Raw genomic sequence first — 55,451 nt, 5'->3', positions numbered from 1 at the left:
GCTGGGCCACCGACCTCGGCGGGCACGAGGAGTCCGTCAACTGCCTCGGCGCGCCCGTGCGCGGACCGGGTGGCCGGGCCGTCGCCGCCCTGTCCGTGTCGGCGCCCAGCGTGGTCGTCACCGCCGAGGGACTGCTCGAACTGCTCCCCCTGGTCCTGCGCACCGCCGACACCATCAGCCGGGAGTACTCAGGCTCCCCGCACGTCCCACAGAACGACGAGGACACCCCGTGACCGAGAAGACCGCCATCACCCCCGACACCCACACCACCCCGCCGGCCCGCTTCTCGCACGGCGTGCGCAAGGGGAACATCCTCCAGGTCGCCGGCCAGGTCGGCTTCCTCCCGCACGTGGAAGGCCAGGCGCCCACCCCCGCCGGCCCGACCCTGCGCGAGCAGACCCTCCAGACGCTGGAGAACGTCCGCTCCGTACTGGAGGCAGGCGGCGCGGGCTGGGACGACGTGATGATGATCCGCGTCTACCTGACCGACACGGACCACTTCGCCGAGATGAACGCCCTGTACAACGCCTACTTCGAGGAGCAGGGCCTCAAGGAGGCCCCGGCCGCCCGCACCACGGTCTACGTGGGCCTCCCCGCGGGCCTCCTCATCGAGATCGACGCCCTCGCCGTGCTCGGCTGACCGGGTCTCAGAAGGGCCAGTTGACGCCCACCCACACCCCGATCGCGGAGACGGCGGCGGACCCCAGCCAGCCGATCAGCCGGGCGGGCCGCCGCCCCAGGCTCATCTCGAAGCCGCCGACGCGCAGCTCGAAGTACGGGCGGCGCGGGCGGGCGGCGGAACCCGACCCGGACTCGGGCTCGGGCTTGGACTTGGACGCGGGCTTGGACCTGGACGCGGACGGGTTCGGGGAAACGGGCATGGCGGGCTCCTTCACATCACGGCCGAGGCCTGTCCCCGACCGTGGGACCCCAGGCCAACACGGCAGGGCCCGACCTCGCTGATTCCGGGACGGTCCGGCCGCGTCCCGGACGGCGTCGCGGTGTCCCGGACGGTCCGGCTGCGTCCCGGACGGCACCGCTGCGTCCCGGAAACGGCCCGCGCCGTCCGGACGTCCGGGAGAATCGGCCCATGCACGACTCGTGGAGCCAATTCCATGCGGATCTGCGGTCCTTGAACGAAGCCGCCGATGTGCACTACAAGCCGATCGAGGACGCGGCCAAGGCGAGGGGCACCTCCCTGTCCACGTCGACCATCTCCTCACTGCTGGGCAAGGGGGAAACGAGGACCGGGAGGGACACCGGGAAGCTCGAGATCCTGGTCGAGATCCTGCTCGCGAACACGGCGGACGACCATCCGGCCGCCGCCCCCTGGCTGGACCAGAGGGCCTGGAAGGCCCGGTGGGAGGCGCTCGACGACCGGGACCGCGGCCGCGCCGCGCAGCCCCGGGCCAACGGAACCGAGGGGGTGTTCGGCTGGGACGACCCGCTCGGGGGACTCCGAGAGGGTGCCGGGATCGCCTGGCTGAAAGACCGGCACACATCTCGAATGGCCGCCGCCATCGGCGAGCTCGCGGCCCTGGGCATGTACCGCCAGGCCCGCGATGTCGCGTGGGAACTCCAGCGCAGCGTCCTGGGGACGCACGGGCCGCTGGATCCGGAGGCGCTGGCCGCCCGGCACGTGGCCGCGTACTGGGTCGGCGAGGCGGGAAACCGCCGGGCGGCCAGGGCCGCGACCGCCACGCTCCTGGCCGAGTGTCACGCGGCCCTCGGCGGGGAGCACGCACTCACGCGGCTCGCCCGGCTCCGGCTGGCGGCCTGGACGACGGCCGCGGACGACACGGCACAGGGGCGCCGGCTCTACCGGCAACTGGCCCGCGACGGCTCCGACGACCGCATCACCCTGCTTTCCCGGCTCGGCGGGGCCCGCGCGGCCAAGACGGTCGGCGAGATCGACGAAGCCGAGGACCAGCTGGCCCGCCTGATGCCGGACCTCGTGGCGGAGTACGAGGCGCACCACCCCGTGCTGTTCGCCGCCCGGATCCATGCGGCGCAGGCGCGCTGGAAGGGCACGCGCTCCGCCGCGCACGGCCGGCAGTCGCTGGAGCGCCTCGTCGCCGACGCGACGGAGCACCTGGGCCGGGCACACCCGCTGACGCTGAAGGCGCGGGCTCGTCACGCCAGGCTCGTCCATGCCGACGGGGACCCGCAGCGTTCGCTGGAACTGGCCGAGCAGACGCACATCGATGCTCTGAGCGTCCTGGGCGCGGACCATCCCTCCACCCTCGCCGCCGGCAACGTCCTGTCCGTCATCCTGGCGTCCGTCGACCTGCCCGCCGCCTGGGCGCTGCTCGGGCAGCTGTGTGAACAGGCCAAGCGCGCGCTGGGCGACGAGTCCCGTGTCACCCTGGGCATCCGCCACAACCTGGCCGTCGTGACGCACCACGAGGACCCCCGGGCGGCCAGGGCGCTGTACGAAGAGGTGCGGGACGCCCGGACCCGGGTGCTGGGTGCCGAACACCCCCACACCCTGCTGACCAGGACGGCCCTCGCCTACGCGGTGCTGGCACTCGACGGCGCGGACGCCGCCCGGCCGCTCCTCGAAGAGATCCACTGTGCGCGCGTCCGGGTACTCGGCCCCGCACACCCGGACGTCGAGGTCACGGGCGAGCTCCTGCGGATCGCGGGGCAGGCGGCGCCCGCCCTCCCGGGCGGGCGCTCCGAAGGCTGACGGGGCGCCCCCCTGGCGGTGGGGCGCCCCCGATCCGGGTCCCGGATCACGTGCAGTACTGCGCCTGCTTCCCGATCGAGCGGTACATGCAGTCCGCGTTCTCCAGCAGCTGCAGCACGGCGTCGCGGTTGCGCGACGTCTCGCGCTCGATCACCTCGTCCGGCGGGTAGAAGCCGCCCCCGCTGCCGGACTCGGACGGGTACATCTCGAAGGTGTACGTGAAGATCTTCTGGTTGCCCCACAGCCAGTCGTCGATCGTCCCGTCCGTGATGTACAGGTCGCTCGACTGCTCCGGCGTGTAGCCGTTGCTGCGGGCCATGCTCGTGCCGATGGTCTTGTAGACGGCCAGGTCGTCCGCCGTCAGGCCCGGCGCGGTGTCGTTGTACGTCCACCCGAACGGCCACAGCACCAGCTGGCTGTACGTGTGGAAGTCGATCGAGGCGGTGATCTGCTGCTTGCCGCCGATCACCCGGCTGCGCACGAAGTCCGCGACCACCTTCACCTCGGGGGCCGACTCGCCGGCCGCCCCGCGGTAGGTCTCGGAGCTCTTGCTGCTGCTGGAGCCGCCGCAGCAGCCCCACTTGTAGTCCCAGTTGCGGTTCAGGTCGGTGCCGACGTACGAGGAGCCGGAATTCGGCTGCCGGTTCTTGCGCCAGGAGCGGTACGAGCCGGTCGCGATGTCGTACTCGCCGCCGTCCGGGTTGAGGTCGGGCACGACCCAGATCTCGCGGCCGTTGACCATGTTGGTGATCCGCGAGTCGGTGCCGTACTTGGAGCCGAACTCCTTGAGCAGGTAGAGCGCCATCTCGACGGTCAGGTGCTCGCGGGCGTGCTGGTGGTGCGTGAAGAGCACTTCCGGCTCGTTCTCGTCGGTCGCGACGTTGTCGCTGATCTTGATGGCGACGATGTCCCGGCCCTGGTACGACTTCCCGATCACCTTCTTGCTCATGATCGAGGGGTACTGCGCGATGCGCTGGTCGATCTCCGCGCTGGCCTCGGCATAGTTGTGGTACATCGAGTCCTTGGACGGGAAGTCCATCGGGTTCGCCGCGACCCCCCGCTCGGAGCGGTCGGGCGGCCCGGGCAGCGCGGTCAGCTTGTAGCCGAGCGCCCGCAGCTCCTTGGCCTGCATGGGGTCGGCGCTGACGACGACCGAGCGGGCGTCGACCTCGTCGATCGAGACGCCCGTACGGAGCAGGGCCGTTCGTTCGGCCGCCGTGGCCGGGCCCTTGATCTCGTACTGGGTGACGGCCTCGTCCTGGGTGGCGGTCGAGGGGGTCGGCGGCGGTGCCGCCGTCGCGCTCATGCCGTAGGCGGGTGCGCCGAGCGCGAGAGCGAGCAGGGCCGCCGTGACGGCGGCCCTGCGTCGGGTGTGGAGCCGCATGCGTTCTCCTGGGTGGGAGTGTGGGGGTAGCCGTGCGGACGCGCACAGCGTGCTCTTCTGGCATGTCCCGGTCAAGAACTCCATTCCGGCCAGATCCGCCGCGATGGCGGCCCGCCGGTCGGCCACCCACCGGGACGGCCCACCCCCACACGTACCGCCTAGGGCAGGGCGTGAACCTTCGGACCCACCGAGTTGGACCAAGCGCCACCCGCCTTGGCGTCCCAGTTGGTCGACCAGGTCATCGCGCCGCGCAGCCCCGGGTAGGTCCTGGACGGCTTGAACGACCCGCAGTTCGTGCCCCTGGCCAGGCAGTCCAGGGCGTTGTTCACGATGGTCGGGGAGACGTACCCGCTGCCCGCGCCGCTCGGTGAGGCCGGCACGCCGATGCCCACCTGCGAGGGGTCGAGCCCGCCCTCCAGCTGGATGCAGGCCAGCGCGGTGAGGAAGTCCACCGAGCCCTGCGAGTAGACCTTGCCGTCGCAGCCGTTCATCGAGCCGCTGTTGTAGTACTGCATGTTGACGACGGTCAGGATGTCCTTGATGTTCAGGGCCGTCTTGAAGTAGCCGCCCGACGTCGACTGCATGTCGATGGTCTGCGGGGCCATCGTGATGACGAGCGAGGAGCCGGCCTTGGCGGACAGCGAGCGCAGCGCCTGCGTCATGTAGGTCGGGTTGAGTCCGTTCTCCAGGTCGATGTCGATCCCGCTGAAGCCGTACTCCTGCATCAGCGCGTACGCCGAGTTCGCCAGGTTGTTCGCGGAGGTCGAGTCGTTCACCGAGATGGTGCCCTTCTCGCCGCCGACGGAGAGGATGACGGACTTGCCGGCGGCCTTCTTCGCGGCGATGTCGGCCTTGAACTGGGCGACCGTGTAGCCGCCGAGACCGGCCGAGTCGAGGTTGAAGGCGATGGCCCCGGGCGTGGTCGTGGCATCGGCGAAGGAGACCGCGATGATGTCGTACTGGGCCGGGACGTCGGAGATCTTCTGGACGGTCGCGCCGTTGTTGAAGTTCTGCCAGTAGCCGGTCAGCGCGTGCCTGGGCACCGACGGGTTCGGGTCCGGGTTGCCGCCGCCGGTCGTCGTGCCGGTCACCGCCGCCGACCTGGGGCCCTCGCCCGCCGCGTTGTAGGCGCTCACCTGGAAGGAGTACGAGGTGGCGGCGGTCAGCCCGGTGATCTGGGCGGGGGAGCCGGTCACGGTCTTGACGCGGACTCCGTCCTGATAGACGTGATAGCCGCTCGCCCCGCTGACCGCGTTCCACGAAAGGGTGAGCCCGTTCGCGCTCTGGCCGGAAACGGCGGCCCCGCCCGGGGCGCCGGGGACGGACGGGCCGGGGTCGGTGCCGCCGCCCCCGTCCGGGCCGAAGACGCTGAAGTCGTCGACGACGTAGGCGGGCTGCCCGTACCAGCCGTGCGTCCACACCGTGACCTGCGTGGTGCTCGCGCCCGTGGTGAAGGTGGTGGAGAGCTGCTGCCAGCCGCCGCCCGAGCCCGGGGTCCAGGTGGACACGTCCTGCGTGCCGGTCCCGGTCACGCCGAGGTACACGTACGAGCCCTGCACCTGCTCGCTGAGCGTGTACGTCGAGTTCGGCTTGACCTTGACGGTCTGACTGCACTGCGCGCTGTCCTGACCCGCCGGGGTGCCCTTGAGGGCGGCGGCCCCCGCGTGGACGGGCGAGGAGACGACGGCCCCGCTCCCGGAGCTGCAGGTCCAGTCGGCGAGACCGGACTCGAAGCCTCCGTTGCGTACGACGTTGATGTCGGCGGCCTGCGCGGTGCCGGCCGCGAGGGCCGTCAGGCCGCCTGCGGTCAGGGTGGCGGCGCCCAGGAGGGCGAGCGAGCGTATGCGGTTCACGTGGTCTCCGTGGGGGGAGAAGGGGATGTGAAGGGGGAGGTGGAACTGGTGAGCGAACGCGGCCGGAGTCGTGGGTGGGGGGAACCCCGGTGGCGCGTCGCCGCGTTGGGGCCAAGTTGGTCCAGACCAATCCCCCTGTCAAGACTCTTTGCAATGTGGCTTGAATTGATCGGCCCTCCGATCCCGGATGTCCGGGTTTCCCGCCACCTGTGACCGGGGCCGCCAGTACGGGAATCACCAAGGCCCTGCCCCGCCAGGGACGACGCGGATATGGTGCTGGGGCAAGGGGGAAGGGCGCCGATTGTTTGCGGTCGCGCAGGGGTGCGCGTACGCGACGGCTGCGCCGACGTATGGGGCGTACGGGGTGAACAGGGGGATTCGCGTGCCGACCGCCATTGCCGTCACCAGCGCCGATCTGGTGCTGCCGGCCCCCGACCGGCACACGCCGCCGGCCGCCGTCCTGCATCCGCCCGGACGGATCGACCTCGCCGGCGCCCTCGCCGAGACGAGCGCCCTGCTGGAGCGCCACGGCCACCTCGTGGCCGTCGTACCGCCCTGGCTGCCGACCGCGACCGTCCGGCGGCTGCACACCGTGCGGGCCATCCTGGAGACCGACCGGATCGCCCTCGTCGACATCGATCTGCCCCCGCTGGCCACGGCCCTGCTGGTACGTCAGCTGCGCCAGCTCAGCGTCTGCGACTTCAGCCCCGGAGTCATCGCCTCCGCCGCCCGGCTGCTGTCCCACTACATCCACGCCGGGGCCCTGCTCGGCTCCGTGGCCAAACTGGACCGGGTCCCGGTCGGCCTCAAGGCGCACGCCCGCTCCTGGTCGCCGAGCGCGCAGTTCGCCGTACTGGCCCACCCGACCCCGTACCTGGCCAAGCTGTCCGGCTCCGGCGGCGGGGGCGCGCACGCCGGGGGCTCCGCCCTGCCGCCCGGCCCCGCGTACGCCACCCACCTCACCTTCGCGCGCGGCCAGCTCGCCTCCGACTGGGTGGCGGCCGAACTGGCCCCCGCCTGGCGGGTCCAGGGCGTCATGGAGAACCCGCTCCCGGCCGACTCGCCCGCCTGGTGGGCCACGCCGAAGCTGGTCGAGTTCGCCGCCGCCATCCCCGACCCGTCTGTGCTCTACCAGCTGGTCGCCTCCGTCCGCCGGGAGGAGTGCCACTGGTGCGGCCTCGAACTCATCGGCGACCGCTGCGGATTCTGCGCCGCGCCCCTGGCCGCCCCGCCGCCGGCCGAGACCGGGGGCCGGACCGCACCGTCGGCCTTCGCCGGCGCCCCCAGACCAAGACACTGACCGGCTGAACGATCGAAGAACGGCGAGGTAGTACGGCCCATGAACTCACGCCAGCGCCGCGGCGTCATCCTGCTGCTCCTGTCGGTCCTGTGCGCCCTCGCGGCGTTCGGCGGGGTCCTCGTGGTGATCGGCGACGTCAATTCCAAGGTCGGGGCAGAGGTCACCGCCTATCGCGCCAAGGGGGACATCCCGCCGTACAGCCCGCTGTCGGCGGGCCAGTTCGAGGAAGTCTCCATCCCCCGGCGCTGGCTGTCCGACACCGCCGTCACCGACCTCGGCCTGCTCAAGGACAAGATCGCGCTCACCACCCTGCGCAGGGGCTCGCTGCTCCAGTCGGACATGTTCGTCGACAAGCCGCAGCTCCAGGCCGGGGAGCAGGAGATCGCCATCATGATCGACGCGGCGACCGGGGTGGCCGGCAAGATCTACTCCGGGGCCAAGGTCAACATCATCGCCACCTTCAAGGGCGCCAAGGACACCGAGCCCGCCCGCTCGGTGATCATCGTGGCCAACGCCCGCGTCCTGAACGTCGGCAAGCTCACCGCCCTCGACAAGGACAGCGACAAGAAGGGCCCCGCCGAGGCGGTCCCGATCACCTTCGCCCTGAACACCAAGGACACCCAGCGCGTCGCGTACGCCGAGTCCTTCGCGGAGCACGTACGCCTGGCCCTGGTGGCCCCCGGCACCGACTCCGCGCCCGGCCCGGGCGACCGTACGTACACCCTCGACGGGGACAAGTGAGGCCCGGATGACCACCCGAATCCTCCCCGCGGCCGGCGACCCGGACGCCGCCCGCGCCATCTCCACCCTCCTCAGCCAGCTGCCGGCCGCCGAGCCGGGCGCCCCGGTCCCCGACTCCACCACGCTGCTCGACACCCTGGGGCGGCTGGCCGCCGAGTCCATCGACGAACTGCCCGAGGTCGTCCTCGTCCACGAGCGGATCGGCCCGGTGCCCGCGCTCGACCTCATCCGCGAGGTCGCGCTCCGCTTCCCGGCCGTGGGCGTGGTGCTGGTGTCCTCGGACACCGGACCGGCCGTCTTCTCCGCCGCCATGGACTCGGGCGCACGGGGGCTGATCGGGCTGCCGCTCGCCTACGAGGAACTCGCCGCCCGCGTCCAGGCCGCCGCCCAGTGGTCCGTGGGCGTGCGCCGCCACCTGGGCCGGGGAGCCGACGTGTTCACCGGCCCCGGCGGCAAGGTGGTCACCGTCACCGGGGCCAAGGGCGGCGTCGGCGCCACCTTCACCGCCGTCCAGTTCGCGCTGGCCGCGGCCGCCTCGGGACGGCGTACGGCCCTCGTCGACATGGACCTCCAGGCCGGCGACGTCGGCTCCTACCTCGACGTGCAGTTCCGGCGCTCGATCGCCGACCTCGCCGGGATCCACGACATCTCCCCGCGCGTGCTCCAGGACGCGGTGTACGAGGACCGGACGGGGCTCGCGCTGCTGCTGGCCCCGGCGGAGGGGGAGCGCGGCGAGGAGGTCGACGAACGCGCCGCCCGGCACATCGTCGGCGCCCTGCGCAGCCGGTACGAGCTCGTCGTCATCGACTGCGGCACCCAGGTGACCGGCGCGAACGCCGCCGCGGTGGAGATGGCGGACGTCGCGGTCCTGGTCACCACGCCCGACGTGGTCTGCGTACGGGCGGCCAAGCGGCTGGTCCGGATGTGGGAGCGGCTCCAGGTCCGCAAGGCGGAGGACACCGCGATGGTGGTCAACCGCTGGAGCAAGCACACGGAGATCCAGCCCTCGCTGATCGAGAAGATCACCAAGACGCGGGCCACCCGGACCCCAGTCCCGGCGGCCTTCAAGGAGCTCCAGGCGGTGGTGGACGCGGGCCGGGTGCAGGACCTCGACAACCGCTCCAGCGTGAAGCAGGCGCTGTGGACGCTGGCCGGCGAACTCGGCCTGCTGACGGCCCCGTCCGCGGGGGAGCCCGAAGCCGCCGGCGCGGGGCACCCGGGCGCGGCCCTCGCCGTACGGGCCGCGGGCCCGGTGGCGCGGCTGCGCCGCGGCCGGGAGGGCTGACGGATGCCCGCGCGCAGACCCGTCGGGAGCGCCCGGGGCGATCGCGGCCAGGTGGCGCTCGAGTTCGTCGGCATGGTGCCGCTGATCCTGCTGCTCGTGGCGGCGGTGTGGGAGTGCGTGCTGATCGGGTACGCGTTCTCCCTGGCGGGCAACGCGGCGGACGAGGCGGCCCGGGTGGGCGCGGTGCACGGGGACGGGGCGTGCGAGGCCGCCGCGGGCCGGCACATCGGGGGCGCCTGGCACATGCGCGTGCGCTGCGGGGAGTCGGGCGACGTCTACAAGGCGACGGTGGAACTGGGCGTCCCGGTCTTCTTCCCGGGCCTGGACATCGGTACGCCGATCACGGGCCAGGGCGGCTCCCCGAAGGAAGAGGAGGACTGAGGTGAGACGAGACCGGGACCGGGGCCAAGTGGCCCTGGAGTACATCGGCTTCATCCCGATCCTGCTGTTCGTCGCGCTCTGCGGGATCCAGCTCGGCTGGGTCGCGTACGTGGAGCAGCAGGCGGACACCGCCGCCCGCACCGCCGCCCGGGTGGAGGCCCGCAGGGGCGAGGGCGGGGCGGCGGCCGGCAAGGCGGCGATCCGGCCCGGCCTCGCCTCGCTCGCGCAGATCGACGTCGACCCGGGGCCCGACGCGGTCACGGCGACGGCCCGCATCACCGTCAAGTCGATCGTGCCCGGCCTGGACTCGTACACGGCCGAACGCACGGCCGTCATGCCCAACGACGATCCGAAGGGGTGACCGCACCATGAGCCTGCGTTCCCGCGTCAACACCCCCGACGACCGGTACAGTCCGCGCGAGGACGGCCGGCTGGTCTCCGCGTACCGGGCGAAGCTGCTCGAGGAGATCGACCTCGCCGAGATGTCCGCGCTCGCGCCCGCGGAGCGCCGGGCCCGGCTGGAGCGCGTGCTCGGGCACATCATCAGCCGCGAGGGCCCGGTCCTGTCCACCGTCGAGCGGGCGCAGCTGATCCGCCGGGTCGTGGACGAGGCGCTCGGCCTCGGCGTGCTCGAACCGCTCCTCGAAGACGCCTCGATCTCCGAGATCATGGTCAACGGACCGGACCAGATCTTCGTCGAGCGCGCCGGCCGCGTCGAGCAGCTGCCCCTGCGCTTCGCCTCCAACGAGCAGCTGATGCAGACCATCGAGCGCATCGTCTCCACCGTCAACCGCCGGGTGGACGAGGCGAATCCGATGGTCGACGCCCGCCTGCCCAGTGGCGAGCGCGTCAACGTGATCATCCCGCCGCTGTCGCTGACCGGGGCCACGCTCACGATCCGGCGCTTCCCGCGCGCGTTCACCCTGCACGAGATGATCGGCCTCGGCTCGCTGGACGAGCAGATGCTCCTGCTGCTGTCCGGCCTGGTCCAGGCGAAGATGAACGTCATCGTCTCCGGGGCCACCGGCACCGGGAAGACCACGCTCCTCAACGCCCTCTCCGGCCTGATCCCGGAGGGCGAGCGGATCATCACCATCGAGGACTCGGCGGAGCTCCAGCTCCAGCAGGCCCACGTCATCCGCCTCGAATCCCGCCCGGCGAACGTGGAGGGCAAGGGCCGGATCACCATCCGCGACCTCGTACGCAACTCCCTGCGCATGCGCCCCGACCGCATCATCGTCGGCGAGGTCCGCGGCGGCGAGACCCTCGACATGCTCCAGGCGATGTCCACCGGCCACGACGGCTCCCTCGCCACCGTCCACGCGAACAGCGCCGAGGACGCGCTCATGCGCCTGCAGACCCTCGCCTCCATGTCCGAGGTGGAGGTCCCCTTCGAGGCCCTCCAGGACCAGATCAACAGCGCGGTGAACGTGGTCGTCCAGCTGACCCGGTTCGGCGACGGCTCGCGCCGCCTCACCGAGATCGCCATCCTCGACTCGCACGGCCGCGAGCCCTTCCGCATCACCACCGTCTGCCGGTTCGCCGCCCAGCCGATGGGCGCCGACGGGCGCGTCCACGGGTACTTCGAGTACTACCCGCTGCCGCGCCGGATCGCGGACCGCCTCTACATGAACAACCAGCCGATCCCGCAGGCCTTCGGGGTCGCCATGTCCGACGACCAGCTCGCCACCCGCATCACCCGGACCGTCCTGTGAACCCACTGATCCTCCTCACCCTCGCCGTCACCCTGCTGGCCTGCGTCCTCGTGGTCGCGGGCGTCCAGGCGTACGCCGCCGGCCGCGCCCAGCGCGCCGCCCTCGTCGAACGCCTCGCCGCGGACGGCGCGCCGGAGCGGTCGGGCCGCAGGCGCCGCTTCTCCGGCGTGGACCGGCGCCTGCGCCGCACCGCGCTCGGCAAGCGGATCGAGCTGAAGCTGGCCGTGACCGGCCTGGACCTCACCCCGGGCGAGTTCTTCGTCTACGTGCTGATGTCCGTCGCCGGGGTGTGGCTGGTCGCGGCGAGCTTCCTGGCCCCGTTCTTCGGCCCGGTGGCCGCGCTGATCGGCCTGTGGGCGGCCGACGCCTTCCTCAACTGGCAGCGGGCGCGCCGCAACGAGCGCTTCATCAACCAGCTGCCCGAGCTCGCCCGCATCCTCGCCAACGCCACCCAGGCCGGGCTGGCCCTGCGTACGGCCATCGCCATAGCGGCGGAGGAACTGGAGGCCCCGGCGGGCGAGGAGCTCTCGCGGGTCGCCGACCGCCTCGCCGTAGGCCACTCCATCGAGGAGTCGCTGGGCGAGATCGCCGAACGGCTTCCCTCGCGGGAACTGGTCGTACTGGTGTCGACGCTGGTGCTGTCCGCGCGGGCGGGCGGCGCGATCGTCGGCAGCCTGCGCAACCTGACCGTGACGCTGGAGCAGCGCAAGGAGACGCGGCGCGAGGTCCGCACCCAGCTCTCCCAGGTGACCGTGACGGCCTATCTGGTGCCGGCGATCGGACTCGGTTCGCTGCTGCTGGTGAACGCGATGATGCCGGGCGCGCTGGACCGGATGACCGGCGCCTTCATCGGCCAGACGGCGGTGCTGGTGGCCATCGGGCTGTTCACGCTCGGGTTCGTGCTGATCCGCCGGCTCTCGAAGATCGACGTGTGAGGGGGCGACGACGGACATGACGGCTCTGCTGCTGGCCCTGTTGCTGGGGGTGTCGGTCTTCGGCGTCTTCCACGGCGTCCGCCTCTACCGCGCCGACGTCAAACTGCCGAGCGACCTCGCGCTCGCCCTCGAGGTCGGCGCCACCCGTACGACGGCCGTCGGCTCCGCCGTCGACCGGCTGGGCATCCGCTGGGCACCGCTCGTCCTGCGGCTGATGGGCCCGAACCGGGTCGCCCGCAAGCGCCGCCAGATCGACCTGGCGGGCAATCCGGCGGGCCTGACCATGGACCGGTACGCGGCGCGGCGCGCCGTGTACGGGTTCCTGGGCGCGCTCGGCGCCTTCTCGATGCTGATCAACGGGCAGCTCGTACCGGCCCTGCTGATGGTCGCGTTCGGCCTGTTCTGGATCGAGGTCGGCCTGTGGTCGGCGATCCGGGTCCGCCGGGACCACATCGAGCGGACCCTGCCGGACTTCCTGGACGTGCTCGCTGTCGTGGTGAGCGCGGGGCTCGGCTTCCGGCAGGCGCTGGAGCGCGTGGCGGCCAAGTACGACGGCCCCTGGTCGGACGAGATCCGGATCACCCTGCAGCAGATGGACATGGGCGTCAGCCGCCGCCAGGCCTTCGACGAGCTGCGGCGGCGCAACGACTCCGAGCAGGTGGCGCAGTTCGTGACGGCGCTCCTGCAGGGGGAGGAGCTGGGCTCGCCGATCGTGGACACGCTGATCGCGATCGCCGAGGACATGCGCCGTACGGATGCCCAGAACGCCCGCCGCCGAGCGGCCCGGGCGGTTCCGAAGGCCACGTTCGCGGTGACCATGTTCATGCTGCCGGGAACGCTGATCCTGCTGGTCTGCGGCTTCGTGTACGGCGCGGACGTCGACTTCGGCGCGCTGCTCGGGGGCGGGTGACATGGCGGTCCTCCACATCCCCCTCGCGGGGCGCTCCGTACGCGGGAAGACGGCGGGGGAACCCTCCCCCGCCCTGCGGGCCAACGCCCTGCAGGCGCTCTCCCGCCGGGTCTTCGCCTTCCGCATGGTGATGATCGGCCTGGGCGCGCCGCTGGCCCTGGGGCGCACCGCCGCCGGCGGGCCGACGTACCTCGTGGGCGGCGCGGTCCTGCTCACCTTCATGCTCTCGTACGTGCTCTTCCGCGACTGGGAGCGCTTCGGGCCGCTGCTGCTGCGCCACCGGTGGCTGCTGGCCCCGGACCTGGCGTGCTGCGTGCTGCTGATGGTCACGGCGCGGCCCGAATCCCCCCTCGGCTTCGCCGTGCTCTGCACACCGCTGCTGGCCGGGCTGGTCCACGGGTGGCGCGGCTCGGCGGTCTACGCGGCTCTGGCGGCGGTGGCCGTGGCCGCCGTGGCCGTCGGGCCGACACTGCCGGCGCTGTGCCTGCTGGCGGGGGCGGCCGGAGCCTCGCTCCGGGACCTCCTCTTCCGCTTCGGCGCGGCCAGCCAGGCCCTGACGGAGACCCGGGCCCGGCTGGCGGCGGCCGAGGCGGTGCGCGCCGAACGGGACCACCTGGCCCGCGAGATGCACGACTCGGTGGCCAAGACCCTGCACGGCCTGGCCCTGGCGGCGGACGCCCTCGCCCGCACCACGGACCCGGCGGCCCTGCGCCGCCAGGCCGCCTTCCTCTCCGGCGCGGCCCGCGCGGCGGCGGCGGAGTCCCGGGCGCTCCTGACGGACCTGCGCCGGGAGGCGCAGGCGCCGGGGGTCTCGCTGTCGGACGAACTCCGCCGCCTGGCCACCGCCGCGGACGCGGAGTTCCGCACGCGGGGGGTCCTCCCGCCGTTCCCCTGCGCGGTGGCGCACCACGTCCTGTCCATCACCTCGGAGGCCCTGGAGAACGCCCGCCGCCACGCGGGGGCCTCGTGCGTACGGGTCGAGGCGGAGGCGGGCGCCGACGCCCTCACCCTGACCGTCGAGGACGACGGCTGCGGCCTCCCGCCCGACGCCCGGCACCGCGGGGACCGCTTCGGCCTCCTCGGCATGACGGAACGAGCGGCGGCGATCGGAGCCCGCCTGCACATCGGCCCCGGGCGGTCCGGCCCCGGCCGGTCCGGCCCGGGGACGGTGGTCCGACTGGACCTCCCGCTCACGGCACCGACCCCGGAGGGGGGCCCGTGAAGCCGCTCCGCGTCCTGATCGCAGACGACAACCCGGTGGTGCGGGCGGGCCTCGCCGCACTGCTGGCGACGGCGGAGGACATGGAGGTCGCCGCCCAGGCGGCCGACGGCCGCGAAGCCCTGGGCCTGACCCGCCGGCACGCCCCGGACGTGATCCTGCTGGACGTGCGCATGCCGGGCGTCGACGGCATCTCGGCCCTGCCGCACCTCGTACAGCTGGCGCCCGTACTGATGCTGACGTACAGCCGGGAGTCGGAGGTGGTCCGAGAAGCGCTCCTGCTGGGCGCGGGCGGCTACCTGGTCCACGGCGAATTCACCCCGGAGGACCTGCTCCGCGCGGTCCGCGACGTGCGCGAGGGCCGCGCCCACTTCACGGCGACGGCGGCGAGCGCCCTCCTCGCGGAACTCCGGACCTCTTCGCAACCGCAACGAAATGTGGCACGCTCTCCTGAGAGGCTTCACAACTCGGTTCTCTTCGGCCTGAGTTCGAGGGAGGTGGAGATCATGGATCTGATCGCGTCCGGGATGAGCAACCAGCAGATCGCGGCCACCTGCTTCATCAGCGAGAAGACGGTGAAGAACCACATCAACCGCATCTTCGCGAAGCTCCAGAGCACGAGCCGCAGCGAGGCGATAGCGCGCTGGCTGGGAACCGCCCGTCCAGGGGTGAGCGGCCATGGGTAGACGGAGTGCGCAGTGGGTCCGTAATTGGGCCCCGGGACCCTTGGTTATCGCCGGTGACTCCCCGTACGGTCCGCAAACCAACAGCGTCACCGGCCCGGGAGGAAACCCCCATGTTGCAGAACACCCTGGCGAGGATGCGGCACCGGTACGGAACGAAGGCCAACCGGGACCGGGGCCAGACGGCCTTCGAATACCTGGGCATCATCCTGGTGGTGGTGGTCATCATCGGCGCGATCGTCGGCACGGGCATCGGCCAGAGCATCACCAACAAGATCAAGGATCAGATCACCGCCATCACAGCGGGCAAGTGACTCCAACCCGACGCGGTGATCGAGGGCAGGCCTTCCCCATTTACGTCGTGGTGATCGCCGGCCTGCTCTTCGCCGCGTTGGCGTTCTTCGCGGTCGGCATGGCCGGTGCGACACGCAGCAATGCCCAGGGCGCGGCGGATGCCGGGGCGCTCGCTGCCGCGCGCGAAGCGAGGGACAACGTATTCCTGGGCCTTGACCTGCTCAGCCTCACGCCCGCCGACTGGGAGAAGATCGTCAATGGCGATCTCCTCAACGGGAAGGGCGCATGCGGCAAGGCCGTCGACTTCGCCACCTTGAACGACGCCCAGGCGGAGTGCGAACCGGCCCTGCCCAGGTTCACGGTCAAGGTCACGACCAATGGCACAGTCGGAAATTCGGTCGTGCCCGGTGCCGGCGGGATGAAGGGCAAAGCCACGGCCACGGCCCTGATCGAACCGCGGTGCGCTCTGCGGTCGGCTCCCACCCCGGCTCCCACGCCCACGACCACACCGGGACCGACACCGAGCCCATCTCCCTCGCCCGGGGCGGGGAGTGTCACCTTCGTGTGCAGTGGGAAGACCCTCACGTTGGATCCGGCGAAACCAGGCTCGTTGTCCCGGCTGACGAGAACACTCTTCAGTGTGCGACTGGTCGACTGACAGCGAACGAGAGACAAGGAAACGGCGTAGATGAGCATGCGGCACAGGGTGCAGGTCCGCGGGGGAGCGGCCGTTGCGGTTGCGGCGGTCTTGGCCCTCACGTTGGCCGGATGCGGCGGCAGTGACGACAAGCCGTCAGGTGCGCAAAGCTCCTCCGCCCCGAAACCGGCAGGGGGCACCTCGCAGGATCCGTCGGCCGGGAACCAGAGTTCAGCCCCACCCGCAGTGATCGCGACGGCAGCCGGGGAGGACGGGGTCGTCCTCGAAGTCAATGAGGCCAAGCGCGATGCCGGCGGCTTCCTCACGGTGAGCGGTCAGTTCAAGAACAATGGCGACAAGGACTTCAGCCACACCACGGCATGGCGCGGCAACGAGCTCACGGGCAGCGGCGAGTCGGTCGCGGGGGCCACGCTGGTCGACAAGGCAGGCAAGAAGCGCTACTACGTGCTGCGTGACACCGAAGGACGGTGTCTGTGCACCACAGGCGTGAACTCGATCGGAGCGGGCAAGTCGATGCCGTTCTTCGTCCAGTTCCCCGCGCCCCCGACGAACACTGCAGAGGTTGAGTTCAACCTCCCCACCTTCGCAACGGCCACCATCAAAATCTCCGGGTGACCCCCATGAATAAACGCCACCGCGTCTCCGCATCCACAGCCGTCGTCGGCCTCGTCATCGCCGGGGCCCACTTCATCGGCGCGACGAGCGCCCACGCCGACGGGGTCAAGCCCTCCGTGCCCCCGGGCACCGAGCCGTCGGCCTCCGCGCCCGTGCCCATCGACTCGAACTCGCCCGGCCTGAAGATCCCCCAAGGGGGAACCCTGGCTCCGATCAAGGTGCTGGACATCGCCGAGGTCGTCGAGGACCTCGGCGGTGAGCAGCGGCGGCAGGAGACCAATCAGACCGTCATGATGGCCCTGCAGTCCGAGGTGCTCTTCCCCGAGAACAGCGCCGTCTTCAACGCCCAGGCGGCCGCCCGGATACAGGCCATCGCCAACGAGATCAACACGCAGAAGGCGACCCGCGTCCGGGTCTTCGGGTTCACCGACGACCAGGGCAGCTACGAGCACGGCAAGGAGCTGTCCAAGCAGCGCGCCGACGCCGTTCAGGCCGAGCTCGCCAAGACCGTCACCAGCCCCGGCGTCATCTACGACGTGCGCGGCTACAGCGAGGACTACCCCATCGCCGACAACGGCACCGAGGAAGGCCGCAAGAAGAACCGCCGCGTCGAGATCACCTTCCCCCGCAGCGCCCCCGCCGGCGGCAACTAGCGCGCGCCCGCGCCCGCCCGGGCGAGGAGCGCGGCCGCCGCCTCGCCGGCCCGGCGGGCCGGATCCGGGCCGGGGTCCAGGGCCGCCACCACGGTCGCACCCTCGACCAGGATCAGCAGCTGGTCCGCCAGCTCCTCGCGCCCCGGCCCGGCGGCCTCCGCCAGCAGCTCCCGCAGCTCCGCCTTGTGGCGGCGTACGACGTCCAGCACGGCGGCGGGGCCGGTGCCCAGCTCCCCGTACGCGTTCAGGAACGCGCACCCCCGGAAGCCCGGCTCCGAGAACCATGCGGCCAGCCACTCGAAGACCGCCCCGACCGGGTCCGCGGCCCCGGCCATCGCGCCCCGCAGACCAGCCGTCCACCGCCGGTCGCGACGCTCGAGGTAGGCCGTGACCAGGGCCTCCTTGGCCGGGAACACCTTGTAGAGCCGCTTGAGCGGTACGCCCGACTCCGTGCGGATGCGGTCCATGCCGACGGCCTGGATGCCCTCGGCGTAGAACAGCGCCTCCGCCGCGTCCAGCAGCCGGGTCCGGGCCTCGTCATCGTCCATGGGGGCAGCGTAGCCCAGGATCGCTTGCGTTGAGAACGGTCGTTCTCTAAGGTCTGAGAACGGCCGTTCTCCACCTTCGTCCCACTCTCCGCCGCCCACCGAGGTGACCGTCATGACCGACACCCCCGCCGTACGCCCGCCCCTGCCCCCCTTCACCGAGGAATCGGCCCGCGCCAAAGTCCAGGCCGCCGAGGACGCCTGGAACAGCCGCGACCCCGAGCGCGTCGCCCTCGCCTACACCGAGGACTCGTTCTGGCGTAACCGCGACCGCTTCCTCAGCGGCCGCGAAGAGATCCGGGAGTTCCTCGCCGAGAAGTGGGAGCGCGAGCTCGACTACCGGCTCCGCAAGGAGCTGTGGGCCTACACCGGCAACCGCATCTCCGTCCGCTTCGAGTACGAGTGGCACGACGCCCGCGGCCAGTGGTGGCGCAGCCACGGCAACGAGCAGTGGGAGTTCGACGGCAACGGGCTGATGCGCCGCCGCGAGGCGAGCATCAACGACATCCCGATCACCGCCGCGGAGCGCCGCCTCGGCTGACAGGTGTGCCGTCCCGCGCCCCGCGGTATGTGTCTGCGCGATCGCTCACCCCCCTGTGAGGAGACGCGGCATGACGGGACGGGCTCGCGTGAACGGCGTGGACCTCTACTACGAGGTCGTGGGCGAGGGCGAGCCCCTGGTCCTCGTCCACGGCTCGTGGGTGGACCACGAGACCTGGCAGCGCGTCGTACCCCGCCTCGCGCGGTCGTTCCGCGTACTGGTCTACGACCGCCGGGGCCACAGCCGCAGCGAGCGCCCGCCGGGCCAGGGCAGCCGGCGCCAGGACGAGGACGACCTCGCGTCGCTCATCGAGCTCCTCGGCGCCCCGGCCCACGTGGCCGCGAACTCCTTCGGCGCCTCCACCGCCCTCGGCCTCGCCACCCGCCGGCCCGAGCTGCTGCGCAGCCTGAGCGCGCACGAGCCGCCGCTCATGGACATCGTGGGCGACGGGGACCGGCAGCTCCGCCCCGTGCTGCAGGCCATGGAGGCCGCCCTCGACGGCGTCCTCGCGGCCCTGCGCGCGGGCGAGGACCGGGTGGGTGCGCAGCGGTTCGTGGACGAGGTCGCCGTGGGCCCGGGCGGCTGGGAGCAGCTGCCGGAGCGGTTCCGCCGGACGATCACCGCCAACGCCCCCACGTTCGCCGACGAACACGGCGACCCGGACTGGGCCCGCCTGGACGTCGCGCGCCTCGACGGCTTCCCGGGCCCCGCGCTGCTGACCTTCGGCAGCGAGAGCCCGCCGTGGTTCCCGGTGATCGTCGGCAAGCTCGCGACCGCGCTCGGCGGCCGGGCCCGCATGCGCACGCTGGTCGGCGACGGCCACGTCCCCCACCTGACCCACCCGGACCGCTACGCCGACGACCTCACGGCGTTCATCCGGTCGTCGGCGTCGGCGTCGGCGTCGGCGCCGACATCGGCGTCGGCGTCGGCGTCGGCGTCGTCGGCGGTGCGGCCCCCGGCCTCGCGCCGGCTCACGACGCCTGGTGAGCCTGGGTGATGAGGTCCGTCGCGACCTCCAGCGCCGCCTGGCGGGTTTCCTCCGGGTCGCCCTCCACGTGCTGGAGGAACATCATCCCCGCGTGCAGGGTGAACAGCGCGCTCACGCACCGCACCTGGTCCGCCAGCGGCCCGTCCTCCGTGCGCAGCAGCTCCACGAGCGTGAACAGCCGGCGCTTCACCGTCTCGCCGATGCTCAGCTCCCGCATCGTCGCCTGGTTCTCCTGCATGAAGCGGTACAGCGGCGCGCCCGCCGCCATCGCCTCGCTGTAGCGGCGCAGCACCTCGCGCTTCATCTCCAGCGTCCGGGGCTGCTGCTCCGCCCAGTCGATCAGCTCGTCGATCGGCCTGGTCAGGTCCTCGAAGACGCTGATGATGATGTCTTCCTTGGTCTTGAAGTGGTAGTACAGCGCCGCCTTCGTGACCTCCAGCCGCTCCGCGATCTCGCGCAGCGACGTCTTCTCGTACCCCTGCTCGGCGAAGAGCTCCAGTGCGACGTCCTGGATGCGCTGACGCGTGTTGCCGCGGCGCGCCTGCGGACTGCTGCTGGACATGGCTCTCCTCAAACTACTTACTTGACGCCCGGCTAGTGACGGGTCTACCTTCCCCAGTGTAGTGAACTAGCCGGGCGGCAAGTAAGGGCCTGGAGCACATGGGTAAACGGGGAGTGACATGGCTGAAAACATAAAAGCGGCGGAGATCTCCGAGGAGGTGAAGCCGCGCAGCGTCCGTGTCGTCCTCATGGCTCTCATGATCGCAATGCTGCTGGCCATGCTCGACAACATGATCATCGGTACCGCGATGCCGACGATCGTCGGCGAGCTCGGCGGCCTGGAGCACCTCTCCTGGGTGGTCACCGCGTACACCCTCGCCACCGCCGCCTCCACTCCCATCTGGGGGAAGATCGGCGACATGTACGGGCGGAAGGGCTCCTTCCTCACCTCCATCGTGATCTTCCTGATCGGCTCCGCACTCAGCGGCATGGCCCAGGACATGGCCCAGCTGATCGGCTTCCGTGCCGTCCAGGGCCTCGGTGCCGGCGGTCTGATGGTCGGCGTCATGGCGATCATCGGCGACCTGATCCCGCCCCGTGAGCGCGGCAAGTACCAGGGCATGATGGCCGGCGTGATGGCCCTCGCCATGATCGGCGGACCGCTGGTCGGCGGCACCATCACCGACCACCTGGGCTGGCGCTGGTCCTTCTACATCAACCTGCCGCTGGGCGCCGTCGCGCTCGCGATGGTCACCGCCGTCCTGCACCTGCCGAAGAAGGCCGGGGGTCAGCGGCCGAAGATCGACTACCTGGGCGCGGCCCTCCTGACCGTCGCCATCACCTCCACCGTGCTCGTCACGACCTGGGGGGGCACCGAGTACGCCTGGGGCTCCGGCCAGATCATCGGCCTGATCGTCGTCGGCGTCGTGTCCATCGCCGCCTTCCTCTTCGCCGAGACCAAGGCCGCCGAGCCCGTCATGCCGCTGCACATCTTCCGCAGCCGCAACTTCACGCTCATGTCGGTCATCGGCTTCCTCGTCGGCTTCGCGATGTTCGGCGGCGTGCTCTACCTCCCGCTCTTCCAGCAGTCGGTCCAGGGCGCCTCCGCCACCAACTCCGGCCTGCTGCTCCTGCCGATGCTGCTGTCGATGATGGTCGTCTCGCTGATCGCGGGCCGCGTCACCACGAGCAGCGGCAAGTACAAGATCTTCCCGATCGTGGGCGGCGCGCTCATGGTCGTGGGGCTCTTCCTGCTCGCGCAGATGGACACCGACACCACCCGCCTGATGTCCGGCGTCTACATGGCCGTCCTCGGCGCCGGCCTCGGCTTCCTGATGCAGATCACCATGCTGGTCGCGCAGAACAGCGTGGACATGAAGGACATGGGCGTCGCGTCCTCCTCGGCCACCCTCTTCCGTACGCTCGGCGGCTCGTTCGGCGTGGCCCTGATGGGCTCGCTGTTCACCAGCCAGGTCACCCAGACCATGACCGACCGCCTCGGCCCGGGTGCCGCCCACGCCGCGGGCTCCGCCCAGCTCGACGCGGCCAGCCTGGCCAAGCTGGAGCCGACGATCCGCGAGGCCTACCAGCACGCGGTCGCCGCCGGTACGCACTCGGCGTTCCTCCTCGGTGCGGGCGTCGCCGTACTGGGCTTCGTGGCGGCCTGGTTCGTCAAGGAGGTCCCGCTGCGGGGCGCGGGTCCGGCCAAGGGCGACGGCGACGGCAACGCGGCGCAGGCTCCGGCGGAGTCCCTCGCCCACTGACGCTCCGGAACCACCCGGTTCACTCGCACCGGCCCGGCCCCGGCGGGTCCTTCCGCCGGGGCCGGGTTTTTTCATGGGCTGAAGCCGTTGCCCGTGGGGTGGGTGAGTGCCGGTGATGCAGGGGAGGTTGGCCCGGTTCCGTCCTGTTTCCCGTGGGGCCTAAATCGGGACGATCAAGCACCAAGGTCCTGTTAGCTGGATTTTATGGGGGAATTGGCGGGAACCCGTCCCGTTCGAGGGTCGTCCTGGAAGGCAGGGCGCACGCAGACACGGACGGGGAGGGGACGGGTTCATGGGCTTCATGGCGCGCGGGAACAGGCAGGGCATCCGAGGTGGGGCGGTCGTCGTGGCGGCGGCCGTCGCGGTGGCCGGGACGGTGTGGGGAGCGGCCGCCCTCGTCGGACCGGGGCACGGGACGGGACGGCAGCCCGCGCACGAGAACGTGGCACGCCGAACCGGCGCCCCCGACGACGGGGCGAAGGGCGGCGGCCGGGGCGCGGGCGGCGCGCCGCAGTCGCGCATACCCGACGGCATAGCCCACGCCTCCGAGAGCGGGGGCGACGCCGTCAACATCACCATCGACGACGGCCCGGACCCCCAGTGGACCCCCAAGGTCCTCGGCGTACTGAAGAAGTACGACGTGAAGGCGACCTTCTGCATGGTCGGACCGCAGGCCAAGGCCCACCCCGACCTCGTCAAGCGCGTCGTCGCGGCCGGCCACCGGCTCTGCGACCACACCGCGGACCACGACACGGCCATGGACAAGAAGCCCGTCGCCTACCAGGAGCGGCAGATCCTCGACGCGAAGAAGATGATCGAGGACGCGGCGGGCGGCGGCGCCGAGGTGCAGTACTACCGCGCCCCCGGCGGCGCGTTCACCCCCGACAGCCGCCGCATCGCCGCCGCCAACGGCATGCGCCCGCTCGGGTGGAACGTCGACACCAAGGACTTCGGGAGGCCGGGCGTCGCCGCCATCGTCAACGCGTTCAAGAGCGAGATAGGCAACGGCCCGACCGTCCTCTTCCACGACGGCGGCGGCAACCGCGCCCAGACCGTCGAGGCCCTCGACCAGGTGCTGGCCTGGCTGAAGGACCGGGGCCGCCCCACCGGATTCCCCGTCCGCACGGCCCCGGACGGTTCCTGACACGCCGTCCGGCGGCGAACGGGTGAAGGTCGCCGCCCCGGCGCCGCCCGCGGTGTTCCCTGGTCGCGCACAGAACCGGCGCGACCTGCGCGCGGCCCGCACGGAGCCGCGCGCGGCCCGCGTACGGAAAGCCCCGTACGGGAAGGCCCGTACGACCGCCCAGGAGGCCCCCGTGATCCCACCGGACCAGCTGACCGACCCCGCCGTCCGCGCCTTCGTCGAGGCCGTCAACGCGGGCGACCGGAGTGCCTTCGAGGCCGTCCTCACCCCCGGCGCCACGATGTCCGACGACGGCTCGGACCGCGACATCGCCCAGTGGGCCGACAAGGAGATCTTCTCCTCCGACGGGCACATGGACGTCGAGAAGGAGTCCGACGGCGGCCTCTCCCTCATCGTCGACTACCGCAACGACACGTGGGGCGAGATGCGCACCGCCTGGCGGTTCGTCACCGACGGCGGCCGCGTCAGCCGCTTCGAGACGGGCCAGGCCTGAGCCGCCGCGGCCGCCCCCGGCACCACCGGCACCACCGCCGCCCCGGGGTCCGTTCCCCGGGGCGGCCCCGACCGGGCCCGGCGGCCGCGCGGCCGCCGGACGTCCGTCGCCGGGATCCCGTACGGGTGAAAGCGCGCCCGGCCTCGTTCCGGCCCGCCGAGGGCCCCCGTTGGACCGGGCATGAAGCGCACCCGTACCGCCGTTCTCGCCCTCGCCGCCGCCGCTGCGGCCCTCGCCCCGGCCCTCGGCCAGGCCGCCGCCACCGCCGCGGACGGCGGGTACCTCCAGGACCCGGCCGGCGGCGAGAAGACGATGAAGTCGCAGTGGACCAAGGACGAGATGCACAAGGTGGAAGGGCAGTTCCGCCTCTACCCCGGGGTGCAGTACAAGACCGTCACCCGCCCCGGTCCCTCGGGTGCCCCCGACTACGAGCGCCGTGTCGCCGACCCCAAGACCCTCGCGTGGCAGCCGTCGTTCGACTTCGGCTGGGCGGTGTCGGACTCGGCGCTGGTGAAGAAGGCCGTGACCACCAAGGACGGCAAGCACCCGATCGTCGTGCACGCCGTACTGCGGCGCTCGTCGGACCACGCCAAGGCGGTCGAGGTGCACCAGGAGCTGGCGGACCGGCCGGCGACGGGGCGGGCCAGGGTCCCGGGCGGCAAGCGGATCGCCTGCGACACGGGCGAGTACACGGTGGAGTGGTCGGTCACGCGCTCGGGCTACGGGACGCTCACGGGAACGCTGCGCTGGGATTCCGGCTGTGAGCAGTACCGGACGGCGTTCTCGGGGGAGAACGGCAAGGTCTGACCCGGAGGCGGAGGCGGGGGAGGGGTGACGAGGGAGAGGGCCGGCCGCCCCGCGCACCTTGTGGGTGGTCGGCGGCGACTGGTCCGAGGCCTTTGATCAAGAGCCGTGGCAGCCATTCTGCCGCACGGGGTGGGGTGCGACAGGGTCCAAAGTCCCGTGTCGGACGGGATGTTCGACATTTTCAGCGGTCAAGTACCGCTGCGGGCACCGCTTCTTCGGTCAGTGCTTCTTCCTCGTTTCCTCGTTCGCCTTGGCCGCGATCTCCTCGAGCACGGCCTTCGCGTCGCCGTTCGGCTCCACGGCGCGGCCGATGTTGCGCTTGATGGTGTCGCTGACCGTCACCCACGACGGGTCGTTCACCGGGTACAACTGCGCACCGCGCAGGGCGGTCAGGAAGAACTGGTCGTTGCTGTCGAGGCCCGCGCCCGACGGGTTGCGGGAGGCCGAGACGGTCGACGGCAGCAGGTGGTAGCGGTTCGCGAAGTCCGACAGGTTCTTGTCCTGGTAGATGAAGTCCAGGAACTTGCCGATCTCCACGCGCTTGCCGTGCTGCTTGAAGGCCATCATCCAGTCGGCGACGCCCACGGCCGGCGGGCTCTCCCCGGTGCCGAGACCGTCCCCGACCGGCATGGGCGCGGTGCGGACGTCGATGCCCTTGGCGCGCGCCTCGTGCAGGAGCTGCGGGTAGCCGTTCAGCATGCCGACCTCGCCGCGGGTGAAGGCGGCGAAGGCGTCGGCGCGGTTGAGCCGGGACGGCGGGACGGGCCCGGTCAGGCCGGGTCCGACCAGGTTGTCCTTGAGCCAGCGGAAGGTCGAGATGTTCTGGTCGGAGGCCAGGTTGTAGTTGCCGCTGCTGTCGGCGTAGCCGCCGCCGTTGCTGAGCTCCCAGATCATCGCCTCCGCGTGCGCCTCCTCCGGTCCCAGGGGGAGGGCGTACGGGTACTTCACGCCCTTGTCCTTGAGCGCCTTGGCGGCGGACTTCAGGTCGGACCAGGTCTTCGGCTCGCCGACGCCGGCCTGCTTGAAGAGGCCCTGGTTGTAGAAGAGGAGCCGGCTGCTGGCCACCCAGGGCAGGCCGTAGAGGGTGTTCCCGACGGAGCCGGCCTCGGCCAGCGGCTGGAGGAAGTTCGCCTCGGCGGTGACCGAGAGGAGCTCGTCGGCGGAATAGAGCTTGTCCTGCGCCGCGAAGTCCGAGTACGAGCCCATGAGGGCCATGTCCGGCGCATTGCCGGACTTGACCATACGGGAGACCTCGCGGTCGATGTCGGCCCACGGCATGAGCTGGACCTCGACCTTGATGCCCGGGTTGGCCTTGGCGAAATCCTCCGTCACCTTGTCCCAGAAGGCCTTGGAACTGGTGGCCTGGTTGTCCCCGTATTCCGCGGCGACGAGGCGGAGCGTACCGCTGTCACCTGCACTGTTGCCTGAATCGCCGCATCCGGACAGTGGGATCAGCAGACCGAGTACCACCGCGGTCGCACTCGGGCCGAAGATTCTTCGTTGCACGGGTGTATTCCCCTGAATTTCTTTTGAGTCCCGTTACTACTTATGAGTTGCTCCGGGCTGGGGTGTCCGTCCGTGGCCCGTTGGCCGGAATTCTCTCCTGTGTGGGGGCGGTTGATTCCATTGGGTCGGAACTTGTGGTCAATGCTCCAAGTGCGGCTTTTCCTGCTGGTGTTTTCCGATATGTGATCAACAAATCGGACGCGCGTAGACATGCCGAATGGCCCGATTCCGGCCCATTGGGGCCGTGGATCGGGTCGGGTGTCCGGATCAGGTCAGGGCGGCGGAGCGGCGGGGCTCCTCAGTCGGCGAACTCGCCGGCGTACGGATCGGGCTCGCCCGTCTCGGGGTTGCGGCCCTCCTGCCAGCGGCGCTGGGCCTTGCGCCAGTGGACGAAGCTGAGGTGCCCGCCGTCCCAGAAGGTGATGCTGACCGGGCTCACGTCGAACTCGTCGGAGCAGAGCCGGTACAGGAACTCCGCCATGCCGTACGGGTACACGGCGAAGGCGTCGGCGGTGTGCCGGCCGACCACCAGGACCGGCCAGCGGTCCGGATCGGGGTCGGTGGTGAGCCAGCAGAGGATGTCGGAGCCGCCGGTCACGCCCCAGGCGATGATCGACTCGGGGTCGACGCCGAAGGCGGCCCGGCCGCCCTCCGCCTCCCAGAGCAGGCGGGCGTTGGCGGTCTCCTCGGCCATCTCGGCCGGGTCCCACTGGAGGCCGGGCTTGGGGAGGGGCAGGAGGATGCTGGCCTCGCCGTTGATGGAGCCCGCGCCGAAGCGGCCCATGAAGGCGATGAAATCCGCCGGGAAACGGGTGCGCCAGGTGGCTTCGGCGGCCGGCCAGTCGATGTCCTCGTCGGCGCCGTGCGTCGCCGGCATGATCTGCTCCAGCGCCTTGATCCGCGCGTTCTCCGTCATGCCGCTCCCCTGAGACCCCAGCTCAACCGCCCCAACCTACCGCCGTCCCCGCGCCGCGCCTAGCGGCGGCCGGGGCGGGGCGGCCCGCCGCCCTCGACGGACAGCACGGAGCCCACCCCCAGGCCCCACGCGGCCATGGCGCCGGCCTCGGCCTCCAGGACGTGCCGGGAGCGGAGCCGGGGGAGGCCGAGGCGGTTCGGCGCCATCGTGGTGAGGGCGATGACCCGCAGACGGCGGTCGAGGTACGCCACGTCGATCGCGAACCGCATCCGGAACGTGTGCACGCTCCCGGCCGGGGTCAGGAGCAGGGCTGCGCCGGGGATGCCGTCGCGGCCCAGCAGCCCGCGGGTGCGGGCGCGGTAGGAGGCCGCGATCTCCAGGGGCACCGCCGGCAGGTCGGGCCCGAGCCGGAGAAGGCCGTTGCTGGTGGTCATGGCGGCAGGGTAGGGGTGGTTGGGCCCCCGGGCCCATGCGGGTGCCGGTGTCCGCGCCTACGGTCGGCGGATGGTCCTGCTCGCGATCACCGCCGCCGCGGTCGCCTACGGCGTCGCCGCGGGGCTGCTGCTGCCGCGGGCGGCGTACCGCCTGTCCGTCGAACCGGACGCCGCATGGCAGGACCGCTGCCCCGAGGGCCATCCCATCCCCGGCTGGCTGGGCCTGCCCCGCTGCCGGGCCGGCGGGGCCGGATCGGCCCGCCACCGGTACGGGGCCGGCCCCGCGTGGACGGCCTGCGCCGCCGGTGCGGTGTGCGGGGTGCTGGCGGGAGCCGTCGGCGGGCGGCCGGAGGCCGTGGTGCTCGTCGCCCTGGCTCCCGTACTGGTCCTGCTCGGGATCGTGGACCTGGCCGTGCAGCGGCTGCCCGACGTGCTGACCCTGCCCCTCGCGGCCGGACTCGCCCTCGGGCTCGGCGGCGCGGCCCTCGTGCCCGGCGCCGGGGGGTCGTGGACGGGGGCGCTGACCGGCGGGGGAGCGCTGGCGGGGGCGTACCTCCTGCTCTTCCTCCTCAACCCGGCCGGCCTGGGCTTCGGCGACGTCAAGCTGGCGCTCGCGCTCGGGGTCACTCTTGGGTGGTACGGCTGGGGGGTATGGGCCCTCGGAGCCTTCCTCGGCTTCCTCTACGGCGCCCTGTACGGCCTCGGCCTGGTGCTGCGGGGCCCCGGAGGCCGCCGGACGGCCTTCCCGTTCGGCCCCTTCATGACCGCCGGAACGCTCACCGCAGTGCTGCTGGCCGGTTTCGGAGCGTAATCATCTTGCGCCAATGCACGCATCAGGCTTTACGAAGGGTTATGGTGGAACCCCCCCCTCGGGCCGGTCCGTATCCCCCCCACGGACCGGCCCGTTTTTTGTTTCCACCACCCCACGCCCAAAAGCGCAGGTCAGCCGCGCTGGGCCCAGATGTTGGTGCCGGGGGTGGACACCGCGAAGGAGTCGATCTCCTTCAACTCCTCCTCCGACAGCGGCGCGCCGCCCAGTGCGGCCACGTTCTGCTCCAGCTGGGAGACGCTCGAAGCGCCGATCAGCGCCGAGGTCATCCGCTCGTCCCGGAGCACCCAGTTCAGCGCCAGCTGCGCCAGCGACTGCCCGCGGCGCGCCGCGATCTCGTTCAGGCCGGCCAGGCGGCGGACCACGTCCTGCGACAGCAGGTCCGGGTTGAGGGACTTGCCCGCGGCCGCCCGGGAGTCCTCCGGGATGCCCTTCAGGTACTTGCCGGTCAGCAGGCCCTGCGCGAGCGGCGCGAAGGAGATGCAGCCCATGCCGGCCTCCTCCAGGGTGTCCAGCAGCCCGTCCTCCTCCGTCCAGCGGTTGATCATGGAGTACGAGGGCTGGTGGATGAGCGGGCGGATGCCCATCTCGCGCAGGATCCGCGCCGCCTCGGCCGTCTGCTCGGCCGTGTAGGAGGACACGCCCACGTACAGCGCCTTGCCCTGCTGCACCGCGGACGCGAGCGCGCCCATGGTCTCCTCCAGCGGGGTCTCCGGGTCGAAGCGGTGCGAGTAGAAGATGTCGACGTAGTCCACGCCCATCCGCTTCAGCGAGGCGTCGAGCGAGCTGAGCAGGTACTTGCGGCTGCCCCACTCGCCGTACGGCCCCTCGTGCATGAAGTAGCCGGCCTTGGTGGAGAGGATCAGCTGGTCGCGGTAGGACGCGAAGTCCTGCGCGAAGATCTTCCCGAAGTTGAGCTCGGCCGAGCCGGGGGGCGGGCCGTAGTTGTTCGCCAGGTCGAAGTGGGTGACCCCGAGATCGAAGGCCCGGCGGAGGATCGCCCGCTGGGACTCCAGAGACTTGTCGTCGCCGAAGTTGTGCCAGAGGCCGAGGGAGATGGCGGGGAGCTTGAGGCCGCTGTGGCCGGTGCGCCGGTACTCCATGGAGTCGTAGCGCGAGGGCTCTGCCCGATAGGGATTGTTATCAGTCACGTTGTCCTCCCTATCACGGACTTGTGACAGACCGAGTTGGGTACCCGATCCCGCCGCGCAGTAATGTGGCGGCCTCGGGGGAGGGACCGCATTTCGCACGGGGGCATTGCACGGAGGGGCTGGAAGATCGTGAAGCTGCGCGACCTGGTGTACAGGCTCTACGCACGCCGGGTGGAAGGCCGCCTCGACCATGACGCGTCGCCCAAGCACATCGGCGTGATCCTGGACGGGAACAGGCGCTGGGCGAAGGCGTCCGGAGGCACGACGGAGCAGGGCCACCAGGCGGGGGCCGACAAGATCTCCGAGATGCTGGGCTGGTGCACCGAGACGGACGTCGAGGTCGTCACCCTGTGGATGCTGTCCACGGACAACCTGGACCGTCCGGAGGTCGAGCTCCGCCCGCTGCTCAACATCATCGAGAACACCGTCCGGGGCCTCGCCGCGGACGGCCGCTGGCGCGTCCACCACGTGGGCAACCTCGACATCCTGCCCGGGCGGACCCAGTCCGTGCTCAAGGAGGCCGAGCAGGCCACCCACGACGTGGACGGGATACTGGTCAACGTCGCCGTCGGCTACGGCGGCCGCCAGGAGATCGCCGACGCGGTCCGCTCGCTGCTGCTGGAGCACGCGGAGAAGGGCACCTCCTTCGAGGAGCTCGCCGAGATCCTCGACATCGACCACATCGCCGAGCACCTCTACACGCGCGGCCAGCCCGACCCGGACCTGGTGATCCGCACCAGCGGCGAGCAGCGGCTGTCCGGATTCATGCTGTGGCAGAGCGCGCATTCCGAGTACTACTTCTGCGAGGTGTTCTGGCCGGCCTTCCGCAAGGTCGACTTCCTGCGGGCCCTGCGCGACTACGCCGCCCGCCACCGGCGCTACGGAGCCTGACGCCCGGGCGGACTGACGCCCCCTCGGCCCCGGACGCCCCCCTGAGGCCTTCACCAGGGATTCACCGAGCGTCCGTCATATGCCATGGCATGGCCGGGCCTGATCGGGGAATATCCCTTTCAGGTCGATGCCCGATCCACGGGTGTCGAGTCTCAGCGGGCGACATGGGGTCGTCCGCCCGGGAGGCCCTTTGCACCAGGACGCACGTGCGGTTCGCACGGACGGAGTGGGAGGGCCGGAAATCGGCCCCGCAGGGGTGCCGATGACCGGTCCGGTCTTCATGGCCCGACCTCTTCCGAGGGGGTACGTCCTTCCGTGGTGACCAGCACAAAGCGCCGCCTGCCCGACAGGCGGACCTACGTCCTCGACACCAGCGTCCTGCTGGCAGACCCCAACGCGATCACGCGCTTCGACGAGCACGAGGTCGTGCTCCCGATCGTGGTGATCACCGAGCTGGAGGCAAAGAGGCACCATCCCGAACTCGGCTACTTCGCCCGTCAGGCCCTGCGCCTGCTCGACGACTTCCGGGTTCGCTACGGTCGCCTCGACGCCCCCATCCCGTTGGGCGATCTCGGCGGCACCCTCCGTGTCGAGCTCAACCACTCCGACCCCGGTGTCCTGCCGGCCGGCTTCCGACTGGGGGACAACGACTCGCGGATCCTCGCGGTCGCCCGCAATCTCCAGGCCGAGGGCTACGACGTCACGGTCGTCTCGAAGGATCTCCCGCTGCGCATCAAGGCCTCCTCCGTGGGGCTGCTGGCCGAGGAGTACCGGGCGGAGCTCGCGATCACCGATGCCGGCTGGACCGGCATGAGCGAGCTCGCGCTGTCCGGGGAGCAGATCGACCTGCTCTACTCCGAGGAACGGCTGTACGTGCCGGAGGCCGCCGAGCTGCCCGTCCACACCGGGCTGGTCCTCCAGTCCGAGCGCGGCAAGGCCCTGGGCCGGGTCACGCCGGACGGCAACGTCAGGCTCGTACGGGGCGACCGCGAGGCCTTCGGTCTGCACGGCCGCAGCGCCGAGCAGCGCATCGCCCTGGACCTCCTGCTCGACCCGGAGATCGGCATCATCTCCATGGGCGGCCGGGCCGGCACCGGAAAGTCGGCGCTGGCGCTGTGCGCGGGCCTGGAGGCGGTGCTGGAGCGCAGGCAGCACCAGAAGGTGATGGTCTTCCGGCCGCTCTACGCGGTGGGCGGCCAGGATCTCGGCTACCTGCCCGGGGACGCGTCCGAGAAGATGAGCCCCTGGGCGCAGGCGGTCTTCGACACCCTCTCGGCGGTGGCCGGGCGCGAGGTCATCGAGGAGGTGCTGAACCGGGGGATGCTGGAGGTCCTGCCGCTCACGCACATCCGCGGGCGCTCGCTGCACGACGCCTTCGTGATCGTGGACGAGGCGCAGTCGCTGGAACGCAATGTCCTTCTGACCGTTCTGTCCCGGATCGGCGCGAATTCGCGGGTCGTTCTGACCCATGACGTCGCGCAGCGGGACAACCTGCGGGTCGGCCGGTACGACGGAGTGGTCGCCGTCGTTGAGAAGCTGAAGGGGCATCCGCTCTTCGCGCACGTCACGCTCAACCGCTCCGAGCGCTCTCCGATCGCCGCGCTGGTGACCGAGATGCTCGAATCGCTGTAGGTGCGATGAGGGGCAAAACCCCCATAGCGGGAAAGTGAGTTGGCGCCGCCCGGCAAAGGTCCGAGAGCCTAGCCGGGCGGCGTCGTGCTGCACAGCCCTTTGAAGAAACCAACGGCAACATGCCAGGTGTGACCTTTCACACGCAATGGAGAATTGCCTTGCGGTGTCGGGGTCCGGCAGAGTCTGTTTTCCGTCAGGCCCCGCATACGGCACATCTGTATCTCCGTTACCGCAACGGGAGGTACGCGCAGCACCACAACTCCAGAGTCGTTCGCCGTATGCCGCCCGAGTCATCACGCGGCAGCCCCCGCAAGGGAGTTGCCCACGGGCCCGCGCCTCCAGTGATCACAGCACCACGGAGGCCAGTGTCGAGGGGCACTATTGCGCCCGCCCGGTCACTGCGGACGCTGCTGGAAGGACACCGTGTGAGCCGGATCTCGGTCCGGGGATTCGCAGTGGCTTCGGCCACCGCAGTCACCACCGTTGGCGCAGTCGTGGGTGTTGCCACTGGCGACCCCGCCTCGAACGATCTCGAGACCACCGCGTCCGGGGCGACCCTCCTGGCCGACATCCCGGTCGGCGAGCAGGCGCAGGTCCAGAACGCGTCCCTGACGCAGCAGGCCGACGCCATCGCCCAGGGCGCCGACACCGATGCCAAGCGTGTCGCCGAGGAAGCCGCTCGCATCCAGGCCGCCGAGGACGCCAAGTCCAAGAAGGCCGAGGCGCAGAAGGCGGCCGACGAGAAGGCGAAGAAGGACCGCGAGGAGAAGGAGCAGATCGCTTCCCGCTCCGCGGCCCGCAGCGCCGGAGACTTCGCCGTCCAGAGCTCCTACACGGTCGCCCAGGTCAAGGACATCGCCCGGCAGATCGTCCCGGCCGGTCAGTTCCAGTGCTTCTCGAACATCATCAACGAGGAGTCCACCTGGAACTACAAGGCCGTGAACTCGTCCTCGGGCGCGTACGGTCTGGTCCAGGCGCTCCCGGGTTCGAAGATGTCCTCGGTCGCCGACGACTGGCGGACCAACCCGGCCACCCAGATCCAGTGGGGCCTCAACTACATGAACGAGCGGTACCACAGCCCGTGCGCGGCCTGGAGCTTCCACCAGGCCAACGGCTGGTACTAGAGCCCGACTCCGCTCAACCTCGAAGAGCCCCGCACCGTCCTACGGTGCAGGGCTTCTCGCGTGTACGGTCTTTCGAGGTGTGTCCACGGGCGGGGGAAGGGAAAGACATGGCGAAGAGGGCAGGCTGGATCGGCCGGCTCGGGAACAGGCTGAGCCGCGTGGAGGCGCGGCTGCAGGCGCGGCGTGCCGAGGTCGAGGCGGAGAGCGTCGGCGCGGCAGCGGTCCCGGCCGGCGCTTTTGGCGCTGCCCGTTCGGGCGCGGGTACGGGCACGGGCGCCGGCGCGGTGACCCCGGCGGCCCCGGCCGCGGCCGCGGCACCCGAGACGCCGGCCGGGCACCCCGCCCACGCCCCGCACCCGCCCACCGTGCACGGCCGTCCGGACCCGGTGAGCGTCGTCCCGTGGGGCATGCGGGTCGCCGCCGAGGTCAGCTGGCGGCTCCTGCTGCTCGCGGGGATGCTCTGGGTCGTCATGAAGGTGATCAGCGAAGTCCGCCTGCTCGTCCTCGCCTTCGCGGCGGCCCTGCTCGTCACCGCCCTGCTCCAGCCCTTCGTGGTCCGGCTGCGCCGCCTGGGCCTGCCGCGCGGGCTCGCCACCGCCGTCACCGCGATCCTCGGGTTCGTGGTCATCGGGCTGGTCGGCTGGTTCGTGGTCTGGCAGGTCATGGAGAACCTCGACGACCTCTCCGCCCGGGTCCGGGACGGCATCAACGAACTCAAACTCTGGGCACTGGACAGTCCGTTCCACGTGACCGAGAAGCAGATCAACGACATCGCGAAGAACCTCAGCGAGACCATCGGCACCAACACCGAGCAGATCACCTCCGCCGGCCTCCAGGGCGTGACGGTCCTCGTCGAGGTGCTCACGGGCATCCTGCTCGCGATGTTCTCGACGCTGTTCCTGCTCTACGACGGCAAGCGGATCTGGACGTGGGTGCAGGGCCTGGTACCGGCCGCCGCCCGTCCCGGCGTCGCGGGCGCCGGTCCGCGCGCCTGGCGCACGCTGACGGCGTACGTGCGCGGCACGGTGCTCGTCGCGCTGATCGACGCCATCTTCATCGGCCTCGGCATCTACTTCCTCAAGGTGCCGATGGCCGTGCCGCTCGCCGTCTTCATCTTCCTGTTCGCGTTCATCCCGCTCGTCGGCGCGGTGGTCTCCGGCGCCCTCGCGGTGGTGGTCGCCCTGGTGACCCAGGGGCCGTGGACCGCGCTGATGGTGCTGGCCGTCGTACTGGCCGTGCAGCAGATCGAGGGGCACGTGCTGCAGCCCTTCATCCTGGGCCGGGCGGTACGGGTGCACCCGCTCGCGGTGGTGCTGTCGGTGGCCGCGGGCGGCATGGTCGCGGGCATCGGCGGAGCGGTGGTCGCGGTCCCGCTGGTCGCCGTCACCAACACGGTGGTCGTCTACCTGAGGGCCTACTCCCGGGACCAGCTCCTGCACGGCGCCGCCGCCGTCGGTCCGGGTCCGCACGGCTCGACCGCGCTCGAGCAGGCCGCCCGGGAGGCCGGAAGTGATCAGCGAGCCTGAGCTCGACGGGGAGTGGGACACCCACCGGCCGCCGACGCACGCCGAGGAGGCCGAGCCCCCGCACGAGCGCTTACGGGGACCGCGCAGGGCGTGGTCGTGGGCGCTGGGCGGGGCCGTGCTGGCCTCGGCCGTGTGGGCCGGGGCGCTGGCGGTGCAGGATCGTTTCGATGATCGCGCGCCGCGGATCGCGTACCGGCACGCCGACGACTTGTGCAAGGTGAAGCTGACCGCGGTCTCCGCGTCCACCACGCAGCTCGCGGGGGGCTACGCGCGCCACGAGGAGCACCCCGCGCTCGACTGGGCGTACTGCGCGTACGGCGCACCCTACGCCGACGACCGCCTGTCGTACGAGGCCGAGGTGCTGATCGAGCTGCACAAGAAGGCCGACCCCCGCCCGGAGTTCGGCGCCGGGCCCACCGGCCTCGGCGGCCGAGGGGCCATGGCGAGTTCGGGCGGCGAGGTGGAGCAGGTGCCCGGGCTCGGCGAGCGGGCGCTGCTCACCCGCCGGGTCGGCGGCTCACGGCTCGAAGTGCTCGACGGGGGCGCCGCCTTCAGCCTCACCGTCCAGTGGTACGGAAGGCCCGACATCCCGGATCCGGACGAGGCCGCCGTCCAGGCGGCGATGATCGAGGACATGCGCACCCTGATGGCGGCCCTGCGCAGGTAACGGCAGGGCCCCCGCGGCCGGGAACGGCTGCGGGGGCCCTGGAGTCCGTACGGCCATCCGCACGAAGGGGTGCTACTCGGCGGCGAGGGCGGCCTCGGCGTCGAGGGTGACCGCGACGGCCTGGATCACCGAGGCGATCTTGAAGGCCTCCTGGACCGTCTCGCGGTCGACGCCGGCCTTGCGCAGGACCTGCTCGTGCGAGTCCAGGCACTGGCCGCAGCCGTTGATCGCGGAGACGGCGAGCGACCACAGCTCGAAGTCGACCTTCTCCACGCCCGGGTTGCCGATGACGTTCATCCGCAGGCCCGCGCGCAGCGTGCCGTACTCCGGGTCGGAGAGCAGGTGGCGGGTGCGGTAGAAGACGTTGTTCATCGCCATGACCGCGGCCGCGGACTTGGCGGCGGTGTACGCCTCCGGCGACAGCGCCGCCTTCGCCTCCGGCTCCAGCTCACGCAGGACGCGCGGGGAGCGGGCGGCGATCGCGCAGGACAGGACGGTGCCCCACAGCTGCTGCTGCGAGAGGGTGTCCTGGTTGCCGATGACCGAGCCGAGGTTCAGCTTCAGGTCCTTGGCGAAGTCCGGTATGGCGGACTTGAGGGAGTCGAGGGACATCCGTCACTCACCGGCCAGCAGGGCGCCGGCGTCCAGGGTGCCCTCGCCCTTGTTCCAGTTGCAGGGGCACAGCTCGTCCGTCTGCAGGGCGTCGAGGACCCGCAGGACCTCCTTGGGGTTACGGCCCACGGAACCGGCGGTCACCATCGTGAACTGGATCTCGTTGTTCTGGTCGACGATGAACACGGCGCGCTGCGCGAAGCCGTCCTCGCCCTGCACGCCACAGGCCTGCATGAGCTCGTGCTTGGAGTCGGCCAGCATCGGGAAGGGCAGGTCACGCAGGTCGGCGTGGTCCTTGCGCCAGGCGTGGTGGACGAACTCGGAGTCGCCGGAGACGCCGAGGACCTGGGCGTCGCGGTCCTGGAACTCCTCGTTCAGCTTGCCGAAGGCGGCGATCTCGGTCGGGCAGACGAAGGTGAAGTCCTTCGGCCAGAAGAACACCACGCGCCACTTGCCCTCGTAGGTCTTGTGGTCGATCTGGGCGAACTCGCTGCCGGCTTCGAGCGAGACGCAGGCGGTCAGATCGTAGGTGGGGAACTTGTCACCGACAGTGAGCACGTGCTCTCCTTGCGAGATGGGAAAGTAGTCCCTTTTGGGGCTTTCCCTGAGGGGTTGGACGTGTCTCACATGCTGGCACAGGCAGCATTGATCGCGGAAATCGCAAAGGGTGGTCGTGCTGATCAGGCTTCCCTATCAATGCGCCCGTACGGACAAAGAGCGACGGAGGGTGATCTCCGGCGATCTTCGGATGGCAGCTAGTCGCAGAACTCGGCCAGGGCCTTCGCGGCGCCCTCGCCGTAGCCGCGGATCCATTCGGGGTCGGGTGCCACGGCGGTCGCCGGCGGAGTGGTCTTGCAGGTGGTCTTGGTGGACTCGTAGCCGAGCTTGTAGCCCTTGTCGTGCTCGGAGGTGCCGGTCTGCCCGTCCGTCTTGTCGCCGCAGAACGCCTTGGTGGCCAGCGCCGCGCCGTTGTCGTAGCCCTTCTGCCAGTTGGGGTCGACCTCGCCCAGGGTCTGCGGCGGCTTGGCGCTGCAGCTTCCCCTGATCGCCTGGAACCCCTTCTGGAAGCCCTTGTCGTACTGGGCCTTCGCGTCGGCGCCCGTGTCCGTGTCCGTGCCCGTACCGTCCTTCACGGGGGCCGCCCCGCCCGTACAGGCGACGCCCCCGACCGTGTAATGGCCCGCGGCCAGTTCGAAGATCCGGACCTTGCCGTCGCCGGTCACCTGGTAGGCCGGGTCGCTGTAGCCGTTGTCGCCCTTCACCTCGACCTTGGTGTTCGCGGGGAATCCCTCGCCGGAGACCGACCATTTGTCGGCCTTCGGGGAGTAGGCGCTCTCGGAGGCCTTGCACGTGCCGGCCGCGGGCGCCGCCGCCGCGGAGTGGGCCAGCACCGTCGGGCCCAGGACCAGCGGTGAGGCCGCCAGTACGGCCAGGACGCCGATGCGGACGCGCTTGATCATCATGGTTGCCTCCCGGGCCGGGGCGTGGCCGTGCCCGTCTTGCCCTACCTCCACTCTCACGCACCCCGGGGCGGCCCGCAGCGCGCAGCGCCCGGCAGGAGCGGGGATCGGCCGGAGCTAGGCTGGTGCCGGGTGATCGGAGGTACCTGTCAGTGGCCGTCGGCAACAGGGGCGCCAAGCAGGCGACGCTCGCGCAGCTGCGCGCGTTCGCGGCCGTCGCCGAACACCTGCACTTCCGGGACGCCGCCGCGGCGATCGGGATGAGCCAGCCCGCGCTCTCGGGAGCCGTCTCCGCACTGGAGGAGGCCCTCGGCGTCCAGCTGCTGGAGCGCACCACCCGCAAGGTGCTGCTCTCCCCGGCGGGCGAGCGGATCGCGGCCCGGGCCCGGGTGGTGCTCGACGCCATGGGCGGGCTGCTGGAGGAGGCCGAGGCCGTACGGGCCCCCTTCACCGGGGCGCTGCGGCTCGGGGTGATCCCCACGGTGGCCCCGTACCTTCTGCCGACCGTGCTCGGGCTGTTCCACCGCCGCTACCCGCGCATGGACCTCCAGGTGCACGAGGAGCAGACCTCCTCACTGCTCGAGGGGCTGGCCGGCGGGCGGCTCGACCTGCTGCTGCTCGCGGTGCCGCTCGGCGTCCCCGGCGTTACCGAACTGCCCGTCTTCGACGAGGACTTCGTCCTCCTCGCACCGCGGGAGCACCCGCTCGCCGGGCGCCGGGACATCCCGCGCGAGGAACTGCGCGGCCTGCAGCTGCTGTTGCTCGACGAGGGACACTGCCTGCGCGACCAGGCCCTGGACATCTGCCGCGAGGCGGGCCGACCCGACGGCGCGGCCGTCACCACGACCGCGGCCGGCCTGTCCACCCTCGTCCAGCTGGTCGCCGGGGGCCTGGGCGTGACGCTGCTGCCGCGCACCGCGCTGAGGCTGGAGACCGCCCGCAACGAGTACCTGGCCACCGGGTACTTCGCCGAGCCCGCGCCCTCGCGGCGGATCGCGCTGGCCATGCGGACGGGCACGGCCCGCCAGGAGGAGTTCCGGGCCATCGCGGGCGCCCTGCGCGAAGCCGTGCGCCCGCTCCCGGTGTGGCCGGCCGAATAGGCCGGGGACGGGCCGGGAGCGGGCGTACGTACTCGCGCGCCGCTACTCCGTACGCAGTCCGTCCGGGCGCATCAGCCGCAGCAGCGGCGGCAGGCTGAGCAGGGTCACCGTGACGGCCACCCCGGCGCCGACGCCGATCATCGAGGCGACCGAGCCCCAGTCGACGCGGACCGGGACGGTGGCCATCCGCATCAGCACGGTGCCGAGGGTGAGCCCCACCACGGTGGCGAGTGCCAGGCCCAGGCCGATCGGGATGGCCGTCTGCCACAGCACCGACAGGCTGAGCGTGGAGCGCTTCGTACCGAAGGCGACCAGGGCGGCCAGCAGCTTCTTGCGGTCCCTCAACTGCTCCAGCTGCGAGACCAGCAGGCTGGCGCCGATCAGCACGAGCACGCAGGTGGCCCCGACGAACAGGCCGGTGCGGATGGAGGCGAAGCGGTCGTCGGTGGCGGTCGACTGCAGGGTCATGGGCACGGCGATCGGGTCGGCCTTGTACGACGCCGTCCGCACCCGCTCGATCGCGTCCGGGTCCTTCGGGTCGAGCTTGACGTAGACCTGCGAGGACTGGAAGTCGCCGAGCCCCCGGGGGGCGGCCGCCGGGGTGACGAGCAGACCGCTGCGCAGGCTGCCGTTCGGGTCCCTGCGGGGGGAGACCGCCGGCGCGTCGGCGGGCACGTTCCACGGGACGGCCGCCGGGCCGTCGGTGCCGTGGACGTTCCCGGCGAACAGCTTCTCGCCGGCGTGGGCGGCGACGCCGTCGTACCGGTCGGGGTCGGTGGAGGCGGGCAGCACGAAGACGTCGCCGTCCTCGCAGGAGGGCAGGGTGCCCAGCTCGGCGAGGGCGGAGCAGCTCCCGATGGTGAGCTCGACCGTCAGGCCCTCGGCTTCCGGGGTCGGCGAGGCCGATACGGAGCGCAGCGGAAGGACGCCGGTGACGCCCGGGGTGGCGGCGATCTTCCCTGCGAGGGCGTCGACCCGCGCGGGGTCGCTGCCGCGGGGGAGGATCGAGACCGAGGCCCGTGCCGGGTCCTGGCCCGTCTTCTCGGTGTACGAGGCCGAGGTGGCGGCGAAGAGCATCTGCAGGGCGATGGCCCCGGCGACCGCGACCGCGATGCCGTTGACCAGGCGGGCGCCGGTGCCGCTGGCGATCTGGAGCCGCCGGACGGCCAGTTGCCAGGACACCGGCCCGGCTCCGCCGAGCCGGCCGACGGAGCGTTCCAGGACCCAGGGCAGCAGGGTGGTGACGCCGATCAGCAGCAGGACCACACCCGCGGAGACCTGGTACTGGTTGAACCGGCCGGCGTCGTTGCCGCGGCCCGACATCGGGACGAGCAGGGCCACGCCGGCCACCGGGAGCAGCAGGCGCCACCAGATCCGGCGCCGGCGCGGGGTGGCCGTGCGGACCACGCCGAGCGGTTCGATGACCACGCCGCGCAGGGCGAACAGGGTCACGGCGACGGCCGCGCCGGGCACCGCGACGGCCACGAGGGCGGCCAGCCAGGGGGCCGGGTTCAGGTCGGCGGGGAAGACGCTGCGCTGGTACAGGGTGAGGGCGGGGGCGAGCTGCCGGGCGAGGAGGAAGAGGCCGGTACCGGCGACCAGGCCGATCAGGGATCCGGCGAAGGCCTCGCCCGCCGCGATCCGGCGGACCATCCGGGCGTCGGCGCCGATCAGGCGCAGTGCGGCGAGCCGGCGGTCACGGCGGTCGCCGCCGAAGCGGACGGCGGCCGCGATGAACACGGCGACCGGCATGAGCAGGGCGACGAAGACCAGCACCACGAGGAGCGCGAGGACGGGGTCCAGCGGCCGCTTCTCCCGCTCCTCGCCGAAGCCGGTGACCCGGTGGACGTACGCGCTGGTGGCGTCGTCGGCGGCGTACCGCGAGAGCCGGTCGGTGCCCTCGTAGAAGTAGAGGTCGCCGGGGCCGACCAGGCCCGCATCGCCGATGACCGAGACGATGCGCCCGTCGAGGCGCTCGCGCAGCAGCTTGCCCTCGGAGGTCTTCATCAGCTCGTCGAGGGCGGGGGAGACGGCCAGTTCGCCGGGGCCCGGGTACGTCTCCAGGCCGGGCGGCAGCGGGGCCGAGGGGCCCTCGGGCTGGACGAGCAGGCCGTCGATCCCGTACGAGCGGTACGTCTGGTCCGCGCCGGCGGTCAGGACGGTGTCGGGACCCGGCCGGTCGCTCTCGCGGGCCGAGTCCGCCAGACGGGCCGTGCCGCGCTCGTCGCGGGCGGACAGGGCGCTCGGCACGGCGCTGGTGATCAGCAGCAGGGCGACGCCGAGGCCGACGCCCAGGCCCGTGAGGAGGGTGCGCGTCCAGCCCTCGCGGCCGCCGCCGAAGGCGAAGCGGGCGCCGAGGCCGAGGTCGCGGGCCCAGACCCGCAGGATGCCCTGGCCACTCATATGGCGCGCTCCATGTCGCGGGACCTGCCGTCGCGTACGACGATCTCGCGGTCGGAGTACGCGGCCACGCGGGTCTCGTGCGTGACGAGGACGACGGCGGCGTTCGCGGAGCGGGCGGCCTCGGTCAGCAGCTGCATGACGAGCTCGCCGTTGAGGGAGTCGAGGGCGCCGGTGGGCTCGTCCGCGAAGAGGACCCGCGGGCCGGTGACGAGGGCGCGGGCGACGGCGACGCGCTGGCCCTGGCCGCCGGAGACCTCGCCGGGGCGCTTGCGGCCGATCTCGGCGACCTCCAGGCGGGCCATCCACTCCAGGGCGGTGCGCTCGGCCTGCCTGCGCTTCACGCCGGTCAGGCGCAGCGGCAGCGCGACGTTCTCGACGCAGGTCAGTTCGGGGACGAGCTGGCCGAACTGGAAGACGAAGCCGAACTCGCCGCGGCGCAGCGCGCTGCGCTCGGCGTCGTTCATGGCGGACAGCTCGCGGCCGGCGTACGTGACGGTGCCCGAGTCGGGCGGGACGATCCCGGCGAGGCAGTGCAGCAGCGTCGACTTGCCGGATCCCGAGGGGCCCATGACGGCGACGACCTCGCCGGGGTGGATGGAGAAGTCCGCGCCGTCGAGCGCGGCGGTGGACCCGTACGTCTTGCGCAGGCCGGTGGCGCAGAGCAGGCTGCCGGCCGGGGGCGTGGTGCTCATCGGCCCACCTCCCGGGCGAGCTGGTCGAGGCGGGCGGCGGTCAGTTCCAGCCAGCGCAGATCCGCTTCGAGGTGGAACAGGGCGTGGTCGCAGACGAGCTGGTCGGCGAGGTCGCCCTTGCGCTTGCGCTGGGTCAGGATGCGCATGAGCCGCAGGTGCTCGGCCCGCTGGGTGTCCAGCAGGTCGGCGGCGCTGCGGCCGGTGAGCAGGGCCAGGACGACCTTGGTGTAGAGGGTCGACTGGAGGTACGGCTCGGGCTTCTCGGGCTGGGCGAGCCAGCCGTCGACGTCGGTGATGCCGGCGTCGGTGATGGCGTACCGCTTGCGGTCGGGACCGCCGCCGCTCTCTATCCCCTCGACCTCGACGAGGCCGTTCTTCAGGAGGCGGGACATGGTCGAGTAGACCTGGCCGTAGGCGAGCGGCCGGTCGTGGCCGAACTTCTCGTCGAAGGCGCGCTTGAGGTCGTAACCGTGGCGTGGACCGGCCTCCAGGAGGCCGAGGAGCGTGTGACCGATGGACATGCCGAGGACTATACATCCGGTGTATACGCTCGGTGTATACCCGGAGTGTAGAGAGGGCTTTCGGCCTGCCGTACCGGCCGTTCTGCGGGACTTCGGTCCTGATCGGCGCGGGCGTGGGGCCCGAGGCGTGACGCCTCGGGCCCCGGGCCTCAGGCCTCAGGCGGGATGCGGGGGCGGCCGCGCGGCGGGATCGGGGCGGCGCCGCCCGGGAGGCGGCCGGCCTCGGAGAGGGACCGCCGCAGCAGGAACTCGATCTGCGCGTTGGCGCTGCGCAGCTCCTCGCCGGCCCAGCGGGCGAGGGCGTCGTACACCTGCGGGTCGAGCCGCAGCAGCACCTGCTTGCGCGGCTGTCGCCCCGCCCGCGCGGGCGGCCGTTCCCGGCCCTCGCCCGTTTCGGGCTCCTGCGGCTCGCCGGCGGGGCTCACTGGTAGAGCGTGCCCGTGTTGACGACCGGCTGGGCGGCCCGGTCGCCGCACAGGACCACCATCAGGTTCGACACCATGGCGGCCTTGCGCTCCGGGTCCAAGTCCACGATGTCCTGCTCCGCCAGTCGGGTCAGGGCCAGTTCGACCATGCCCACCGCCCCTTCCACGATCTGCTTGCGGGCCGCCACGACCGCTCCCGCCTGCTGGCGCTGCAGCATCGCGGAGGCGATCTCCGGAGCGTACGCGAGATGCGTGAAGCGGGACTCGATGATCCGGACGCCGGCCGCCTCCACCCGCGCGTGCAGTTCGAGCGCCAGCTTCTCGGTGATCTCCTCGGCGTTGCCGCGCAGCGAGAGCCCGCCCTCGTCGTGCGCGTCGTACGGGTACTCGATCGCGATGTGCCGGACGGCCGCCTCGGTCTGGGTCTCGACGAACTGCGTGAAGTCCTCCACCTCGAACGTCGCCCGCGCGGTGTCCTCCACCCGCCACACCACGACGGCCGCCAGCTCGATCGGGTTGCCGTACGCGTCGTTGACCTTCAGGACGGCCGTCTCGTGGTTGCGGACCCGGGTGGAGATCTTCTCCCGCGAGGTCAGCGGGTTGACCCAGCGCAGGCCGTCCGTGCGGACCGTCCCCCGGTACCGGCCGAACAGCTGGACCACGCGGGCCTCGCCCGGAGCGACCATGTTCAGCCCGCCCATCGCGAAGGCCGAGGCGGCTATCAGGAGGACGCCGAGCACGATCAGGGACACGTGCGCGGCCGAGGCGTCGGCGGTCGCGCCCAGGGCGATCAGTCCGGCACCGGCCGCCACCCCCAACAGCCCCAGCAGCAAGGCCAGTCCACCGCCCACGCTGCGGGCCGTGAACTCCCGTACGTCGCCGCCGATGCTCTCTGCATTCGTCATGCTCTGCCCCCATTTGATTGGTCGCGGCCGGTCGGGCCCCTTAGCAAAGTGATATCACTTTTTACGGCCGCCGCAACCCTACGGGCTCGCCGCGCGTCGGTTCCATCGATGTGGGTGCTGATTCTCACGTCCGAATTGACCGGTATTGGCCAAGGTTGGTCAACCTTTGTCACAACCTGCGGTGTTAGCTTTCTGAGCTGACGTCGGGGGGGAAATCGAGCGGAGCGGGAGCGATGGGCCGAGCAGAAGCGCGTAAGGCGCAGCAGCGCAGTGCGCGACGGGCGCCGCGCGGGAGCGCCACCGGGAAGGGGCGTGCCGGCAAGCGGACCGGCATACGTCGCTTCTTCACATGGAAGAAGATCCTGGGGGCCTTCTTCGGGATCGTCCTGCTCGGAATGGGCGCACTCGTCGCCCTCTACTTCTACGTGGACGAGCCGGACCCGAACGCCGACGCCATCAAGCAGAGCAACGTCTACAAGTACGCGGACGGCTCGATCATGGCGCGCGACGGCAAGATGAACCGCGAGATCGTGCCGCTCAGCCGGGTCCCCAAGGACGTCCAGACGGGCTTCATCGCGATCGAGAACAAGTCCTTCTACCAGGACCAGGGCGTCGACTTCCTCGGCATCGGCCGCGGCCTGTTCAACACGGTCACCGGCAAGGGCAAGGCCGGCGGATCGACGATCACCCAGCAGTACGTCAAGAACTTCTACCTGAACCAGGACCAGACCGCGACCCGCAAGCTCAAGGAGCTGGTGATCTCCCTCAAGGTCGACCAGCGCATGGAGAAGCCGGACATCCTCGCGGGCTACCTGAACACCAGTTACTTCGGGCGCGGCGCGTACGGCATCCAGGCCGCCGCCCAGGCCTACTACGGCGTCGACGTGGACAAGCTGACCCTGGAGCAGGGCGCGTACCTCGCGGCCGTCCTCCAGGCGCCCAGCGACTACGACCTGGCGACCGCGGGCCCGAACGGCACGCGGCTGGTCAAGATCCGCTTCAACGGCGTGCTCGACAACATGGTCGAGATGAAGGCGCTCGACCCGGAGAAGCGCAAGCAGCTCCAGCTTCCGATGCCGATCAAGCCCAAGGCCGCCCCCGGCATGGAGGGCCAGAAGGGCTATCTGAAGCAGGCCGCGGACGCGGAACTGCGGCGCCAGACCAACATGACCACCCAGGAGCTGCAGGCCGGCGGCTGGGAGATCACCCTCAACATCGACCCGAAGAAGCAGGCCGCGCTGGAGAAGGCCGTCCAGGACGAGCTGGAGTCCAAGCTCGACCGCAAGGACCGGCCCGTCGACGCGAGCGTGCAGGCCGGCGCCACCTCCGTGGACCCGAAGACCGGTGCGATCGTCGCGATGTACGGCGGCACCGGGCTCTCCGACCACTGGGCGAGCAACGCGCTGCGCCAGGACTTCCAGCCCGGCTCGACCTTCAAGCCGGTCGTGCTCGCCTCCGCGCTCGAGAACAAGTCCCTGACGCACGACAAGAAGCCGATCACGCCGAACGCCCTCTACGACGGCACCAGCAAGCGCCCGGTCGTCGGCAGCGACACCCCGTTCGCCCCGCAGAACCAGGACAACGCGAACTACGGCGACCCGCTGCTCACCGTCCAGGCGGCCACCAACTCCTCCGTGAACTCGGTGTACGCCCAGATGATCGTGGACGTGGGCCCGCCGGCGGTGAAGAAGACGGCGCTGGCGCTCGGCATGAAGGACCGCGACGGCTGGCCGGCCGACAAGCCCGCCATGTCGCTCGGCACGATGAGCGCCAACACCCTGGAGATGGCCGGCGTCTACGCCACCTTCGACAACCACGGCAAGAAGGTCACCCCGACGATCGTCAAGAGCGCCAAGCACGCCGACCGCGCCTTCAAGCCGGTCGAGTCCGTGGGCGGCCAGGCCATCACCCGTGAGACCGCCGACACGGTCACCAAGGTGCTCACCGGCGTCGTCCAGGACGGTTCCGGCAAGGCCGTGAAGAGCTCCGCGTACGAGGCCGCCGGCAAGACCGGCACCACCGAGTCCAACGTGGCCGCCTGGTTCACCGCGTACACGCCGGAACTGGTCACCGTCGTCGCGATGTTCGGCGAGGAGCCCGGAACGGCCAAGCAGGTCACCCTGACCGGTACCGCGGGCGGTGGCCGAGCGGGTGGTTCCAGCTTCCCGGCCGAGATCTGGAAGGCGTACACCCTGGCCGCGCTCAAGGGCGTGGACACCGGCGAGTTCGACCTCTCCGAGGCGAACATGGGCCCCACCCAGGCGCCGAGCCGCAGCAGCTCCCCGTCCTCGTCGAGCTCCTCGTCCGCCGGCACGCCGTCGGCGCCCGTCTCGCCGTCGAAGGGCACCCAGGACCCGACGAAGAGCCCGGACCCGACGAAGAGCCCGGACCCGACCAAGAGCACGACGAAGAGTCCGGACCCGACGAAGAGCCCGGACCCGACGAAGAGTCCGCCGATCACGATCCCCTAGCGGACCCGCGCCCCGTGAACGCGAAACCGCCGCCCCGCAGCATCCACGCTGCGGGGCGGCGGTTTCGCGTTCGGCGGGCCGGTCAGCGGCGGTCGTGCCCTCCCGGCAGCGGCAGCTCGAACCAGACCACCTTTCCGCTGCTCAGCCGGGTGGCGCCCCAGCGGCGAGCCATCCGGTTGACCAGGAACAGCCCGCGGCCGCCCTCGTCGGTCTCCCGGGCCCGGCGCTGGCGGGGCAGCTGCGGGGAGTCGTCGCCGACCTCGCAGCGCAGTACGTCCGTCCGCAGCAGGCGCAGGGTCACGGGCCGCTCCGCGTACCGCACGGCGTTCGTGACCACCTCGCTGACCAGCAGCTCCAGCGAGTCCTGGAGCTCCTCCAGGCCCCACCGGGTCAGGGCGCGGCGGGCGAACCGGCGGGCCCGGCCCGGAGCGGTCTCCTCCGGGTCCAGGAACCAGTACGCGACGTCGCTGGGCGCGATCCCGTCGAAGCGGGCCGCGAGCAGCGCGATGTCGTCGTCCCGGTCGCCCGGGCCGAGCATGTCGAGGACGTCGTCGCAGAGCGCCTCCAGCGGCGGCGGGTGGTCCAGGCCCGTCAGCTGCGCGGTGGTGGCCAGGCGCTCGCGGAGCTGCTCGATGCCGGTCCACACGTCGCGCAGCCGGGATTCGACCAGCCCGTCGGTGTACAGCAGCAGGGTGGCCCCGGCGGGCGCGTCCAGCTCCACGGCCTCGAAGTCCACGCCGCCGACGCCGATGGGGGCGCCGGGGGGTACGCGGAGCACCTCGGCCCGGCCGCCCAGGTGCAGGAGCACGGGCGGCGGGTGGCCGGCGTTGGCGATGGTGATCCGGTGCGAGACGGGGTCGTAGACCGCGTACAGGCAGGTCGCCATCCGGTCGGAGCCGAGGCGCTGGGCCTGCTCGTCCAGGTGGTGCAGGACCTCGGCGGGCGGCAGGTCCAGCTGCGCCAGGGTCTGGGCGGTGGTGCGGAGCTGGCCCATGATCGCGGCGGAGGTCATGGAGTGGCCCATCACGTCGCCGACGACGAGCGCGACCCGGCTGCCGGGCAGCGGTATCGCGTCGTACCAGTCGCCGCCGACCCGGGCCGTCTCGGCGGCGGGCAGGTAGCGGGAGGCCAGCCGGACCCCGGTGGGCTGCGGAAGGCTGTCGGGCAGCATGGTGCGCTGCAACTCGTCGGCGATGTACGCCTCACGGCCGTACAGGACCGCCTTGTCGATGCCGAGCGCGGTGTGCGTGGCCAGCTGGGCGGCGACCAGGAGGTCGTTCTGCTCGAACGCGGGCCGCTCGGGGCTGCGCAGGAACACCGCCGAGCCGATGACGCGGCGGCGGCCGCGCAGCGGCGCGAGGATGGCCCGCTGGCCGCGCGGTACCGGGTGCTCCGAGCCGAGCAGCTCCGGCAGCGCGTCCTTGGCCCCGGCGGCGGACCCGAAGACGGGCCGTACGCCGCGCAGCACCTCGGCGAGGGCTCCGCCGGGGCGGATCTCGCAGAGCTCTGCCGCGGGCAGGTCACCCTGCGGGCCGACCAGCGGAAGCTGGCTGAAGTCGAGCTCGCCGGCGGCCCCCGCCGCCCCGGCGCCCTCGGTTCCCGTCCCTGCTCCCGCTCCGGCTACGGCTCCCGTCAGATCGTCGATCGGCCGGAGCCGGTCGGTGCGGCGCAGCCTTAAAACGACCGGGCCGACGGGACGTTCGTCGCCCACCGGGAGGGGGTCGCGCAGGTAGACGAGGATGGCGTCCGAGAAGGTGGGCACGGTGGCCCGGCACAGACCGAGGACGATCTCGTCCAGGTCGATGCCGCGCGCGATGCGCCGGGTCGCCGCCCCGACGAACCGCAGCCGGTCCCCTTCGCGCCGGGCCACCCCGTCGGGCCCCTGCAACCCCGCGCCGACCGTACCGTCCGGCGCGGCGGCGCCCTGGGCGTGTGCCGCACCCGCGGCCGGGTCCGCGCCGTCCTGGCCCCCGTACGCCCCGCCGGTGGCCGTGTCCGCGCCGCCTTCGGGGCCCTGCTCGCCGCCGGCGGCTCCGCTCTCGCGGGGGCGGGAGGCGTCCGGTGTCACCGCCGGGAGGTCCGGGGCCGCGCCGCGGGCCTCGTGGGGCCGGCCGGCGGCGAGGCCGGCCGCGTCATCGCCGTGGGCGGCGTTCCGCGCCGCCTCCCCGTCGCGCCGCCGGGAACCGCCCGCCGGTCCGCCCGCCGGTCCGCCCGCCGCCGCGGCGTCGCGTACGGCGCTGCGGGCGGCCTCTGCGTCACGGCCGCGGCGGCCGGCCGCGCCCGATGCCGCCGTGCCCCGTGCGCGGCCGCGCGGGCGGGGCGTGCCGTCCTGGGGAGCGGCGGGCACGCCCTCGCCGCGCGGGCGCGGGACGTCCGAGCGGACGGGGTCGTCGCCGGGCGCGGCCGAGCCGCGTACGGCCTCGGCCGAGGGGACGGGGGCCTTGCCGTGGCCCAGCTCGTCCGAACAGCCGCCGGTGGCGGCGGGCATGCCGGGGCCGCCCGGGGCCGGTGTCGCGGCGGCCGCGGCAGGCGGCGGGCCCTCCTGCGAGGTGGGGTACTCCGTCACGCGTGGAATTCCGTCCGTTTGCGCTCGATGTGCGCTGCACTCAACTCGGTCAGTCGCGGTATACCCGCTCAGCGGCGGGGACACCATCGCCCCGCGGTTCCGCGTCCCGCTCGTTACCTCTCGCTCTGCTTTGACCTCCGGTCAAGTCCCGCGTACGGCACGACATTTACGGCTTGGGGGCCCAGCGCGCCTCCCGCGCGCGACCTGCGGAGGGAGATCTTACGGTTGAACCCCGGGGGCGCATCAAGGGTCTCATGAGGTCATATGCGCCGGAGTGCGGTCCCAGTCCTCGGGGAGGGCCGGAACTCCCCAGGCGGGATCCGGCCTCCAGTCCTGCCAGCCGTCGGAGAACGGAGCCCCCCAGGCCTTGATCACGTCCACCGCCGCCCGCCCCGCGACCTGCACCTGGCGGGCCTGTTCGGCGTCCATCAGACCGGCCCGCTGGGCCTGCGCGAACTCGTCCTCGTCGCGCCACTTCCACGTACGGTCGGGGTAGACGGAGATGTCCAGGAAGTGGTCCACGGAGTCCACTCCGCCGGACCACCGGGTGCGCGGCTCCTCGAGGTTCACGTACCAGCTCTTGAACCGCCAGCCGTGGTCCCAGAACAGCCACACCGACCACGGGTCCCCGGGCCGGGCCAGCTTCAGCACGCCGGCCCCGAACCAGCGCGAGCGTGCGGTGGTGCGCGGCGCGGTGTACCGGGTGGCGAGCGGCTCCTCGTGCACGGAGGTACCGTCGGCCAGCACCGGCTTGACGCATTCGGTGCCGGGGGCCATCCACACGGCCAGCAGGTCGGCGGTGTCCTGCACCACCGTCACCGGGCGGCAGATGTGGACCGCACCCTTCAGGGCCGGGGCGTGGTCGCGGTAGCGCCAGAGGATCTGCTCACCCGGCCGCCAGCGGGTGCCCTGCGCGTCGCCGCCCCCGCGGCCTGCGGTACCTGTCATGCGCAGATCTTAGGGCGGGGGCCCCCGCGCCCGCTGCGGTGCAGGTCACGGAGGTGCGCGGGGACGGGAAACGACCGAATCCGGCCCATGTCCGGAAACGTTTTCAGGGCCGGGTCATCCGCAGGACGTCGAGGGCCTCGTCCAGTTGTTCCAGCGTCAGGTCGCCGCGGTCGACGTACCCGGACTCCAGCACGACCTCCCTGATCGTCTTCCGTTCGGCGAGGGCCTTCTTGGCGACCTTGGCCGCCTCCTCGTAGCCGATGTACCGGTTCAGCGGGGTCACCACGGAGGGGGAGGACTCGGCGAACTCCCTGGCCCGCGCCACGTTCGCGGTGATCCCGTCGACCGTGCGGTCGGCCAGCAGGCGGCTCGCGTTGCCGAGCAGCCGGATCGATTCCAGCAGGTTCTTGGCCATCACCGGGAGCATCACATTGAGCTCGAAATTGCCGGCCGCGCCCGCGACGGCGACGGTCGTGTCGTTTCCGGTCACCTGTGCGGCGACCATCAGTACGGCCTCCGGGACCACCGGATTGACCTTCCCGGGCATGATCGAGGAGCCCGGCTGGAGATCTGGCAGATTGATTTCGGCCAATCCCGTGCGCGGTCCCGAGGCCATCCAGCGCAGATCGTTGGAGATCTTGGTCAGGGAGACGGCGATCGTACGGAGCACCCCCGAGGTCTCCACCAGCGCGTCCCGCGCCCCCTGGGCCTCGAAGTGGTTGCGCGCCTCGGTCAGCGGCAGCCCGGTCGCGGCGGCCACCTCGGCGATCACGGCGGCGGAGAATCCGGGCGGGGTGTTGATCCCGGTGCCCACGGCGGTCCCGCCCAGCGGCAGTTCGGCGAGCCGGGGCAGGGCGCCGCGCAGCCGCTCGACGCCGTAGCGCACCTGGGCGGCGTACCCGCCGAACTCCTGGCCCAGGGTCACCGGGGTGGCGTCCATCAGGTGGGTCCGGCCCGCCTTGACCACCTCGGCGAACTCGGCGGCCTTGCGCTCCAGGGCGGCGGCGAGGTGCTCCAGGGCCGGGATCAGCTCGCGGGTGACGGCGGCGGTCGCGGCGATGTGGATGGACGACGGGAACACGTCGTTGGAGCTCTGCGAGGCGTTGACGTGGTCGTTGGGGTGTACCTCGCGGCCGAGCCGCTCGCCCGCCAGGGTCGCGATGACCTCGTTGGTGTTCATGTTGGACGAGGTCCCGGACCCGGTCTGGAACACGTCGACCGGGAAGTGCTCGTCCCAGCGGCCCTCGGCCACCTCGGACGCGGCGGACCGGATCGCGTCGGCGGTGTCCTGGTCCACCACGCCCAGCTTCGCGTTCACCGCGGCGGCCGCCGCCTTGACGAGCGCGAGCGCCTCGATGTGGGCGCGCTCCAGGCGCTGGCCGGAGAGGGGGAAGTTCTCCACGGCGCGCTGGGTCTGGGCCCGCCATTTGGCGTGCGCGGGGACCCGTACCTCGCCCATCGAGTCGTGCTCGACGCGGTACTCGCCCGCCGGCCCCCGGGACTGCTGATCTTTCGTCATCTTGATTGCCTCCTCAAAAAGTTGAGCAATTGTCTTGTTCGAAGTGTTCCCAAGTCCCCTACCGGCCAGTAAATACCGGGGGTAACACCGACAGGGGAGACGTTCATGACACGTGTGGGCACGAGACCCGGGCTCAGATCTACCTTTGCCGCCGCCGCGGCGATCGCGGCCGCCCTCGGGGGCGTCACCGCCATCACCCCCATGGCCCAGGCGGCGAGCGCCCCCGCGGCGGCCGCCACCCCGCTCTCGCCCGAACTGGAGGCCATCCGCGCGGCGGAGGCCGTCAAGATCTACGGTGACGCGGCGATCCGCCCGATGAGCGAGCGCAAGACCGGCTTGATCTCGCTCGGCGACAGCGAGATTTCGGGCGAGGGCGTGGGCAACTACGACCCGGCGACCAACACCCCGAACAACCAGTGCCACCGCTCGCCGGACTCCGCGATCCACCGCACCGGCATCCCGGCCGACCTGACCTTCAACGTCGCCTGCTCCGGCGGCTACACCGGCAACATCCGGATCGGCGGCAGCAAGCAGTACGCCGACGAGCTGGTGCAGAGCGACAGCCTGGCCGTCAAGGCGCGCAACACGAAGATCAAGATGGTGCTGCTCGTCGCCGGCGCCAACGACGACCTGCAGTTCGGCCCGGTCATGACGGACTGCGTGACCCGCTGGGTGCTCAGCCAGGGCACCTGCGAGCCCAAGTACGGACCGGGCTGGCAGGCACGCGTGGACGGCCTGAAGCCCAAGGTCGAGGCGACGGTCGCCGACCTCAAGACGGTCATGCGCGACGCGGGCTACGCGGACTCCGACTACAAGCTCGTCGTGATGGGCTACCCGAGCCCCATCGGCCCCGACTTCTACGACAACCCCAACTTCCCGGGCAAGCTCCCCGGAGGCTGCGCCGGCTACGACTCCGACGCCGCCTGGGGCCGCAACCAAGCGGTGCCCGCCTTCGAGAAGGGCGTGCGCGCTGCGGCGCTCGCCTCGGGGGCCACGTACCTGGACAACTCGCGGCTCTTCCAGGGCCACGAGGTGTGCATGGAGGACACCTGGGCCCGCGGCCTCTACCTGGACCTCGGGGACCACTTCCCGTGGGACGAGAACACCGCCCGCCAGTCCTTCCACCCCAACTACCGGGGCCACGGCGCGTTCGCGTCCTGCCTGACGCAGCTTTACGACTCGGGTCTGCGCGAGGCCTCCTGCGCGGACCCGGCGAGCACCGGAACGCCCGTCCTGCAGGCCGGGGCCTGGGACTCCCTCTACGCGCCGCTGAAGAACGAGGCGAACGGCAACTGCCTCGACTCCAACGGCGGCTCCAGCGCCAACGGGACCAAGGTCATCGGCTGGGACTGCCACGGCGGCCGCAACCAGGGCTGGTGGTACGACTCCGCCAGGAAGTCCGTCCACGTCGAGCTCACCCACGACCGCTGCCTGGACGCCCCCGGCGCCAACTACGGCGCGGGCACCGGCCTGATCGTCTGGAACTGCCACGGCGGTGCGAACCAGCAGTGGGTCCGCGACGGCGCCACCCTGCGCCCCGCGGCCGCTCCGGGCATGTGCCTGACCGTGGCCGCCGCCCACGACCAGCTGCGCCTGCAGACCTGCAACGGCGCGGCGACGCAGCGCTTCGCGTAACCCCGCTTGGCCCAACCGCAGTTCGCCCACCACCCCCCACACCCGGCCGGCGCGGCCGGCCGGGTGCCACCGGCTACCGGCCCCGCAGGTACTCCCGCACTTCACGCGGCCTGTTGGTGATCAAGGTGTCCACGCCCAGCCGCAGGCACAGCTCGACGTCCTCCGGCTCGTCGACCGTCCAGACGCGCACGCGCAGCCCCTTGGCCTTGAGCCGCGCCACCAGACCCGGGTCCTTGCGCAGCAGGTCGATGCCGGGACCGGCGTGCCCGGCGAACGGCGGCCTGGGCGGCCGCACCGCCCGCTCGATCAGGTACACGGCGGGCAGCCCGGGGGCCAGCCGGTTCAGCCGGATCAGGGCGTTTCGGGAGAAGCTCATCACCTCGACGCGGCCGTCGGAGCCGTCGGCGAGCCCGTGCTCCTTGAGGACCCGTACGAGCTCGGCCTCCAGCCGGCCGCCCGCGCGGGTGGGGTGCTTGGTCTCGACGGCCAGCCCGACGGGCCGGTCGGCGGCCAGCGCCTCCTTGAGCAGGTCCTCGAAGAGCAGCACCTGCGCCCCGCGGTGCTCCTCGCCCTTCCAGCCGCCGAAGTCGAGGCCGGCCAGCTCCTCGTACGTCATGGCGGAGACGGTCCCGCGCCCGTCGGAGGTCCGCTCCACCCGCCGGTCGTGCACGCACACGAGCCGCCCGTCGGCACTCAGCCGTACGTCGCACTCCAGCGCGTCGGCCCCGTCGTCGATGGCCTGCCGATAGGCGGCGAGGGTGTGCTCGGGATGCTCGTGGGAGGCCCCGCGATGGGCGATGACCCGCACGTCGCGGGCGGTGGCGGGCTGCGCGTACTGCCGATTCATGGACCCGACGTTATCCGCATGCGCAGACCGCCCCGCTACCGCATGCTGCACGGATGGCCGAATTCTCCGTGACATTGCTGCATTGCGAACCGTGCGAGTCTTGCCGACACGAGGTCGGACAGCGCGTCGTCGACGGCCGCTTGCGCTGGGAGGAGACCGAGTACTGCACCGCAGTGGGACGCGCGTACACGGCCTGCGGCGGTGGCTGGGGCGTGCCCCCGCCGTGGATCCGCGAGCGGATCATCGCCGCGGAGGGCACGGTCGTCCTCGCCGTCGGCGGGCCGGACGGCCTTCCGTTGAAGGCCGTCCGCGACATGTACGCACTCACGCTCCCGCAACTGCGCGAGGCGCGCGCGCACGGGCTGTACGCGACTCCGACCGAGGCCGAGCTGCTGCGCGGCTACACGGAGTGCTGAAGACCCCCTGGCCGGGGGCCAGGGGGTCTCGCCGGGACGTCCTGCCGGCCCCGTCCGGGACGGGACCGGCGCGGGGTTACGCCAGGCCCGGGCCCCGGACGGGGATGTGGGTGAAGGTGGGGGCCGGGGCCGGGTTCTGGAAGAAGTCGTTGCCCTTGTCGTCCACGACGATGAACGCCGGGAAGTCCTCGACCTCGATCCTCCAGACCGCCTCCATGCCGAGCTCCTCGTACTCCAGGACCTCGACCTTCTTGATGCAGTCCTGCGCCAGGCGCGCCGCCGGGCCGCCGATCGAGCCGAGGTAGAAGCCGCCGTGCGCGCCGCACGCGTCCGTCACCTGCTGCGAGCGGTTGCCCTTGGCCAGCATGACCTTCGAGCCGCCCGCCGCCTGGAACTGCTCCACGTACGAGTCCATGCGGCCGGCCGTGGTCGGGCCGAAGGAGCCCGAGGCGTAGCCCTCGGGGGTCTTCGCCGGGCCGGCGTAGTAGACCGGGTGGTCCTTCAGGTACTGCGGCATCCCGGCGCCCGAGTCCAGCAGCTCCTTGATCTTGGCGTGCGCGATGTCGCGCGCCACCACCAGCGGGCCCGTCAGGGAGAGGCGGGTCTTCACCGGGTGCTTGGTCAGCTCCGCGAGGATGTCGTCCATCGGCTGGTTCAGGTCGATCTCGACCACGTCCGCCGACTCGTCCAGGTGCTCGTCGGTCGTCTCCGGGAGGAAGCGGGCCGGGTCGCGCTCCAGCTGCTCCAGGAAGACGCCCTCGGCGGTGATCTTCGCGGTCGCCTGGCGGTCCGCCGAGCACGAGACGGCGATGGCCACCGGCAGCGAGGCGCCGTGGCGCGGCAGGCGGACGACGCGCACGTCGTGGCAGAAGTACTTGCCGCCGAACTGCGCGCCGATGCCGATCTTCTGGGTCAGCTCGAAGACCTGCTGCTCCAGGTCGAGGTCCCGGAAGCCGTGGCCCAGCGGGGAACCCTCGGTGGGCAGCTCGTCCAGGTAGTGGGCCGAGGCGTACTTCGCCGTCTTGAGCGCGTGCTCCGCCGACGTGCCGCCGACCACGATCGCGAGGTGGTACGGCGGGCAGGCCGCGGTGCCCAGCGAACGGATCTTCTCCTCCAGGAACTTCATCATGGAGGCCTCGTTGAGGACCGCCTTCGTCTCCTGGTAGAGGAAGGACTTGTTGGCCGAGCCGCCGCCCTTGGCCATGAAGAGGAACTTGTACGCGCCGCCGTCCGTCGCGTACAGCTCGATCTGCGCGGGCAGGTTCGAGCCGGTGTTCTTCTCCTCCCACATGGTGAGGGGGGCCATCTGCGAGTAGCGCAGGTTGAGGCGCGTGTACGCGTCGAAGATGCCGCGCGACAGCGCCGCCTCGTCCCCGCCCTCCGTCAGCACGTTCTGGCCGCGCTTGCCCATCACGATCGCCGTGCCCGTGTCCTGGCACATCGGCAGGACGCCGGCCGCCGCGATGTTCGCGTTCTTCAGGAGGTCGAGCGCGACGAACTTGTCGTTCGACGAGGCCTCGGGGTCGTCGATGATCCGGCGCAGCTGCGCGAGGTGCGCGGGGCGCAGGAAGTGCTGGATGTCGTGGATGGCCTCTTCGGCGAGCTTGCGCAGCGCCTCGGGCTCGACCTTGAGGAACGTACGGCCGTCGGCCTCGAACGTCGAGACGCCCTCCGAGGTCACCAGCCGGTAGGGGGTGGTGTCCTCGCCCAGGGGCAGCAGGTCGGTGTACGCAAACTCTGGCATGACGGCAGTCATTCCTCACTCGGCAGACGGCGCTGGCGACCATTTGGCAGCGCGGCTATCCAGCGTAGGACCTCCGTCCCGGGGTGCGTCTGTGAGGTAAGGCTCACTGTCAACTGCCGACGGCTATCGCGATCTATCGCGTATCGCTATGCTGGCTGGCGTGGACCTGGAAAAGAAGCCTGCCGCGCCCGCCGATCTGCGGGCCTCCGACGCCGACCGCGACCGGATCGCGCACATCCTGGCCGACGCCCTCGCCGAGGGCCGGCTGACCGCCGACGAGCACTCCGAGCGGCTGGATTCGCTGTACGCGGTGAAGACGGTCGGGGAGCTCCAGGTGCTCGTACGGGACCTCCCGGCGCCCGGCGCCCCCGCCGCGGCGCCCGCGTACGGCCAGTACGCGGCCCCGGCCCCGGT

Annotated in this window: 56 protein-coding genes (2 of these 56 running past the window's edge); 34 read left to right on the top strand and 22 right to left on the bottom strand. The window is 71.6% G+C overall.

Annotated elements, in window-relative coordinates:
* Positions 1-233 carry the final stretch of an IclR family transcriptional regulator gene (locus tag ACFY1T_RS02130; RefSeq protein ID WP_390786598.1) on the top strand. Its footprint begins 541 nt before the window's first position, so 233 of the gene's 774 nt are visible here — the last part of the coding sequence; the start codon falls outside the window, past its left edge; it ends in the stop codon at positions 231-233.
* Positions 230-640, top strand: coding sequence for a RidA family protein (locus ACFY1T_RS02125; protein ID WP_390786597.1), 411 nt, complete (start codon positions 230-232; stop codon positions 638-640). The genes ACFY1T_RS02130 and ACFY1T_RS02125 overlap by 4 nt, the downstream gene beginning before the upstream one ends.
* 7 nt (positions 641-647) lie before the next feature.
* Here the strand turns inward: ACFY1T_RS02125 and ACFY1T_RS02120 are convergent, their stop codons facing one another.
* Positions 648-881, bottom strand: a complete 234-nt coding sequence (locus ACFY1T_RS02120) for a hypothetical protein (protein ID WP_390786596.1) — start codon at positions 879-881, stop codon at positions 648-650.
* A 251-nt stretch (positions 882-1,132) separates the two neighbouring features.
* Here ACFY1T_RS02120 and ACFY1T_RS02115 point away from each other — a divergent pair, with 251 nt between their 5' ends.
* Positions 1,133-2,689 carry a tetratricopeptide repeat protein gene (locus tag ACFY1T_RS02115; protein WP_390786595.1) on the top strand — a complete coding sequence of 519 codons (1,557 nt, stop codon included), beginning with the start codon at positions 1,133-1,135 and terminating at the stop codon, positions 2,687-2,689.
* 46 nt (positions 2,690-2,735) lie between these two features.
* Here ACFY1T_RS02115 and ACFY1T_RS02110 read toward each other — a convergent pair whose 3' ends face one another.
* Positions 2,736-4,073, bottom strand: a complete 1,338-nt coding sequence (locus ACFY1T_RS02110; protein ID WP_390786594.1) for a M14 family metallopeptidase — start codon at positions 4,071-4,073, stop codon at positions 2,736-2,738.
* A 158-nt stretch (positions 4,074-4,231) separates the two neighbouring features.
* A complete protein-coding gene (locus ACFY1T_RS02105) occupies positions 4,232-5,926 on the bottom strand; it encodes a chitinase (RefSeq protein WP_390786593.1) in 1,695 nt (564 codons plus the stop codon).
* A 382-nt stretch (positions 5,927-6,308) separates the two neighbouring features.
* Between ACFY1T_RS02105 and ACFY1T_RS02100 the strand changes: the two genes are divergently transcribed.
* The 14 genes from ACFY1T_RS02100 to ACFY1T_RS02035 all read left to right on the top strand — a co-directional run bounded on the left by ACFY1T_RS02100 (position 6,309) and on the right by ACFY1T_RS02035 (position 17,315).
* Positions 6,309-7,226 (top strand): hypothetical protein, encoded by a 918-nt coding sequence (locus ACFY1T_RS02100; RefSeq protein WP_390786592.1) that lies wholly within the window; start codon positions 6,309-6,311, stop codon positions 7,224-7,226.
* Positions 7,227-7,265: 39 nt separating this feature from the next.
* Positions 7,266-7,967: a Flp pilus assembly protein CpaB gene (gene cpaB, locus ACFY1T_RS02095; RefSeq protein ID WP_390786591.1), complete on the top strand. Its 702-nt coding sequence runs from the start codon at positions 7,266-7,268 to the stop codon at positions 7,965-7,967.
* Between the two features lie 7 nt (positions 7,968-7,974).
* Positions 7,975-9,252 (top strand): CpaE family protein, encoded by a 1,278-nt coding sequence (locus ACFY1T_RS02090; protein ID WP_390786590.1) that lies wholly within the window; start codon positions 7,975-7,977, stop codon positions 9,250-9,252.
* A gap of 3 nt (positions 9,253-9,255) precedes the next feature.
* Positions 9,256-9,633: a TadE/TadG family type IV pilus assembly protein gene (locus ACFY1T_RS02085; RefSeq protein ID WP_390786589.1), complete on the top strand. Its 378-nt coding sequence runs from the start codon at positions 9,256-9,258 to the stop codon at positions 9,631-9,633.
* A 1-nt stretch (position 9,634) separates the two neighbouring features.
* The gene (locus ACFY1T_RS02080) at positions 9,635-9,994 is read left to right on the top strand and encodes a TadE/TadG family type IV pilus assembly protein (protein WP_390786588.1); all 360 of its coding nucleotides are present in this window, start codon (positions 9,635-9,637) and stop codon (positions 9,992-9,994) included.
* 7 nt (positions 9,995-10,001) lie between these two features.
* The gene (locus ACFY1T_RS02075; protein ID WP_390786587.1) at positions 10,002-11,348 is read left to right on the top strand and encodes a CpaF family protein; all 1,347 of its coding nucleotides are present in this window, start codon (positions 10,002-10,004) and stop codon (positions 11,346-11,348) included.
* Positions 11,345-12,283: a type II secretion system F family protein gene (locus ACFY1T_RS02070; protein ID WP_390786586.1), complete on the top strand. Its 939-nt coding sequence runs from the start codon at positions 11,345-11,347 to the stop codon at positions 12,281-12,283. The genes ACFY1T_RS02075 and ACFY1T_RS02070 overlap by 4 nt, the downstream gene beginning before the upstream one ends.
* A gap of 16 nt (positions 12,284-12,299) precedes the next feature.
* Positions 12,300-13,193, top strand: coding sequence for a DUF5936 domain-containing protein (locus tag ACFY1T_RS02065; RefSeq protein ID WP_390786585.1), 894 nt, complete (start codon positions 12,300-12,302; stop codon positions 13,191-13,193).
* 1 nt (position 13,194) lies between these two features.
* Entirely contained in the window at positions 13,195-14,415 is a 1,221-nt protein-coding gene (locus ACFY1T_RS02060; protein ID WP_390786584.1) for a sensor histidine kinase, read from the top strand.
* Positions 14,412-15,098, top strand: coding sequence for a response regulator (locus ACFY1T_RS02055; protein ID WP_390786583.1), 687 nt, complete (start codon positions 14,412-14,414; stop codon positions 15,096-15,098). Before ACFY1T_RS02060 ends, ACFY1T_RS02055 begins: the two co-directional genes overlap by 4 nt.
* 110 nt (positions 15,099-15,208) lie before the next feature.
* Entirely contained in the window at positions 15,209-15,409 is a 201-nt protein-coding gene (locus ACFY1T_RS02050) for a hypothetical protein (protein WP_390786582.1), read from the top strand.
* A complete protein-coding gene (locus ACFY1T_RS02045) occupies positions 15,406-16,047 on the top strand; it encodes a pilus assembly protein TadG-related protein (RefSeq protein ID WP_390786581.1) in 642 nt (213 codons plus the stop codon). Before ACFY1T_RS02050 ends, ACFY1T_RS02045 begins: the two co-directional genes overlap by 4 nt.
* Before the next feature lie 30 nt (positions 16,048-16,077).
* Complete coding sequence (locus tag ACFY1T_RS02040; protein ID WP_390786580.1) at positions 16,078-16,662, top strand: hypothetical protein; 585 nt, start codon at positions 16,078-16,080, stop codon at positions 16,660-16,662.
* A 5-nt stretch (positions 16,663-16,667) separates the two neighbouring features.
* Complete coding sequence (locus ACFY1T_RS02035; RefSeq protein ID WP_390786948.1) at positions 16,668-17,315, top strand: OmpA family protein; 648 nt, start codon at positions 16,668-16,670, stop codon at positions 17,313-17,315.
* On the opposite strand, the gene ACFY1T_RS02030 is transcribed toward ACFY1T_RS02035, so the two are convergent.
* Positions 17,312-17,863, bottom strand: coding sequence for a TetR/AcrR family transcriptional regulator (locus ACFY1T_RS02030; RefSeq protein WP_390786579.1), 552 nt, complete (start codon positions 17,861-17,863; stop codon positions 17,312-17,314). The genes ACFY1T_RS02035 and ACFY1T_RS02030 overlap by 4 nt on opposite strands.
* A gap of 112 nt (positions 17,864-17,975) precedes the next feature.
* Between ACFY1T_RS02030 and ACFY1T_RS02025 the strand changes: the two genes are divergently transcribed.
* Together ACFY1T_RS02025 and ACFY1T_RS02020 are read left to right on the top strand one after the other, a co-directional pair.
* Positions 17,976-18,401, top strand: coding sequence for a DUF1348 family protein (locus ACFY1T_RS02025; protein ID WP_390786578.1), 426 nt, complete (start codon positions 17,976-17,978; stop codon positions 18,399-18,401).
* Positions 18,402-18,471: 70 nt separating this feature from the next.
* On the top strand, positions 18,472-19,398 hold the full coding sequence (locus tag ACFY1T_RS02020) for an alpha/beta fold hydrolase (protein WP_390786577.1): 927 nt from the start codon (positions 18,472-18,474) through the stop codon (positions 19,396-19,398).
* Here the strand turns inward: ACFY1T_RS02020 and ACFY1T_RS02015 are convergent.
* Complete coding sequence (locus tag ACFY1T_RS02015; RefSeq protein ID WP_390786576.1) at positions 19,373-19,951, bottom strand: TetR/AcrR family transcriptional regulator; 579 nt, start codon at positions 19,949-19,951, stop codon at positions 19,373-19,375. The genes ACFY1T_RS02020 and ACFY1T_RS02015 overlap by 26 nt on opposite strands.
* A gap of 118 nt (positions 19,952-20,069) precedes the next feature.
* On the opposite strand from ACFY1T_RS02015, the gene ACFY1T_RS02010 reads away from it, so the two are divergent.
* The 4 genes from ACFY1T_RS02010 to ACFY1T_RS01995 all read left to right on the top strand — a co-directional run bounded on the left by ACFY1T_RS02010 (position 20,070) and on the right by ACFY1T_RS01995 (position 24,097).
* Complete coding sequence (locus tag ACFY1T_RS02010; protein WP_390786575.1) at positions 20,070-21,653, top strand: MDR family MFS transporter; 1,584 nt, start codon at positions 20,070-20,072, stop codon at positions 21,651-21,653.
* 301 nt (positions 21,654-21,954) lie between these two features.
* On the top strand, positions 21,955-22,797 hold the full coding sequence (locus ACFY1T_RS02005; RefSeq protein ID WP_390786947.1) for a polysaccharide deacetylase family protein: 843 nt from the start codon (positions 21,955-21,957) through the stop codon (positions 22,795-22,797).
* Positions 22,798-22,969: 172 nt separating this feature from the next.
* A complete protein-coding gene (locus tag ACFY1T_RS02000) occupies positions 22,970-23,290 on the top strand; it encodes a nuclear transport factor 2 family protein (RefSeq protein ID WP_390786946.1) in 321 nt (106 codons plus the stop codon).
* 180 nt (positions 23,291-23,470) lie between these two features.
* Positions 23,471-24,097 carry a hypothetical protein gene (locus tag ACFY1T_RS01995; RefSeq protein WP_030867357.1) on the top strand — a complete coding sequence of 209 codons (627 nt, stop codon included), beginning with the start codon at positions 23,471-23,473 and terminating at the stop codon, positions 24,095-24,097.
* A 219-nt stretch (positions 24,098-24,316) separates the two neighbouring features.
* Here the strand turns inward: ACFY1T_RS01995 and ACFY1T_RS01990 are convergent, their stop codons facing one another.
* The 3 genes from ACFY1T_RS01990 to ACFY1T_RS01980 all read right to left on the bottom strand — a co-directional run bounded on the left by ACFY1T_RS01990 (position 24,317) and on the right by ACFY1T_RS01980 (position 26,953).
* Positions 24,317-25,603: an ABC transporter substrate-binding protein gene (locus tag ACFY1T_RS01990; RefSeq protein WP_390786574.1), complete on the bottom strand. Its 1,287-nt coding sequence runs from the start codon at positions 25,601-25,603 to the stop codon at positions 24,317-24,319.
* Positions 25,604-25,901: 298 nt separating this feature from the next.
* Complete coding sequence (locus ACFY1T_RS01985; RefSeq protein ID WP_030867362.1) at positions 25,902-26,519, bottom strand: SMI1/KNR4 family protein; 618 nt, start codon at positions 26,517-26,519, stop codon at positions 25,902-25,904.
* A 59-nt stretch (positions 26,520-26,578) separates the two neighbouring features.
* On the bottom strand, positions 26,579-26,953 hold the full coding sequence (locus ACFY1T_RS01980) for a DUF192 domain-containing protein (protein WP_390786573.1): 375 nt from the start codon (positions 26,951-26,953) through the stop codon (positions 26,579-26,581).
* A 70-nt stretch (positions 26,954-27,023) separates the two neighbouring features.
* On the opposite strand from ACFY1T_RS01980, the gene ACFY1T_RS01975 reads away from it, so the two are divergent.
* Positions 27,024-27,764, top strand: a complete 741-nt coding sequence (locus ACFY1T_RS01975; RefSeq protein WP_390786572.1) for a prepilin peptidase — start codon at positions 27,024-27,026, stop codon at positions 27,762-27,764.
* 131 nt (positions 27,765-27,895) lie between these two features.
* On the opposite strand, the gene mgrA is transcribed toward ACFY1T_RS01975, so the two are convergent.
* Positions 27,896-28,933 carry an L-glyceraldehyde 3-phosphate reductase gene (gene mgrA / locus ACFY1T_RS01970; protein WP_030867369.1) on the bottom strand — a complete coding sequence of 346 codons (1,038 nt, stop codon included), beginning with the start codon at positions 28,931-28,933 and terminating at the stop codon, positions 27,896-27,898.
* Positions 28,934-29,062: 129 nt separating this feature from the next.
* Here mgrA and ACFY1T_RS01965 point away from each other — a divergent pair, with 129 nt between their 5' ends.
* The 5 genes from ACFY1T_RS01965 (at position 29,063) to ACFY1T_RS01945 (ending at position 34,773) form a co-directional block, all read left to right on the top strand.
* Positions 29,063-29,824, top strand: coding sequence for an isoprenyl transferase (locus ACFY1T_RS01965; protein WP_030867372.1), 762 nt, complete (start codon positions 29,063-29,065; stop codon positions 29,822-29,824).
* Between the two features lie 315 nt (positions 29,825-30,139).
* Positions 30,140-31,456, top strand: coding sequence for a PhoH family protein (locus tag ACFY1T_RS01960; protein WP_376018851.1), 1,317 nt, complete (start codon positions 30,140-30,142; stop codon positions 31,454-31,456).
* Positions 31,457-31,863: 407 nt separating this feature from the next.
* Entirely contained in the window at positions 31,864-32,580 is a 717-nt protein-coding gene (locus ACFY1T_RS01955; protein ID WP_229345119.1) for a transglycosylase SLT domain-containing protein, read from the top strand.
* A gap of 107 nt (positions 32,581-32,687) precedes the next feature.
* Positions 32,688-34,106 carry an AI-2E family transporter gene (locus ACFY1T_RS01950; protein WP_390786571.1) on the top strand — a complete coding sequence of 473 codons (1,419 nt, stop codon included), beginning with the start codon at positions 32,688-32,690 and terminating at the stop codon, positions 34,104-34,106.
* The gene (locus ACFY1T_RS01945) at positions 34,090-34,773 is read left to right on the top strand and encodes a hypothetical protein (RefSeq protein WP_390786570.1); all 684 of its coding nucleotides are present in this window, start codon (positions 34,090-34,092) and stop codon (positions 34,771-34,773) included. Before ACFY1T_RS01950 ends, ACFY1T_RS01945 begins: the two co-directional genes overlap by 17 nt.
* Positions 34,774-34,845: 72 nt before the next feature.
* Here ACFY1T_RS01945 and ACFY1T_RS01940 read toward each other — a convergent pair whose 3' ends face one another.
* The 3 genes from ACFY1T_RS01940 to ACFY1T_RS01930 form a co-directional block, all read right to left on the bottom strand.
* Positions 34,846-35,385 (bottom strand): alkyl hydroperoxide reductase, encoded by a 540-nt coding sequence (locus ACFY1T_RS01940; RefSeq protein WP_030867387.1) that lies wholly within the window; start codon positions 35,383-35,385, stop codon positions 34,846-34,848.
* Between the two features lie 3 nt (positions 35,386-35,388).
* A complete protein-coding gene (locus ACFY1T_RS01935) occupies positions 35,389-35,943 on the bottom strand; it encodes a peroxiredoxin (protein ID WP_030290978.1) in 555 nt (184 codons plus the stop codon).
* Positions 35,944-36,140: 197 nt separating this feature from the next.
* Positions 36,141-36,848: a hypothetical protein gene (locus ACFY1T_RS01930; RefSeq protein ID WP_390786569.1), complete on the bottom strand. Its 708-nt coding sequence runs from the start codon at positions 36,846-36,848 to the stop codon at positions 36,141-36,143.
* 149 nt (positions 36,849-36,997) lie between these two features.
* Between ACFY1T_RS01930 and ACFY1T_RS01925 the strand changes: the two genes are divergently transcribed.
* Positions 36,998-37,945 (top strand): hydrogen peroxide-inducible genes activator, encoded by a 948-nt coding sequence (locus ACFY1T_RS01925; RefSeq protein ID WP_390786568.1) that lies wholly within the window; start codon positions 36,998-37,000, stop codon positions 37,943-37,945.
* A 42-nt stretch (positions 37,946-37,987) separates the two neighbouring features.
* On the opposite strand, the gene ACFY1T_RS01920 is transcribed toward ACFY1T_RS01925, so the two are convergent.
* From ACFY1T_RS01920 to ACFY1T_RS01900, 5 genes are all read right to left on the bottom strand, one after another.
* Positions 37,988-40,348 (bottom strand): FtsX-like permease family protein, encoded by a 2,361-nt coding sequence (locus ACFY1T_RS01920; protein ID WP_390786567.1) that lies wholly within the window; start codon positions 40,346-40,348, stop codon positions 37,988-37,990.
* Positions 40,345-41,040, bottom strand: coding sequence for an ABC transporter ATP-binding protein (locus ACFY1T_RS01915; RefSeq protein WP_390786566.1), 696 nt, complete (start codon positions 41,038-41,040; stop codon positions 40,345-40,347). Before ACFY1T_RS01915 ends, ACFY1T_RS01920 begins: the two co-directional genes overlap by 4 nt.
* The gene (locus ACFY1T_RS01910) at positions 41,037-41,561 is read right to left on the bottom strand and encodes a PadR family transcriptional regulator (protein ID WP_030867398.1); all 525 of its coding nucleotides are present in this window, start codon (positions 41,559-41,561) and stop codon (positions 41,037-41,039) included. Before ACFY1T_RS01910 ends, ACFY1T_RS01915 begins: the two co-directional genes overlap by 4 nt.
* 149 nt (positions 41,562-41,710) lie before the next feature.
* Positions 41,711-41,986, bottom strand: a complete 276-nt coding sequence (locus tag ACFY1T_RS01905) for a hypothetical protein (RefSeq protein ID WP_390786565.1) — start codon at positions 41,984-41,986, stop codon at positions 41,711-41,713.
* Positions 41,983-42,891 (bottom strand): SPFH domain-containing protein, encoded by a 909-nt coding sequence (locus ACFY1T_RS01900; protein WP_390786564.1) that lies wholly within the window; start codon positions 42,889-42,891, stop codon positions 41,983-41,985. Before ACFY1T_RS01900 ends, ACFY1T_RS01905 begins: the two co-directional genes overlap by 4 nt.
* Before the next feature lie 233 nt (positions 42,892-43,124).
* On the opposite strand from ACFY1T_RS01900, the gene ACFY1T_RS01895 reads away from it, so the two are divergent.
* Positions 43,125-45,362, top strand: a complete 2,238-nt coding sequence (locus ACFY1T_RS01895; RefSeq protein WP_390786563.1) for a transglycosylase domain-containing protein — start codon at positions 43,125-43,127, stop codon at positions 45,360-45,362.
* Positions 45,363-45,444: 82 nt separating this feature from the next.
* Here the strand turns inward: ACFY1T_RS01895 and ACFY1T_RS01890 are convergent, their stop codons facing one another.
* The 3 genes from ACFY1T_RS01890 to ACFY1T_RS01880 all read right to left on the bottom strand — a co-directional run bounded on the left by ACFY1T_RS01890 (position 45,445) and on the right by ACFY1T_RS01880 (position 50,395).
* A complete protein-coding gene (locus ACFY1T_RS01890) occupies positions 45,445-47,928 on the bottom strand; it encodes a SpoIIE family protein phosphatase (protein WP_390786562.1) in 2,484 nt (827 codons plus the stop codon).
* A gap of 252 nt (positions 47,929-48,180) precedes the next feature.
* Positions 48,181-48,876 (bottom strand): DUF402 domain-containing protein, encoded by a 696-nt coding sequence (locus ACFY1T_RS01885; protein ID WP_030867409.1) that lies wholly within the window; start codon positions 48,874-48,876, stop codon positions 48,181-48,183.
* A gap of 103 nt (positions 48,877-48,979) precedes the next feature.
* Complete coding sequence (locus ACFY1T_RS01880) at positions 48,980-50,395, bottom strand: class II fumarate hydratase (RefSeq protein WP_390786561.1); 1,416 nt, start codon at positions 50,393-50,395, stop codon at positions 48,980-48,982.
* A 105-nt stretch (positions 50,396-50,500) separates the two neighbouring features.
* On the opposite strand from ACFY1T_RS01880, the gene ACFY1T_RS01875 reads away from it, so the two are divergent.
* Positions 50,501-52,030, top strand: a complete 1,530-nt coding sequence (locus ACFY1T_RS01875; RefSeq protein ID WP_390786560.1) for a ricin-type beta-trefoil lectin domain protein — start codon at positions 50,501-50,503, stop codon at positions 52,028-52,030.
* A 73-nt stretch (positions 52,031-52,103) separates the two neighbouring features.
* On the opposite strand, the gene ACFY1T_RS01870 is transcribed toward ACFY1T_RS01875, so the two are convergent.
* Positions 52,104-52,877, bottom strand: coding sequence for a glycerophosphodiester phosphodiesterase (locus tag ACFY1T_RS01870; protein ID WP_390786559.1), 774 nt, complete (start codon positions 52,875-52,877; stop codon positions 52,104-52,106).
* A gap of 173 nt (positions 52,878-53,050) precedes the next feature.
* On the opposite strand from ACFY1T_RS01870, the gene ACFY1T_RS01865 reads away from it, so the two are divergent.
* Positions 53,051-53,293 (top strand): hypothetical protein, encoded by a 243-nt coding sequence (locus ACFY1T_RS01865; RefSeq protein ID WP_390786558.1) that lies wholly within the window; start codon positions 53,051-53,053, stop codon positions 53,291-53,293.
* A 76-nt stretch (positions 53,294-53,369) separates the two neighbouring features.
* On the opposite strand, the gene ACFY1T_RS01860 is transcribed toward ACFY1T_RS01865, so the two are convergent.
* A complete protein-coding gene (locus ACFY1T_RS01860) occupies positions 53,370-55,037 on the bottom strand; it encodes a fumarate hydratase (RefSeq protein ID WP_390786557.1) in 1,668 nt (555 codons plus the stop codon).
* Between the two features lie 160 nt (positions 55,038-55,197).
* Between ACFY1T_RS01860 and ACFY1T_RS01855 the strand changes: the two genes are divergently transcribed.
* Positions 55,198-55,451, top strand: the 5' end (the start) of a protein-coding gene (locus ACFY1T_RS01855) for a DUF1707 domain-containing protein (RefSeq protein WP_390786556.1). Its footprint extends 427 nt past the window's final position; only the first 254 of its 681 coding nucleotides appear in the window; the start codon lies at positions 55,198-55,200; its stop codon lies off the right edge, out of view.

The organism is Streptomyces sp. NPDC001194 (assembly GCF_042896985.1).
Taxonomy (GTDB): domain Bacteria; phylum Actinomycetota; class Actinomycetes; order Streptomycetales; family Streptomycetaceae; genus Streptomyces.
This window is presented reverse-complemented; position numbering and strand designations above follow the sequence as displayed.

Bases quoted from the DNA above. Each gene is read 5' to 3' on its own strand.
- ACFY1T_RS02120 (WP_390786596.1), bottom strand. From the start codon at position 881: ATGCCCGTTTCCCCGAACCCGTCCGCGTCCAGGTCCAAGCCCGCGTCC.
- ACFY1T_RS02110 (WP_390786594.1), bottom strand. From the start codon at position 4,073: ATGCGGCTCCACACCCGACGCAGGGCCGCCGTCACGGCGGCCCTGCTC.
- cpaB (WP_390786591.1), top strand. From the start codon at position 7,266: ATGAACTCACGCCAGCGCCGCGGCGTCATCCTGCTGCTCCTGTCGGTC.
- ACFY1T_RS02090 (WP_390786590.1), top strand. From the start codon at position 7,975: ATGACCACCCGAATCCTCCCCGCGGCCGGCGACCCGGACGCCGCCCGC.
- ACFY1T_RS02085 (WP_390786589.1), top strand. From the start codon at position 9,256: ATGCCCGCGCGCAGACCCGTCGGGAGCGCCCGGGGCGATCGCGGCCAG.
- ACFY1T_RS02075 (WP_390786587.1), top strand. From the start codon at position 10,002: ATGAGCCTGCGTTCCCGCGTCAACACCCCCGACGACCGGTACAGTCCG.
- ACFY1T_RS02065 (WP_390786585.1), top strand. From the start codon at position 12,300: ATGACGGCTCTGCTGCTGGCCCTGTTGCTGGGGGTGTCGGTCTTCGGC.
- ACFY1T_RS02060 (WP_390786584.1), top strand. From the start codon at position 13,195: ATGGCGGTCCTCCACATCCCCCTCGCGGGGCGCTCCGTACGCGGGAAG.
- ACFY1T_RS02050 (WP_390786582.1), top strand. From the start codon at position 15,209: ATGTTGCAGAACACCCTGGCGAGGATGCGGCACCGGTACGGAACGAAG.
- ACFY1T_RS02040 (WP_390786580.1), top strand. From the start codon at position 16,078: ATGAGCATGCGGCACAGGGTGCAGGTCCGCGGGGGAGCGGCCGTTGCG.
- ACFY1T_RS02035 (WP_390786948.1), top strand. From the start codon at position 16,668: ATGAATAAACGCCACCGCGTCTCCGCATCCACAGCCGTCGTCGGCCTC.
- ACFY1T_RS02030 (WP_390786579.1), bottom strand. From the start codon at position 17,863: ATGGACGATGACGAGGCCCGGACCCGGCTGCTGGACGCGGCGGAGGCG.
- ACFY1T_RS02025 (WP_390786578.1), top strand. From the start codon at position 17,976: ATGACCGACACCCCCGCCGTACGCCCGCCCCTGCCCCCCTTCACCGAG.
- ACFY1T_RS02020 (WP_390786577.1), top strand. From the start codon at position 18,472: ATGACGGGACGGGCTCGCGTGAACGGCGTGGACCTCTACTACGAGGTC.
- ACFY1T_RS02015 (WP_390786576.1), bottom strand. From the start codon at position 19,951: ATGTCCAGCAGCAGTCCGCAGGCGCGCCGCGGCAACACGCGTCAGCGC.
- ACFY1T_RS02010 (WP_390786575.1), top strand. From the start codon at position 20,070: ATGGCTGAAAACATAAAAGCGGCGGAGATCTCCGAGGAGGTGAAGCCG.
- ACFY1T_RS02005 (WP_390786947.1), top strand. From the start codon at position 21,955: ATGGCGCGCGGGAACAGGCAGGGCATCCGAGGTGGGGCGGTCGTCGTG.
- ACFY1T_RS01995 (WP_030867357.1), top strand. From the start codon at position 23,471: ATGAAGCGCACCCGTACCGCCGTTCTCGCCCTCGCCGCCGCCGCTGCG.
- ACFY1T_RS01985 (WP_030867362.1), bottom strand. From the start codon at position 26,519: ATGACGGAGAACGCGCGGATCAAGGCGCTGGAGCAGATCATGCCGGCG.
- ACFY1T_RS01980 (WP_390786573.1), bottom strand. From the start codon at position 26,953: ATGACCACCAGCAACGGCCTTCTCCGGCTCGGGCCCGACCTGCCGGCG.
- ACFY1T_RS01975 (WP_390786572.1), top strand. From the start codon at position 27,024: ATGGTCCTGCTCGCGATCACCGCCGCCGCGGTCGCCTACGGCGTCGCC.
- ACFY1T_RS01950 (WP_390786571.1), top strand. From the start codon at position 32,688: ATGGCGAAGAGGGCAGGCTGGATCGGCCGGCTCGGGAACAGGCTGAGC.
- ACFY1T_RS01940 (WP_030867387.1), bottom strand. From the start codon at position 35,385: ATGTCCCTCGACTCCCTCAAGTCCGCCATACCGGACTTCGCCAAGGAC.
- ACFY1T_RS01930 (WP_390786569.1), bottom strand. From the start codon at position 36,848: ATGATGATCAAGCGCGTCCGCATCGGCGTCCTGGCCGTACTGGCGGCC.
- ACFY1T_RS01920 (WP_390786567.1), bottom strand. From the start codon at position 40,348: ATGAGTGGCCAGGGCATCCTGCGGGTCTGGGCCCGCGACCTCGGCCTC.
- ACFY1T_RS01915 (WP_390786566.1), bottom strand. From the start codon at position 41,040: ATGAGCACCACGCCCCCGGCCGGCAGCCTGCTCTGCGCCACCGGCCTG.
- ACFY1T_RS01910 (WP_030867398.1), bottom strand. From the start codon at position 41,561: ATGTCCATCGGTCACACGCTCCTCGGCCTCCTGGAGGCCGGTCCACGC.
- ACFY1T_RS01900 (WP_390786564.1), bottom strand. From the start codon at position 42,891: ATGACGAATGCAGAGAGCATCGGCGGCGACGTACGGGAGTTCACGGCC.
- ACFY1T_RS01895 (WP_390786563.1), top strand. From the start codon at position 43,125: ATGGGCCGAGCAGAAGCGCGTAAGGCGCAGCAGCGCAGTGCGCGACGG.
- ACFY1T_RS01885 (WP_030867409.1), bottom strand. From the start codon at position 48,876: ATGACAGGTACCGCAGGCCGCGGGGGCGGCGACGCGCAGGGCACCCGC.
- ACFY1T_RS01880 (WP_390786561.1), bottom strand. From the start codon at position 50,395: ATGACGAAAGATCAGCAGTCCCGGGGGCCGGCGGGCGAGTACCGCGTC.
- ACFY1T_RS01875 (WP_390786560.1), top strand. From the start codon at position 50,501: ATGACACGTGTGGGCACGAGACCCGGGCTCAGATCTACCTTTGCCGCC.
- ACFY1T_RS01870 (WP_390786559.1), bottom strand. From the start codon at position 52,877: ATGAATCGGCAGTACGCGCAGCCCGCCACCGCCCGCGACGTGCGGGTC.
- ACFY1T_RS01860 (WP_390786557.1), bottom strand. From the start codon at position 55,037: ATGCCAGAGTTTGCGTACACCGACCTGCTGCCCCTGGGCGAGGACACC.